Origin of the sequence: Paeniglutamicibacter sp. NPDC091659 (assembly GCF_044756805.1) — a bacterium.
Lineage (GTDB): Bacteria > Actinomycetota > Actinomycetes > Actinomycetales > Micrococcaceae > Paeniglutamicibacter.
In genome coordinates, this window is record NZ_JBIVTO010000002.1 from 284,771 (window position 1) to 341,785 (window position 57,015).

Sequence of the window (57,015 nt, forward strand, 5' to 3'; positions counted from 1 at the left end):
GAGCTGATCATCTACCCGGGCGCCGGTCACGGCAGCATTTTCCAGTTCCACGAGCAATTCGCTCCCGCCGCCGTCGAATTCCTCGACCGGAATGCCGTCGCGCAACGTCCTGCCAATGGGGCCCACTGACCAAGCCCGCTTTCCCCGAGGACGCACTCCGCACTCCGCTCCAACACCACGACCGGTAGCGGGCCCCGCATACCGGACCCGCTACCGGTTCGTTGACGTTTTGGGTGCCTACATGGCCGGGGTTTGCCGGCCCCGGCAGAACGACCTCCGGGCGGGATGAACGACGATCTGATTCCTGCCGGCAATGACGTCGAAACCAGCAATCCTGCAGGCTCCCGAATTGACGGACCTACCGGAGGTGGGCCCGCATAAGCCTTCTCCCCGGGATCGCCGTCGGTGGCTGAAACGCAGGCCGACGGCGATCCCGGGGTGCCCTTATGCGCTCGTGCGGCCCAGCTGGGGGTACATTGCTTCGAGCGGGGCGCTGAGCCCGGCCTTCAGCTGCGCCGAGGTTGCGTCGGCAAGAACCTCATGTTTGCCGGCCGCGACGGCATCAAAGACGATGGCCACCAGATCCGCCGGGTCGGTCTTCGGATCCGTGGAGTGCGCGGCCATGGGTGTGTCAACGTAGGCTACGTGCACCCCGAGGACGTGCACGCCGGCGGGGGCCAGTTCCAGGCGCAGCGAGTTCGTGACCGACCACAGGGCCGCCTTGGTGGCGCTGTAGATTCCGGCGACGGCATACCAACTCAGTGCCGAGTGCATGTCGATAAGCACCGAATTGTCGTTTGCCGACAGGACGGGTGCAAACGCCCGAGCCACAAACAGCGGTCCGAGGAAGTTGGTTTCCACGTTCGCACGGATTTCCTCGTCGGTGTGGGTGAGAATCCCGCTGCTGGCCACCGAAGCGCCCGCATTGTTGATCAGCACAGTCACGTCCCCGGCTGCCTCGACTGCGGCCCGGATCGAAGCCTGGTCGGTGACGTCGAGGGCCAGCGGAATGATCCGCTCGTCATCCCAGGCGCGTGGAGTGCGGGCGGTGGCATAGACCTTGCTTGCGCCGCGGGCCAGGGCTTCGTGGACGAAATGGGTTCCGATGCCACCATTGGCTCCGGTGACAAGGACAACTGCACCGTTAAGTGAGGACATGTTCTTGATCTTTCTTCTGGTTCAGTGGACGCACGGATGCGTGCGTCCTTTCAGGCTTGGATTGTGAGTCGGGCTCCCCGCCGAGGGCGGGGCCGAACGACCCGGGGCGCCGGCTCAGGCGTGTGCCAAGGTGGGGTAGTCGACGTAGCCGGCTTCGCCGCCGCCATAGATGGTTGCGGGATCCAGTTCGTTGAGCGGGGCGTCGGTGCGCAGGCGTTCGACGATGTCCGGGTTGGCCAGGGCCATCCGGCCCAGCGGGGCAATGTCGGCAAGGCCCGCGTCGATGTCATCGGCAATCTGCTCGCGGGTGCGGCCGTAGCGGACAACCAGCATCGCGGTGGGCCACACGTCCCGGAGGGACCGCAGCAGTTCGTCATCGCCGACGTGGTGCAGGTGAAGGTAGGCAAGGTTTAGGTGCGCTAGCTCGCCGACCAGGTGCCGGTAGTGTGCGCGCACGCTCTCGGTCTCGCCCTCGTCGATTCCGCCCAGGGGCATGGCCGGGGAGAGCCGAATGCCAACGCGGTCGGCCCCGATCTCCTCGGCGAGGGCCCGGGCGACCTCGATGACGAACCTGGACCGGTTCTCCATCGAGCCGCCGTAGGAGTCGGTGCGGTGGTTGGCGTTCGGGGAGAGGAACTGGTGCAGCAGGTATCCATTGGCGCCGTGGATTTCCACCCCGTCGGCGCCCGCGGCGATCGCGGAGGCTGCCGCATGGCGGAACTCGGCGATCACGGTGGCGATGTCTTCGGTACCAAGTTCGCGAGGAACCGGAGTCTTCTGCGGCCCGGACTGGGTGCTGATGTCCTGGTCGGCGGAGATCGCCGAGGGCGCCACCGGTGGGCTGTGGTGTGGCGTGTTGTCCGGATGTGACACCCGGCCGGCATGCATCAGCTGGATGAACAGCGAACCGCCGCCACTATGCACCGCATCGGCGACCTGTCGCCAGCCTTCGATGTGCTCCGGCGTGTAGATTCCGGGGGTGTTCACATATCCCTGCCCGTCGGCCGAGGGCTGGACGCCCTCGGTAATGACAAGACCAAGGGACGCGCGCTGCCCGTAGTACGTCGCCGCAAGGTCGCCAAGGGTGCCATCCGGGTTGGCACGGTTGCGGGTCATGGGTGCCAGCGCGAGCCGATGGGGAAGCTCCACCCGGCCGAGAGTGAACGGTTGCCAGAGAGAGGTCAAAGCCATGGGGGAAGAAGTCCTTTACTTGGGTCGATCGTGGACATCGGAACAGCAAGCCGCCAAGCTGAATACTCGGGGCCTCGTGGGAGAATGAGTGGACACATATCCGAGCCCACACAGTACCGACTACACTCATAACTGAGCGCAGTCATGTTCTATTCCCGAAAGGACCCTTATGCCAGTCGCTTCCCAGCCGATCGGCCGGCGCGAGCGAAACAAGCAGGCCAAGCTCGACCGGATCGTGGCTGCCGCCCGCGAACTCTTTGCCGAGCATGGCGTGGATGAGGTCACCACGCAGCAAATTGCTGACAAGGCAGACATTGGCGCCGGCACCCTCTTCCTGTATGTCAAGTCAAAAGGCGATCTGCTCCTGCTCGTGCAAAACTCCGGCTACGCCTTGGCGCTCAACAAGGGCAGGTCCGCCGCCGAGTCAATATCCGACACCCTTGAGGCTGTCATGGCGATCGTTCATCCCGTGGTGGAATGCAATCGCACCCAGATCGATAACGGGCGGACCTACCTGAGGGAAATGGTTTTTGGCGATCACGAGGAACCGCACCACCGCGATGCCTTGGTCCTCTCGGCCCAGACTGAGGAAGCGATTGCCGACGTGTTGCGACGGGACGGACGCGTTCATACCGAAAAAGCAGGTGCGCTCGCGCACATCATCTCCGCGGTGCTGTTCCTGAGCATGGCAGCCAGCATCAACGCGACCAAGACTGTCGATGAGCTTGTGCAAGATGTCAGAAACCAAATCCGAGTCCTGCTGTAGGGGCTCCACCGCCTACGGTGTGGTGACGATAAAGACGTCTAAGGCGGTCGGCAAGGGACATGCCCCAGAAGAATCAAGGCATGAGCCCGTAGGCCCTGGTCAAGAATGAACGCCAGCAGAAAGGCGATTGGTCTTCGAAGGGCACCCAACCACCGGCCAGTCCCAGGCCAGCCACGCCAAGACTCACAGTCGGATATTTTCCGCTTTTTCAAAAGTCACACTCCACTAGGTCGTCCAACTCGCACCGAGGGCAAGACTCGCCATGTGGACACGCCGAGGCCCGTTCCCGACGCAGACAAACCACATGTGGTCGGATGCAAATGACAGAACACGCATGAACCCGCGCAAGGACTTGGAAAATCCCAAGTCGCTCGTTGAGTCGCAGCGGCCACAAACACAGCTGAGGCAACACTTGGCCCGGATCTCCACCGGACCGCAATTTCAAATGGGCAGCCCCGGCGCGACCACACGGCGTGGCGGGGCACTCGATAAATCCCCGTCATGAGTAGGCGCAGCCACAACCCTCTCACCATACCCAAGAGCACGAAGAGTTACTTGACGGTTCCGGCGCTGGCCGAGGCGACCGGCGCGTCCGGACTCCACGGCTTCCGGAATGCCTTTGGGGCGCCCTCCTGCCCAGATCTCACTCACGACAGCAACTTTTGCAGTCAGCCCTCTCGGCGACGGACTTTTACTCGCCGCGACCCTCATCAATTTCTAGCTGACCTGCACCATTGCACGAGGCGGTCCAGGTGGTGCCGTGGTGGCACCACGCGGGGTTCATGTAGAAGCAGCGCACCCGCCTTGACAGTGATTTGTGAGGCGTGACATAGTCAAAAACATGAACCTGTCAGACAGCCGGACAGTCGGACCGCATTCGATCGTGAGGACGAGTGCCGCCGAAGCCGTCTTCAATTCCATCCGCCACTCCATCGAATCCGGCGAGCTACCGGTCGGCAGCAAACTCGGCGCCGAGGCCACGCTGGCCACTCAGTATGCGGTGAGTCGCTCGGTGATCCGCGAGGCGCTGCGTTCTGCGGCCGCCCTGGGCCTCACCGAAACCAAGACCGGCAAGGGAACCTTTGTCATTGCCAGCCGCGCCGGCGGCGACCTGAAGCTCGGCCGGTTCTCCGCCCGAAGCCTTATGGAGGCCCGCCCGCATATTGAAGTGCCCTCGGCCGAACTGGCCGCGGCCCGCGCCACCGCGGAACAGCTTGAGGAAATGCGCGGGCTCCTCGACGCCATGGAGGACGAGGACGATCCCGAAATCTGGGTCGCACTGGATGCCAGCTTCCACGCCGCCATTGCCCGCGCCAGCGGCAACGGTGTCTTCGAGCGGGTCGTCAACGACATCCGCGAAGCCATGGTCAACCAGTCCGAGACCATCAACCTCATCACCGGGCGCCAACACCCCTCCCACGCCGAACACCGCGAAATCCTCGCCGCCATCGAGACCGGCGACGGCGCAGCGGCGGGACGGGCCATGACCGCACACCTGACTGCAGTGGACGAAGCACTGACATTGATCCTTGGAGCCACCGAAGCATGATCCCCGCCAACTTCCCCGCCCATGTCCCGCTCGCGGTGCAGACCCGTGGCGAGACGGTCGAAAGCGTCCACTTCGGCTCCCTCGTGGCATTGGCCCCGAACGGTGAAACCGTGCTCACCCGAGGCGAGCCCGAAGCGCCGATCTATCCGCGTTCGGCCCTCAAGCCGTTGATTGCCGTGGCCCTCGTGCGTGCGGGACTGGAACTGTCCCCCGCCCAGCTGGCCTTGGCCGCGGCCAGCCACTCCGGATCCGCCGAGCACCAGGACCAGGCGGCAAAGATCCTTGCCGACGCCGGGCTGGAACCCGGGGCCTTGGGCAACTCGACCGACCTGCCCTACGGGGTGGCCGAACGCCACGCCTGGATCCAGGCCGGCAACGGGCCCACGCGGCTGGCCCAGAACTGCTCGGGCAAGCACGCGGCTATGCTCGCGGCCTGCGAGCTCAACGGCTGGCCTCTGGAAAACTACCTGCAGCATGAGCATCCGCTGCCCACACTCATCCGCGAGGTGGTCGCCGAACTCACCGGGGAACCCACCACCCTGATCAGCACCGACGGCTGCGGCACCGAGGTCTTCGCACTCTCGCTGACCGGCATGGCCCGAGCCTTCCAGAAGCTGGTCACCGCGCCGGCCGGGACCGCGGAGCACAAGGTGGCCAGCGCGATGCGCGCCCACCCCGAGATGGTTGCGGGGCGCGGACGCGACGTCACCGCGCTCATGCACGCGGTGCCCGGGCTGCTGGCCAAGGACGGTTTCGAGGGAATCCAACTTATTGCTCTGGCCGACGGCGCTGCCGTTGCCCTGAAGATCTCCGACGGCAGCGACCGTGCCCGGATGCCCGCGGCCGTCCCGGCCTTGCTGGCCCTGGGCGTGGATGCGCCATCGCTGGAACCATTCAACAAACTCCCCGCCCTCGGCGGCGGCCACCAGGTCGGTGCCCTCTACGGGCTGCCGCTCCCCTAGCACCACAACAGCCGGACCTGCCCTTCCCATCACGGCCCTACGGGGCCATCTGGCCCTTCGACGCGCCCAAAAACTTCCCCTTTTCACCGTGACCCTAGGAGAACCATGCCCGAAACCACCGCCATCCTGCAGGATGCCGTTTTGCAGGCCGTGCGCAGCGAACACGACCTGATCGGCGACAGGGACATTCCCGCGGAAGCCTACTGGGGCGTCCACACGCTGCGCGCCGTGGAGAACTTCCCGATCACCGGCCAGCCGCTGTCCACCAACTCGCACCTGGTCGTGGCGCTGGCCATGGTCAAGCAGGCCGCCGCCCAGGCCAACCAGGAGCTGGGCTTGCTGGATGCGACCCGCGCCAATGCCATCATCGAGGCCTGCAGGGAAATCATCGCCGGCAAGCTCCACGACCAGTTCGTGGTCGACGTGATCCAGGGCGGCGCAGGCACCTCCTCGAACATGAACGCCAACGAGGTCATCGCCAACCGGGCGCTCGAGATCATGGGGCATGCCAAGGGCGAGTACCGGTTCCTGCACCCCAACGACCACGTAAACCTCAGCCAGTCAACCAACGACGTCTACCCGACCGCGGTGCGCGTCGCCACCATCTTCGGCGCCACCTCGCTGGTCAAGGCGATGGAGCACCTAGGCGCGGCCTTCGCCGCCAAGGCCGTGGAGTTCCGCACGGTCGTGAAGATGGGACGCACCCAGTTGCAGGACGCGGTCCCGATGACCCTCGGCCAGGAGTTCAACGCCTACGCCGTCACCCTGGGCGAGGACCGCGCCCGCCTGGCCGAATCCACGCTGCTGATCCACGAGATCAACCTGGGCGCCACCGCCATCGGCACCGAGCTGAATGCGCCGCTTGGCTACTCGGCCCTGGCCTGCACGCACCTGGCCGCGATCTCCGGGCTGAAGCTGGAGACGGCCTTCGACCTGATCGAAGCCACGGCCGATGTAGGCGCATTCGTGCACCTCTCCGGCGTTCTCAAGCGCGTGGCGGTCAAGCTGTCCAAGGTCTGCAACGACCTGCGCTTGCTCTCCTCGGGCCCGCGCGCAGGGCTGGGCGAAATCGACCTGCCCGCGGTGCAGTCCGGCTCCTCGATCATGCCCGGCAAGGTCAACCCGGTGATCCCCGAGGTCGTGAATCAGGTGGCCTACGAGGTCATTGGCAACGACGTGACCATCACGATGGCCGCCGAGTCCGGGCAGCTGCAGTTGAACGCCTTTGAGCCGATTATCGTGCACAGCCTGACCAAGTCGATGCGCCACCTGGAGGCCGCGTGCATCACGCTGGCCGACAAGTGCATTGTCGGCATCACCGCCCACGAGGACAAGCTGCGTGCCCAGGTCGAGAATTCCATCGGACTGGTCACCGCACTGACCGTCCAGCTGGGCTACGCCGCCTCGACGAAAATCGCCATCGAGGCGCTGGCCACCGGACGCGGCGTGGCCGAACTGGTCCTCGAGCACGGGCTGCTCACCGCCGAGGAACTCAACGAGTTGCTTCGCCCCGAACGCCTGGCCAACCTCAGCGAATAGCCCCCCTCCGTTTCCATCATTTCCACCCCCTAAAGCACGCCCGAGACACTCCCCGAGAGGCACCTGCGCATGAACAACGAAGTTCAAGAACCCCGCACCACCGCTGTTCCAGACATCCCGAATTCGGCATTGACGGCCGAAGACGCCGGGATGCACAAGGGCTTGAAATCCCGCCAGATACAGATGATCGCCATCGGCGGCGCCATCGGCACCGGGCTGTTCATGGGCGCCGGAGGGCGCCTGGCAGGAGCCGGACCGGCGCTGATGTTCAGCTACGCCATCTGCGGGTTCTTCGCGTTCCTGATCCTGCGCGCGCTGGGCGAATTGGTCGTCCACCGCCCGTCCTCCGGTTCCTTCGTTTCCTACGCCCGCGAGTTCTTCGGGGAAAAGGCGGCGTTCGTGACGGGGTGGCTCTACTGGCTCAACTGGGCGATGACCGCCATCGTGGACATCACCGCGATCGCGCTGTACATGAACTTCTTCGCCAAGTACGTCCCCTGGATCGGGGCGGTCCCTCAGTGGGTGTGGGCGCTGGCCGCGCTGCTGCTGGTGCTGGGACTGAACCTCGTCTCGGTGAAGGTCTTCGGCGAAATGGAGTTCTGGTTCGCCCTGATCAAGGTTGTGGCGCTGGTCGGGTTCCTTCTGGTGGGCACCTACTTCGTCGTCTTCGGCACGCCCGTGGCCGGGCACGAGGTCGGGTTCTCGCTGATCGCCGACAACGGCGGCCTCTTCCCCAACGGCTTGCTGCCGGTCGTCGTGGTGATGCAGGGCGTCGTGTTCGCCTACGCCTCGATCGAGCTGATCGGCACCGCGGCCGGGGAGACCCAGAATCCCGAGAAGGTCATGCCCAAGGCCATCAACACCGTGATCATCCGCATCGCCGTCTTCTACGTCGGCTCACTGGTGCTGCTGTCGCTGCTGCTGCCCTACTCCGCCTACAAGGCGGGCGAGTCGCCGTTCGTGACGTTCTTCGGTTCCATCGGGGTCGACGGCATGGACTCGATCATGAACCTGGTGGTGCTAACCGCCGCCATGTCCTCGCTGAACGCCGGACTGTACTCCACCGGGCGCATCCTGCGCTCGATGGCCTTGGCCGGATCCGCGCCGCGTTTTGCCGCCAAGCTGAACAGCCGCGGCGTGCCCTACGGTGGCATCGCCCTGACCGCCGCGGTCGCCGGCCTCGGCGTGGTGCTCAACGCCATCGTCCCGGCGCAGGCCTTTGAGATCGTGCTGAACATGGCGGCCCTGGGCATCATCGCCTCCTGGGGCATGATCGTGCTGTGCCAGCTGGCGCTCTACCGCCTGGCCAAGCGAGGCGCGGCCGTCCGTCCGGCGTTCCGGATGATCGGCGCGCCCTACACCGGCTACCTGACCTTGGCGTTCCTGCTGGCGGTGATCGTGCTGATGGCCTTCGATTCCCCGGTGGGCACCTGGACCGTGGCCTCGATCATCGTGATCGTGCCGGCGCTGATGGTGGGCTGGTACCTCTCTCGTGGCCGTATCAACGAGATCGCGGCAGCCCGAAATGAATTCAGCGGGGCGCATTCCGCAGTGGCGCGCGAGGGCCTCTCTGTGACTGCCGGTGGCGGGCGGGACCAGGAGTAAGTTCCGCTTCGCAACAGCAACGGTCGCGTCCGTCGCCAGTGCGACGGTGGTTGGTCCTTCTTCCGGAAGATGCCGCGGATGCAATCGAAACAGGGAAACATCGGAGTATGCCGGCGGCAGTCGTCGCCGGCATACTCCGTTCGGTCGGTCCGTGCAACGGTGCAACGGTCATGTTCTGCGGACCTGCGGCCTACACCAAAGCGGCGCTGTAAAGTCGTCAATACATTTGATTGGCACAATTCGCGGACTCGGTTCCGTATCGACAAGAGGAGCCCGAACATGGAGAATTCCGCGGCAGTTTCCATCCATCAAGCCGGGATGGAAGACGTTGAATCCCTCGCACCTCTTTTCGACGCGTACAGGCAGTTCTACGACTGTCCGCCAGATATTCCGCTCGCACGAGCCTATCTGAGCGAGAGAATCGGGCTAGGTGAATCGACCGTCTTCATCGCGTCAACGGGCGGTGGCGACCTTGTTGGATTTACCCAGTTGTATCCGACGTTTTGTTCAGTCGAGGCAAGCCCGATATTTGTTCTCTACGACCTATATGTCTCCCCCGCGTCGAGGCAACTCGGAGTCGGCCGGGCGCTGCTTGCCAAGGCCGAGGAGTTTGGCCGCGCCAACGGCGCCTCAAGGCTGGACCTGTCCACGGCAAAGACCAACGTGAAGGCCCAATCCGTCTATGAATCGCTTGGCTGGGTCCGCGACGAGCTTTTCCTGCAGTACTCGCTCCCCTTGGCATAGCTGACCATGCCAAAAGGTCAGTGCGGAAGCATCGGGCCGAGAACACCCTCCGGCATGCCATGTTGAAATTCTCTGAGGTCCGCCCTCTTCTTTCGAACGAATGATGTTCCGGTTTTCTTTGTGGGAGCTACACCGCTCAACCGACTCGCATTTGAATACAGCGTCGTCCAACTACAGCGTCTTAGGTTCGTGGATCATTGACCAAACCGCATTCATGCCCGCTCATCGAGCCACGGCCGCTTGTCGTAGACTGTAAAGGCGACACGAAAACCCACCGACACCACCGACGGCGCCCGGCAAGTTGGTTTCAATGACCATGGATAAGCCACTGTGCTGTACGGATCAATTCAGCATCGGTGTCCTCCGTGCGGAGACCCCCGATGTCTGACCGCGTCACGGCGGCCCCTTCGAAGAGACTGACAATGGTGCCGGCCAGTGCGTTCCGGTGCATCTCCGGGAGCTCTGGTCTGGCGTGCTGCACAAGGTCACTCACGTGCGCGGCGTAGCAGGCGTAGAAGGACCTGACCGCCGGGGCAATTTGCGCATCTGACGAAGCGATAGCCCACACCTCGACGTGCATGCGGATTCCGGCAATGTCCGAGTGCTCCGCCAAGAGCGCGGTAATCAAGCGATGCGAGTGTTCCCTGGTCAGGGGAACGGCCGGGCCCACCTCGTCGGTGTCGCCGAACCCGGCCACATCGTTTAGCCGTTGAAGTGAACGTTGGAGCGACCGTTCAAGAACGGCCCGGATCAGGTCAGCCCTGGTGGGAAAATAGTGCTGCAAGTGCCCCACGCGAACCCCGGCAGCGGCCGCGAAATCCCGCATTGCTGAACCCGCATTGCCTTTGGACGTGAGTACTTCCTCAGCAGCATCAAGGATCGCTGCTTGTCTGAGGGTTCCCTTGTTTCCGGTCATGATTTCAATATTGTCACACCATGCCTTGTGAGCGCCGCGCAGGCCTCGGCGAGACGAGCTGTGGTCTCGGGGAAGCCGACGCCCGGTTGTGCGTTCGGGTGGAGGACATTTTGGAGGCCAAGGAGCCCGCCGAGCGCTGTCAAGTGGGCTTGCCCGGCGGGGTCTGAAATCACCGCAGTGCGCTTACCTCCCTTCCCCTGCACATCGACCCGGACATGAGCCGACCCGCCGTTGCCCGGCGAGTACAGCAAGGAGCGCCGCAAGGGTGTCCACCGACTTCCGCGACCCCAGCGAAAGAGTCCAACCGACTTTGCCGCCAGGAGCGCCGTGGTTGACGCATTGGAACTGAATCCGATGCGTGTTGCTGCCGTCTTCACGCCGAGGGTCATCGGGAGAGTAAGTTGTTCCGGCGTATCGAACCGGGCAACTTTGGTGCGGTTCCCGGCTATGTCCACCCAGCGCGTATCGCTCAAGGGGCTAACAATCTGGGGCTTGCCGTCTTTCGTGATTTCAAAGTCCTGTCCCAGTCGATCGATAAAGTCGACGGAGTCGGCACCTGCGCTGTCGTTGGTGTCATAGCGGATGGCAACGTCTATCTGTTGCGCACCTCCTATCTCCTCAGCCAATGATGCCGCAACGATGCTAATGACCCCGCCCATCCATCCGGATGTCAGTAATACTGGAGCTGTCGGATTGAGCAATGTTGCCTGAGTGACGGCCCTGGTAAGTCGGCTGGTCCAGCGGGTGATGTCCACGTAAGGGATTCCTGCGCTGACAGCGGCACGAAGGACACGATCATCGGGATCGTTGACGGTGCTGATGACGGCCCGGGCCGGGGACGAGAACGGCGTGGGGTCATCAAGGTCCCATTTCCTTACAACGAGGTTGTGCTCGTTGGCCAGCGCATCTCCGCGCTCGGGATTTCTACCCGTGAGGACAAGTGGCCATGAAGGAGCAGCGAGCCCCGTAAGTGCCGTTCCTACGATTCCGTATCCACCAACAATCAGCACAGGTCCATCAGGTTGGTGCTCTAGGTTGTCATTCATGATTCTTATTTTAGGTCATTTGACCTAAAAACTCTACAAGGGATTCCCGACCGGTTCCCATGGTGGTAATCGCGTTAGTTCAGATGCCACAACTGGGCCGCTATTTTGTGGCAGGACGCCGCACTACGCCTGTGGTCCTAAAACGCTGAATGACGCATTTTTTGCAGAGCTAAAAGTCGCAACTAGTTGCCGATGATAAGGGAGCTCGATGCTTGTCATTTTCCGAAGGCGGATGAACTGGAAATTCAAAATCATCTGTACTGTGAATGCGCGTCCCACCATGGAAACCACTCGCGGGCATGTATGCCCCATCTGGCGGCGCAGGGTCAGATCTACGATTGACCGGCCCAAAGCTGCCGCGTAGCTTAGGGCGCGACTGGATACTCGCTGAGGACCGCTACGCGATTCCAAGTGTTCATGACGAGCGCAACCCAGGTCACCGCTGAGACCTGCTCTTCCGTGAGAGCACCGCTATCCCACTGCCTGTCTGCGCGGCCTGGCAAGCGAGTGGCTTCCTCCGCGAGGCCCAGTGCGGCCTGCTCGATGCCCGAAAAATATTGCGACTCCCACCACACGGGAAGGACCGCAAGTCGGTCGGCCGTTTCGCCCAGGGTGAGTGCGTCCCGCGTGTGCAGACGGCAGCAGAACGCGCAAGCGTTCATCTGAGATACCCGGATTTTGACAAGTTCAATGAGCCTTGGGTCGAGGCCTGCCGCCAATGCAGCTTCTTCGGCGGCTTTGCTAAGTTCGACCACTTTTTTGTATACGTCGGGGTGCTTTTTGCTGATGTTGACTCGTGCCATGTGTACTTTTCGTTTCAATGTGAGAGGGGCTCGGCCAGAAAGCAACATGGCCATAGTTTCGAGAAAGCCCAATGCGTTTCGGTGAGGCCTATGCGCGGAAGCTGCACACCCGACCAATCCTGATAGCCCTCCGGCATTTGCATAGATGATCCGGCACTGTCCGGTTGTGCTCATCAAATGATTGAGGCTGCCTGATTCGGGCTTCTTCGTACGCTGCAAGTTAGTTCTCTGCGGATACGCTGCCCGAGGTTGATCCCGAACCGTAAGTAAAAGTGCTACCGAGACTGCGCGGCGCGGTTCATGGAATACACGATGGGCCCTTCCTGAACCGTGGTTGTGGCGGCGGTGGTGAACCCAAAGCGTTGGTAAAGGCGCACGTTTCGCGCATCCGAAGTTTCGAGAGCGACAGCACCTCCTTGCTGGTCTATTCTTGCCAGACCTGCCGCCACAACGGCTGTCCCGAGGCCAGCTCCTTGAAGGGAAGGATTGACGCCGACTGTTTCAAGAGTCCACGAACCTGCTGGAGCCTGAGGCAGCGACAATCCATTGAGTGCCGCGAGGCGTGGTCCGTGCAGCTCGCCAACCCGTTGCTGCGTGTGTTCGGTGGGTGCCGGGGCATCCGAGGGAAGGAACGCGGCGACTGCGCGTATTTGTTCATCCACGACTACGATGCCGTGGTTGAGGGCGTGGGCGAGATAGAGTCGCTGGACTTCTTCCAGGCGTTCAGCGTATCCGTCTACGGGGAGCGCCCATCGTGTCCATGGGTATGTGTCAAATGCTGCGGCGAGGACCACTGCTGCGGAATCAAGGTCCGACGAAGTGGCAAGGCGGACGGCATGGATCATGCGGTATGTCTCCTGAGGTGTTGACATGAGCGCCAATGAGTGGCCACCATGTCAGATTGTGAGAGTGGTTATTGTGATCAGACATTTGCCACGTCAACGCCTGCACGAAGCAATTTAGTTGTGTCCCCGGTTAAGCGTCTTTGGCGGAACGCAATCCATTCCTGGTCTACATGTTGCGCGTTCGGAATTACAGGAAAGTAGAGCTTCCCGTAATTCTTGTACGGTGAAGGCGCGCGAAGGCCCTGGATCGTCGATAAGCCAGGCGACATGGTCAATGGCCACCTTGAGATCTTCACGGTCAGGTCGGATCCGTTGTCGCTGTGCGGCTGATCTTGAGCGATGGCGCGGAAAGCATGATCGCCACGCCCACCATGACTAGAGCGCCCGGTCCCCGCGCAGCCCGGCTGCGTTGGTTGTCGCCCCAGCCTGGAGTCTTCCTACCCACCTGTTTCAATCGCTGGGGTCACGATCTGCCATTGGCCGAAGAGGGTGAGGCCCGCTGCGCAGGCGAGGATGTTCGAGGCAACGTTATCCAGCTGGCATCGGTACTGCGGTTCGTACCCCTGGTTGAGCGCGTGCCTGCACATGGCCCGCACCAAACGGCGGGCATGGCCCCGGCCACGTTCATCCGTACGTGTCAGAACACCGATGTCGGCAAGTTTGCTGTCTTGCTGCCAGGGATACATGCTGCCGGCGCTTAGAATACGACCATTTGCGCCGATCACACCGAATACGGCCCAGTCATCGAGTTCCACTTGTGCATCGTCGAGGTCTTGTTCCGAGACGCCTGCCTGAAACTCCGCAAATTGTGCTGCATCTTCGTCGCCCAATTGACGGATGTCAGATGGAGTGGGCTCAGTGAGCAACGGTTCGTGGGAGTCTTCGGACAAGTAGTAGATGTTGTCGGCACCATGAAGGATGATGCCTTCTTCCACAAAGCGAGCAAGGAGTGAATCCTCATCCAAATTCGCGGTTGACGCGAACACTTCCGAGAAGCGATTGGCAACTTCGGAGCGCATCGCCACGGCCGTCCGGCCGTCACCCGCAGTCTTTAGCACGGTAACCCGCTCGGATTCGTCCAGCGCCTCGTTGAGAATGACGCTCAGATGAGCGCCGTGATGCACCCGTTTTCCGTCGAATGGTCCTTGCCAGAAATCCATCACCAAAGGGTGGAAAAGTTGCACAATCGCCTCCTGTTGTCAGTGACTGTCAGATTAGTCAGAAGCTGTCATTGTTGACATCATATGTCATAAAACGTTGATAGACTGCTGCAATGACAAAAAGCACCCTCAGGGAAGTCTCGCGACAGGCCATGCGCCAGCGAATAAGCGAGATAGCGGAGGATCTTTTCGTTTCGCGCGGTTATGACGCCACCACCGTGGAAAACATCGCTCGTGAAGCTGAAATATCGGAACGAACGTTTTTTCGGTACTTTGCATCCAAGGTCGAGGTCCTCTTTCTGAGGTTTGAAGTCGACACTCGAGGTCTCGTCGATGCCATCGAAGCACGTCCCCCAGACGAAGCGCCTTGGTTGACTCTGCGGCATGCCCTTGAGAGCGCCATGGAGAACCTCGATCAAGAATCGGTTGCGAAACGCGAGGCACTCTTTCGGAAGATCACCGAGACCGCGCCCCAGATTTTGGCGCAGTACTTCGCCCGCGTCCACGCCTCCCAGCAGGAACTGTGCGAAATCCTTTGGACGCGTTGGACGGTCAGGCACCAGGCGGATGCCGACACTCGAGTAATTTTCCGCGCACTGGTGAGTTCCATGTTCGCCGTGCTCAACGAAGTTGAACTTGCCACGCGGGAGCGCCCCCTCGCAGAACGCAGACGCATGCTCCGAGAGACCCTTGAGGCGGTTCGACCGGCCCGCGAAGATCTCGGCGGCAAACCAAAATGATGGCGCGCTGGGCGACATGCTCAATGAAAACTATGAGATCTTCTGGGTGAGGTCAGCTCCCCTTGTCGCCGTGCGACTGCCCTTGAGCGATGAGGCGAAAAGCATGGTTACCACGCCCACTATGACTAGAGCACTCAGTCCCCATCGCAGGCCGGCTGCGTTGGTTACGGTCTCGATGATCGGGCTAGTTTTGAGGAGTCCGCCCCGTATCAGACGGCTGACGATCGGCACGCCCGCGCCTTAGGTGACCCCAGGGATCTTCGCAACGGCGCTGAGTGCGGTGGGGACCCGAGTCGCAGAACCGTATTCGGCCAGCGCGAATCCAGACTGCGGCTGCTGAAGGCCGGGCCCCGATTGCGGGTCCACCCCCGACCGGTTACGAACCGGACGTGCTCCGTCGCGGTTTGCGAACCACACGTTGGTCCTCACGACGCAACTTTCGATCATGAGCCGCACGGCTCAAACGGCCATGCAGGAGCAGTAGTCTCGGTACGACCACGTAGACCGCCATCGGGACGACAACAAGCGTGAGGACGAGCGCGCGCAGGACGGGGTGCCATTCTTGGGCAAACGAGCCCATGGCCGTCATCCCAATAGCGACCATGGGGAAGATTGCGCACCATGTGAGGATGGCTCGGACGTGCACCGATGCGACGCCGGGGCTTCGGTGATGGTTCGTGTCGGTTTCGTCGGCGGCAAGCGCCTTGCCTTCGTGCTTCATGTTTTCTCCTGGTATTCGTTTTGCGGAACCCCGGCGCGGGGATCGGCTCTCCGTTCGGGTCTAACCATGCTGGTGAGACCTTGCGGCGGGGGCTTGCCCTACGGCCGGAGCACGACGAGGCGGCATGCTCCACCCTCGTCCGTCCCGCCTTCACCGATAGCGTGCCCGATGATCGCCAATTGTCTTTGATGACTATCCGCTCACGAGGGGCGCGCGTAGGTTGCCGGAGTCAGGGTTCCACCGGCGGCGACGTAGGTCTATGCGCCGGGGACTCGGTCGGTGTTCTGGGCACTGACGGCAAGCCAACGTCCATCGGCGCTGCGACTGAGGGTAAAGCTCAGAACCCCTGAACGGTCCCCCGCAGGTTCTCCGGATGGATCCACCTGTCCGGAGAGGCTCCACGCTGCGTGCACGACGGCAACGTCGGGCCCCAGCTCCCGGACGGCGACCTTGTCCAGGGTCATGACGGTCCGCGGAAATATTCGGCGGAAGCCGTAGGCGTGGTTGTGCTTGATCTGCGAACGCGTATTCCACCAAAAGCCGACAACGTTGACGAAGTCGGCATCCTCGGCAAAGAGGTCCGCCAAGGCGTCCGCGTCGGCGGCGTTCCATGCCTCGGCGAAGCCAGTGGCGACTTGCGCCGGCGATTCGATCATGGGCAGGGTCCTTTGTGGTCGGGTGCGCCATGGCGCTGGATTTGCGAGCGAATCGGGATCAGGTGGCGGCCACCTCAAGCGGGGCCAGGAGATAGGCCAGGGACCGTTTCAGCCGGGCGCGGTCCAGGCCTGCGCGCACGGTGAGCTGGAAGCCGGAGAACGCGGTGACCAGCGCGCTGGCTGCCGCACGGGCGTCGACCGTTGCGATCACTGACCCCACGCGCTGTCCGGCACGGAGGTGTTCCGTAAAGGCATCCTCGAGTATTCGGTGGTCTTCGGCAACCCGGGCGCATATGGCAGTATCCGACTGGGCCAGTTCGGCCGCCTGGTTGGTGCTCATGCACCCGAAGCGCTGCCAGCTTTCGGTCCCGGCGCCGACGATATCCTCGAAGAACGCCCGGATTCCATTCGGCGCCGTGTGCTCGGTCAGGATCCGGGTGAGGTTTTCGGCCTGGCGGGCACGGTAGAGGTCGTAGGCGGCAACGAACAGCTTGTGCTTGTCGCCGAAGGCAGCGTAGAGGCTGCTCTTGCTCAGCCCCGTGACCGTCAGGAGTTCGGCCATCGAGGTGGCTTCATATCCGCGCTCCCAGAACGCCCTCATGGCGTTCTCGAGAACAGCGTCCCGGTCGAACTCCGGTTTGCGTGCCATATGAGCTACTCCTCGTTGTTGTTGACCGGTCGGCCGCGGACGATCCACCGTACCAATCGCGGACAGGATCGCCCGATTTGGGTACGCGTTGCCCCTCAAACAGCGGGCAGTGATTCACCCGCCGCGATGTCGTTTCGGTGGGTGGCGAAAGAGTCTTCCGCTTCGGACCGATTGGTCCAAAAGGCAAATGTAGCACCAATTGGACCAATTGGTCCAAAATGATTTTGGCGGTCTATGGTGGTGCCATGATCTACGTTTCCCATGTCTTGCCCGTGAACAACAACGACAACACTCCGCTCACCAGAGCCCAGCTTTGGGACGGCCTTGTCATGAAGGCCAACAATGCACTGCCCTTCGTGGCGGCAATGAGCGACTGCACCGTCACCGACCGCATCAGCGACACCGTGTTCGATCGCGACATCGTGGTGCGCGGCCAGGCGTCCACCGAACGAATCACCCTGCAGGAACCAAAACGCGTTGTATTTACCCGGATTGCGGGTAGCGTCCTGGGCACCATCACCAACGAGATCGAGGGCGACGATGACGACCTCCGGCTCCGCTTCAGCTTCGCGCTCGTCGTCACGGACGTCGAGCCGGGCTCGGCGGAGGAAGCCGCCTACGCGGAGGGCATGAAGTCCGACTATCTCAAGGCGGTTGGATCGACCATCGCCGCTACGCGGCAGATGACGGAAACCCCTACCGCGTAGCGGCGATAGGGTTCGCTCTTCCCGGAAACGGTCGAGTGTGAGGGCCCGATACCCCTGCCCTCACACTTGCAAGTTGCAACCGGAAGATCCGGGCTCCGGCCGCTGGAGGGCGATCCGCAACCCATCGATGGATGGCCGCTCCCCCGAAACATTGGCCCCGGCCGGCCAATGCCCGTTGGAGAAGGAGCAACCGTTCCCGGCTCGCTGTCTGGACATCCCTTCGATGACACTCAGCATCAATCTGGATGTGGACGCGTCACACCAGCCCGTGGGCGTGGAACCGTTAGGCCTGACGGATGCCCAACCCGAACAGCTTCTGCGGGTCATGGCCAACGGCTACGTCGCCGAATTGCTGGCCGACGTCGGATACGACATCTCGCGGCTCCGCGGCAACCCGGAAGGAAAGGACACCGGGGGGCGGCCTTCCGGCTTCCGTCACCCGCATTCATGCGCCGCTGCCCCTGCCGGTAGACTTGATAGCGACATGACTGAGAATTTTTCTGAGGCCGATCAGGCCGGTACCGACGAACTTTTTACCGCAGCCGAGCTTGAGGCAGCCATCAAGGTGCTGGGCCTGGTGCACCGGCTCGAGCCCGAGGACGAGCGCCACGTCGCGGTACGCCGCGCAACCGGCAAGATGTTCAAGGCCGCCAAGCGCCACCGCAAGAACGAGAAGCGATCGGCCATCAATGCGGCCGACCGCGCCGTCGTTGAACGCACGGCGACCGGCTCCCCGCAGCGCCTGGACGACGAGACGCTCGGCCTGGATTTGAGCACGCTGACCGACGAGCACACCGCCGGCGAGTACATCAAGCCGCGCGGCTGCTACATCTGCAAGCAGCGCTACACCACGGTCGATGCCTTCCACCACTACCTGTGCCCGGAGTGCGCCGCCGCCGGTCGCGAACGCCGCGACGCCCGCGCGGACCTGACCGGCAAGCGCGCGCTGCTCACCGGCGGTCGCGCCAAGATCGGCATGCACATCGCCCTGCGCCTGCTGCGCGACGGTGCCCACACCACCATCACCACGCGCTTCCCGCGCGACGCCGCACGCCGCTTTGCCGCACTGGAGGACTCCGCGGACTGGATCCACCGCCTGCGCATCGTCGGCATCGACCTGCGCGACCCGTCCCAGGTCATCTCGCTGGCCGACCGCATCGCCGCCGAGGGCCCGCTGGACATCCTGATTAACAACGCCGCGCAGACCGTGCGCCGCACCTCGAACTCCTACCTGCACCTGATCGAATCCGAGTCGCAGCCGCTGCCGGCCGAGCTCGAGTTCGCGCACGGCGGCCCGGAAGTCTGGGGCGAGGCGAATCCCCCCTCGGAGCACCCCAAGGCACTGGCCAGCGCGTTCCACCTGGAGGACTCGGCGCTGCTGGTCCCGACGCCCCACGCCACCTACGACGCGCAGGCCGTCGCCGACCTGGCCATGACGGCCGGCTCGGCGAGCCTGGAGCGCATCGCCGCGGGCACCGCGATCGATGCCGGCGGCCTGGTCCCGGACGTCGTCACCGAGAACTCCTGGACGCAGATCCTGGGCGACGTCGATGCGCTGGAGATGCTCGAGGTGCAGCTGTGCAACGTCACGGCCCCGTTCCTGCTGGCCTCGCGCCTGCGCCCGGCGCTGGCCGCGTCGGATGCGCACCGCAAGTACATCGTGAACGTCTCCGCCATGGAGGGCCAGTTCTCCCGCCGCTACAAGGGCGCAGGGCACCCGCACACCAACATGGCCAAGGCCTCGCTGAACATGCTCACCCGCACCAGCGCGGAGGAAATGCTCAACACCGACCGCATCCTCATGTCCGCGGTGGACACCGGGTGGATCACCGACGAGCGTCCGCACGATTCCAAGGTCCGCATGGTCGCCGAGGGCTGGCACGCCCCGCTTGACCTGATCGACGGCGCGGCGCGCGTCTACCAGCCGATCGTCGACGGCGAACGCGGCATCGACCTCTACGGCTGCTTCCTCAAGGACTACGAACCCTCGCCGTGGTAAAAAACCCGCGACACCTGCTGGAGGTGGTGCTGCCCGGCCTGGACCGGCGGGCGGCACCGGGTCTGGTGGTGTCGGCGGCCCTGCTGGGCTCGGCCTTCGCCGGGCACCAGCTGCTGCCGGTGGTCCCGATGCTCACGCTGTGCGTGGTGCTCGGCGCGATCGCCGGTAACACCTTGCGGCCCGCGACCCGGCTAAGCCTGGAACCCGGCATGGACTGGGGCGGCAAGCAGCTGATGCGGGCCGGCATCGTGCTTCTTGGCTTCCAGCTTTCCGTTTCCGACGTGCTGGGATTGGGTTGGAAGGGCGTCGGCCTGATTGCCTTGGTGGTGGCCGGATCCTTCGGCGGCACCTACCTGATCGCCCGGGCGCTGAAACTCCCCGGGGACCAGCCGGTGCTGCTGGCCAGCGGCTTTGCGATTTGCGGGGCCAGCGCCATCGGCGCCATGAGCCATGCCCGCGGCACATCCAAGGACGCACCCGTCCCCGTCGCCCTGGTGACGTTGTGCGGCACGCTCGCGATCGCCGTGCTGCCCCTGGCAAACACGTGGCTGAACCTCAACGAACTGGACTTCGGCCGCTGGGTCGGAGCCTCGGTGCACGATGTCGGCCAGGTGGTCGCCACCGCGCAGGGCGCCGGTTTCACGGCGCTTGCCGCGGCCGTGGTCGTCAAGTTGGTGCGCGTGCTGATGCTCGCACCGATCTCGGTGCTGGGCTCGCTTTCCGCCCGCCGCCGACAGGCAACCGCATCCGATGGCTCGATGCCCTTTGAGGGAGAACGCCCACCGCTGGTTCCGATCTTTGTGCTTGGCTTCATTGCCTGCGTGCTGCTGCGGTCCACGGGCTGGATGCCGGATTCCGTCCTGCACGCCACGAAAACCGGGCAGGAAATACTGTTGGGCATGGCCCTTGTCGGACTCGGCTTCGCCGTCGACCTGCGCCACATCTTCTCCACCGCCGGCCGCGCCCTGGCCGCCGCGATCGGCTCGTGGGCCGTTGTCGCCACGTTGGGCCTCGGCTTCGTCGCGCTGATGGCCTGAAGGCAACCTGCTTTCGAGACTGTTTCTTAAAACTTTCCGTTCAGCTGGGTCGGCGACTACCGCAATGTGTTCCCATGGCCGCCGGAGATGCTTATTCGCGGGCCACTATGGCCGCATGGGATCCCATCCCGTCAGTATCGACGAAGGCCGCGTGCAGGAACATCGGGGTCCACAACGGGTTGGTATATGGGTAGAACAGGATCGCCCCGCCCAAGGACTGCCCGAATTCGTCCGTCGAAAAATTGGGAAAATCGCAATACCAAATGAGCGCAGTTGGTTCGGTTCCCGCCAAAACGGCCCAGATAGCTTGTTTGGCGAGAGACCTAGTGGTCCGATTAGGGGGTAGGTCACAGCTTGCCGATGTTCCGATCACATCGACGAATCGGCAAACCCAACGAACTTTTCGAAAGGGCACCAACATGCTGAATCATGACGAGCTCCACGAACTCCGCAATGCCAAGGCGAAGGTTTTCGGTTCCGACGGGAAGAAAGTCGGAACCCTTGGCCAAATCTATCTCGACGACCAGCCCGGCACTCCCGGCTTCGCCACCGTGCACACTGGCCTCTTTGGCATGGCAGAGAACTTCGTGCCGCTGAACGACGCCGAAATTTCCGGCGGGGAGTTGTATGTGAAGTTCTCCAAGGATGAAGTGAAGGACGCCCCTTCGATCGACCCGGACGGGGACCTCAGCGCCGAGGATGAGGAGCGCCTGTATCGCTACTATTCGCTGACCGAATCGGAGCTCTGTGGTTCTGAGTCGGCCCCAGAACCACAGTGGTCGGACGATGCTCCTGCGCCAGCGGCACCATTGGTTTTGGGAGACCGTATGGTCAGCGAAGATCTTCTGTCAGGGCGCCCGCGCCTGCGAAAGTATGTAAACCCAGATCAAGGGCCACGCAATCCCAAGTAGGTCATTGATGAAACGTTTCCGCGTCTGTATCCCAATCCGCGAGGCTGGTCATTGAACGCCGGGGCCCCGACGATGTGAATCGCGATACCGATTGGACCCTGGCCATAGGATGCACGGTGAGCGCTTTAAAGATGCCAGCTTTAAAGATGCCACTTGGAGCACTACACCCAAACCGCCAGAGCACAACGTGCACTTAGGGCCTAAATGGATCACAAGCACGGACCTTTTGCTGGACGAATCTGGAGCATCGCAGATCGCCACCGCGGAGACGAATCAGATTCCTCTTGAATTCAAGTGCAATCCTGACCCGAGGTTTCGGCCATGGCTGGATCCCGAGAAAACGCGCAACGACGCTTGAGCGGTCCAGACCACCCCACAGAATCACGACCGTAGACAAGCAAACGAGTGACCGGTGGACAAGTCAATATTCCACCCGATCACAATCCCAGATGTTGGCAACGCAGTTGCCGACCCGCCAGCCACGTAGTTCTTGAACATATGAAAATTCGTGGATTGGCAATCCATTTCCCAAGTAACCGATTGAAGGAGTTTACCCATGGGTCTCGGAGACAAAATCAGCAACAAGGCTCAAGAAGCTGCGGGCAAGGTGAAAGAAAAGGTCGGAGACGCCACCGACAACGAGCGGCTGCAGGCCGAAGGAGCCAAGGCCCAGGCCGCAGCGAAAGTCAAGCAAGCCGGCGAGCATCTCAAGGACGCGGCCAAGGACGTAACCGGCCGTTAGCTGCGCGCTTCGCGACATCCGCGCCCAATGCAGGGCAGTTGACCCCACCAAGACTGTGCAAGTCCGCTGCCCTGTATCCGGTTCGCTGTACGTCTGCACTTTCAACCATTTGGCGGGCCTCACAACGAGACAAACGGGCATGGCTGAACAGTCCGGCTAGATCACGCCTTCGCGAGGCCACAGCCGATGACTTACCACCAAACGAACTTGTTGGCCTCCCAGCGAAATCGCAATTGTAATTGCACCGCTGAAGCTATCCGACACGTTGCCCGAACTTCACGCGTACTTTCATAACCAGTGCATGCGCCCATGGATCTGCCCGCCAGCTAGCCCAGGAGAGGGACGAGCGGTTTCACAGAACGGCCACAAAGTTGTTTCGCCCACATCAAGTCGTCACCGATTTCCGAAGCAGGCCGCATTCACAAAGTGGCCATTGATTGTCAATGTCGCACCCTCCAAATATGGCGAAGTGTACCCCGAAGCAGCACGAACAGGTGAATTCCATCAAGCACAAGATCCGGGATCAGGACCAAAATCATGACAAATAAGCAATTCACGATTACCAAGCCGCTGGCCACGCCATTGCGTTCACTGCAAAAGCACGAGGCGACCGCCGCGGCCTTCATGATGGGATCACATCCTATCTGTGACCCCTGCCAAACAGACGACTAGTTGGTCTTCGAACTCGTCCGAGTGGTGCTTGCCCCTCCTCGGATGGCGGTGCCCGTGTGGGAACTAGAATTTTGGTGCGGCAAATGCGAGACTTTCTACGGTTTCAGGACGATCCACCCGCCAAGGGATCGACGCGTCGTGGAATCGGCGCTCAAAAGAACGATGCAGTCTAGCGGGGTGGAATCACTCAATCATTTATAGCCGTCCCGCCATCATGAGGGCACCACAGTTTGAACAAGCCACGGAAAACGGACCGCCAATTTTCCCTTCGGATAAAGGTTGACGCCCTTCGACGACAGGCCGAACCGGCCACATAATCCCCGGTAGAACCGGGAATCCCGAAACGAAAGCAGGTGCGCACCATGCGTACTTTTGGTATCGAGGAAGAATTCTTCATCATTGATCCGCGTACGGGGTTGCCATGCGCTCCCCCGGCCTCAGCGCGAGCCGAACTTCTTGCACTCACGGTTGGTGGCACAAGCACCAGCAGCGAATTCCTCGCATGCCAGCTTGAAAGCAACAGCCAGATCTTCACCAACGGAGCCGAGGCACTCATCGCGGCACAAACGTACCGTTCTGTCTTGTCGCAGGTGGCCAGCGAGCTGGGATTCCGTGCACTGGCGCTGGGAACTCCGCCACGCATCACCACAGCCCCTGCGATTGTTAGCTGCGCCGACAGGTACGATGCGATTAATTCCCTGTGCGGGGGAATTGCCGCCGAGCACTATCTCTCGGGTCTGCACGTGCACGTGAGCATCGAAGATATCGATTCCGGCGTCATTGCATTGAACGGACTGCGTCGATGGCTCCCCGTTCTCACCGCGTGCGGCTCGAATTCACCCTATTGGCGTGGAAACGACACCGGCTTCGCTTCGTGGAGAAACATCCATTACCGCCGCTGGGCGGTCCAAGGAATCCCCCCATACTTCGCCGATGCGCAGGACTATGAACGAAGGATGCAATTTATGTTCGACTCCGATGTGGTCTTGGATTCGGGTCATATCAGCTGGGGGGTGAGGCTTTCCACCAAGTACCCCACCCTCGAAGTTCGGGTGGCCGACACCCAAATGAACGCCTCTAACTCCATCCTCTTGGCCTTGATCATCAGGTCGTTGGTGGACTCGAGCCTCAACGGCGCACCGCCCAGAGTCCCACCCATGCCCGAAGCGCTCGACCTGGCCCAATGGCAAGCGGCAAAATTCGGGCTGCGGGGCAAAAACTTAGACCCGTTCGACGGGACTAAGTCCTCCGCCGCCCAGATGCTGCGCAGGCTGATGGACTTCATCCATCACGATCTCGAACGCAATGGGGATTACGACTACGTCAGCACGGGGCTCTCGCGGATTCTGGAGCAGGGAACCGGGGCAAACATCCAACGGAACCGCTTCGACCATGGAGGATTCAGCGCGGTATTCGACGAAGCCACGGCCTCCATGGCAAGTTAGGGGACCTACCGGGATAAGCGTTCGCTCCCGCCATCGGCTCGGATCTACGCAAGAACCGCACAATGAACAAATCCAATGCCGCAATCATTGCGGCGTGCGTTTGAGGCCTTCGTGACTGAATCGACCGAAAGCAGTCGACAGAACAAGAATCTCGGTTCCGTTCCGTATGAACCGTCGGTAAGGGATCACAGCTCCGCCAGCCGGTGGTGAGAAGTAACAACGAAGAGAACGGAGGTAAGTCAAATGCGTGGAAGCAGCCTTATTTGGACAATCGTGGGCATTCTTGTGGTCATAGCCTTGGTCATCTGGATCGCGTCAGCAATCTAGGACGTCTTCGCTGACTAGTTATGAAAAGGCCTGACCAAAGTGGGAATGGTTACTTCAGGAAATACGTGGACTACAAGCGCTACTTGTTGTCCACGTATTTCTGTTTCGCCAGGAAGCGCTGACTACTTTCGTTTTTGTCGAATTCTCAGCGCAGCTCGCAAGAGCCATCTTGCCGTGATCGGGCTATCGGGCTCATGACCCAGTTTCTCGAAGCTGGAGCGTCGTTGGCCATCATCGCAACGGTTGAACTGTCTATACGTATTGGCGGAGGCTAGCCGGGGCTAGCTGGCAGAGTGGCGTCGGTTCCTCCGGCCCCGTGTGACTCGTGAACGGACTGACCCTGCAGGGTGTCATTCCCGATATCACTCCATCTGATCGTAAGGGCCGACGCCGCCTCGACCGTCACGGTGGCTTCATAGATTGTGGCCGCTTACAGGCGTGTCTCGTAGTATCCGCTCCTGCACCGACGCCGGTCACGACGTCCGCTAGTTAGCAGGAGACACCGCACTGTCTATCGTTGCGGTTCATGATCGATTAGTCGTTGGCGTGAATGCACACGCCGAGACTCATGCCTACGCGATCCAGCAGCCCTTCGGGGAAACTCCTGGTCCAGGAGAGCTTTCTTACGACCACCACGGGCTTGGCGCGCGTGGCGGCCTGGATGGGACGCCACACCAAGAATGCCCTCAGCACAGCCGAGGGCACCAGATCCTATGGGGACCGCAATCGCCGACCGCCTTCACGCGTCTGCTATCACGTGCTTGAAGCGCCCACTCCATCGAACGAACGGTTCAGGACAAGCGTTCGACCCCGCCAATTGCTCGGAACTTCGCTGCTACAACGCCGCGAAAAAACCAATGCTGAAATCATTGCGTCGTGCCGAGGCGCCGTCCTGTTTGCGTTGACCGAAACGTGTTCAAAGAACATATGCCCCGGTTCCGTTCTGAGTGAATCGCCAGCAAGAGATCACAGCTCCGCAAGCGGAGTATCCAACATCCAGGCCAGCGAAGTCCCGTCGACGCGTCCTTCGCGCATTCCCTTCAGGTGTGAGTTAAAGAGGTCGGAGGGAATCCGCGGGGAACGATAGGCCCATGCCCTGCGATGGCTCAGGCAGTCGGGGTCTTGCCAGACCAAAAGCTGCAAGGTTCCCTCGTCGGCGTGAACCCACGCCGGACCCCTAGGTATGTCAAGACCATCCAGCCTTCGCATAAGAGCCTTGGCTGAGACTCCGGACTCCCAAAGGAATTCAGCAAGCTCTCGGGGAGTCTGCCGGTCCCAGTCGATGTTGCGTAACCGTTCGGCCGGCATCAACAAGGCCAACGCAAAATCATTGGCCCAGTTGTCAGGTTGTTGGCTTCGCTGGCCAATGAAGGATCGGCGGCCGCTCAGCAGTTCTCCAAGTTCGCGGGCCAGGACCAAGTTGGCCTGGTACCAAGCACCGGTGGCTCTCACCACTATGTATGTCAGGTCTCTGACACGCATGGCCCGGGCATCGAACTCGGGCCCTTCGGCCGAGACGAAAACACCGACGCCATAGCATTCTTCAATGGCAGCTGGAAGATCTTGAATGAAAGGGTGATCGAGTTTTTCGCCAAGTTTTTTGGCAACGAGCCCTGCAACAGCTTCCGGCGCCATATCGGGATCAATTAGAGGAACCGAACCGGTGGTGAGACCGACCTCTCGGTATGCTCCGGCAGGAAAGGCAACAGTCTCGGCGATTTGGTCGCGGCGCCAAGGGACCGGTTCCGCCGACTCATCCACGAAGCTATCGGGATGTGGATCACCCGTGATCAGCCACCCCAGGGAAACTTCCAATAGATTGGCAAGTCTCGCGAGTTCACCCGCGTTGAAATTCCGCTGACCATTGAGTGAACGGCTTAAGGCGTCGGTGCTCATACAGATCTCGCGGGCGATCGTCGCTTGGCTCAACCCACGCGGGCTCGAAGCCATCGCATCTCTCACGCGCAACGGGATCTCATCCAAGGGTTCTCACCTTCTGAATTTGTAGATTGTTCTCCGGCATCCGAGGTTGTCTTGTCCGGCTTCCGTCCGTCGAGGCTTCTACAGCATTGCCCACCCACAGGCTGGCTGTAAAGGTGCAAATTCAATGGAATAGGGACCACAAATCAAACGCCGACAACGTCACCGATCCCATCTCCGGTTCAGCCAGCTTCCCCGCGGGGCCTCCGGATGGAGCATCACGCCGTTTTATCTTCCTTCCTCCAGCACGATGCCAATCAGCTCGCGCGCGACAAAACCGTGCGTGCTGATTGGCAGTGACGTTTCGCCTGACCCGAGTGGCAAATTTGGACCTCAGGCCACCGACATCCGAGAACCCACCGAGTAAGTCCGCCCGACGCGATGGCAAAAGGTCGTTGAGGGCCGCTCTTCGATCCGCACCATCCCGATCGCACACCCCAATGACCTGTGGCACCGGCGCGTCGCAACATACTGGCGTGTTCGCGAAAAATTTGAGACACAACATTGTCAAGCGCTCGTTTCATGTTTCAATTGTCTGGTGGATCACTTAAAGAGAATCTCCGGCCCGAACGAAAACCTCTCCCGCGATGAAGCGGCATGGCGCGCACAAACCCTTCACGTGCACTCGTACGAGGTGACACTCGACCTTTCGGAGGCCCGGGACTCCTCGGTCACCGGCTACAGGTCCACCACCACCCTGGTATTCTCCGCCAAGGGCACTACCGAAACCTTCGTGGACTTCATCCACGAATCCATCGGTTCCATCACGCTCAACGGCGAAGCCGTCGACCCAACCACAGCGGTGACCGGCTCCCGCATCTACCTCGAAAACCTGCTCCAGGGCGAGGCCTCCCCCAACACGCTTGTCATCGACGGCATGGCACAGTACTCACGCAGCGGCGAGGGCCTGCACCGCTACATCGACCCGGCAGACGGCCTGACCTATTGCTACACCCAGTTCGAGCCCGCCGATGCCCGCCGGGTCTACGCCAACTTCGAACAGCCCGACCTGAAGGCCCCCTTCACCTTCACCGTGCGTGCGCCCCGGGAATGGCACGTAGCCTCCAACCAGTCGGCTTCCCGCGTCGAAGAGCACGGCGACGGCACCGCCACCACCTACTTCGCCCCGACCCTGCCGATCTCCACCTACATCACCGCGGTACTGGCCGGCCCGTACTACGTGGCGACGGACAGCTACTCCCGCACGCTGCCCGACGGCAGCGAACTGGTCATCCCGCTGAACGCCACCTGCCGAACCTCGATCGCCGAGCACTTCGACGCGCAGAACATCCTGGACCTGACCAAGACCGGGCTGGACTTCTTCCACGAACTCTTCGACTACCCCTACCCGTGGGGCAAGTACGACTCCGCGTTCGTGCCCGAGTACAACCTCGGAGCCATGGAAAACCCGGGCCTGGTCACGTTCACAGAGGGCTATGTCTTCACCTCGCGAGCCACCGAGGGCCAGCATGAAACCCGCGCGAACACCATCATGCACGAGATGGCCCACATGTGGTTCGGCGACCTGGTCACCATGAGCTGGTGGGACGACCTCTGGCTCAAGGAGTCCTTCGCCGACTACATCGGCACCCTGGCCAACGACGAGGCCACCGAGTTCACCACCGCCTGGATCACCTTTGCCAACCGCCGCAAGGGCTGGGCATACGTCGCGGACCAGCTGCCCACCACGCACCCGATCGTCGCGGACATCACCGACCTCGAAGCCGCCAAGCAGAACTTCGACGGCATCACCTACGCCAAGGGCGCCTCGGTGCTCAAGCAGCTCGCCGCCTACGTCGGTGCCGACGCGTTCCGTGACGCCTCGCGCAAGTACTTCCGCGCGCATGAGTTCTCCAACACCTCGCTGAACGACTTCCTTGCGGTTCTCGAGGATGCCTCGGGACGAAACATGGATTCTTGGGCCGACGCCTGGCTGAAGACCGCCGGCGTCCCGGTGCTGGGCATCGAACTCACCGAAGCCGGGGGCATGGTCACCGCGGCTCGACTCACCCAGTCGGGGATCGACCCGCTGACCGGGAACCCGATCACCCACCCGCACGTGCTCAACGTCGGCCTCTTCGACCTGGTCGATGGCGAGCTGATCCGTACCGCCGGCCACGCGGTGGAACTCACCGGAACCGGGGTCGACCTCGGCTTCCTGGCCGGCGCCCAGCGCCCGGACCTCATCCTGCCCAACGACGGAGACGCCACCTACGCCATGGTCGCATTCGACGACCGCTCGCTGGAAACGCTCCTGGGCCACCTGGGCACGCTTGCCGATCCGCTGGCCCGCGCCAGCTGCTGGGCAGCGCTGTGGAACATGGTCCGCCATGCCAAGCTCGCGGCAACGGACTTCCTGGCCGCGGTGCGCGCCCACGCCGAATCCGTCACCGAGGTCTCGGTCTTCGCCTTCCTGCTTGAACAGGCCCACACCGCAATCGGCCAATACCTGCCACCGGAGCTGCGCGCAGGCGAACGCCAGGCACTCGCGGACGCAATTGTCGGCTGGCTGGACCGGGCCGCCCCGGGCAGCGACGCGCAGATCGCCATGGCCCGCGCGCTGGCCAAGCTGGCCCGCGGCAACGTGGCCGCCGATGTCGTGGATTCCCTGCTGGCCGGCGAACAACGCTGGGATTCCCTGGTGGTCGACGAGGACCTGCGCTGGGCCCTATGGCAGGCCAAGGCCGCCACCGGACGCCTCGACGAGGCCTCGCTTGCAGCCCTGGAAGCCGACGCGGCGGCGCATCCGTCCGCCGTGGCAACCTCCGGCCGCCTGCTGGCGCTGGCAGCCCGCCCCGATGCAGCGGTCAAGGCCGAGGCATTCGGCGCGGCCATCTCGGGACACGGCGTCGACGGTGCCGCGTTGTCCAACGAGGCGATCAGCGCAACCGCGGCCGGCTTCCAGCTCGGCAGCCACGAACTGCTCGACGCGCACTACGCCGCCTACTGGCCGTCCCTCGAGGACATCTGGGGCACGCTGACCATCGGCCTGGCAACACGCGTGATCCGCGGGCTCTTCCCCGCCTCGCAGGACCTTGGCACCGCGGAAGTCCACCCCGTGGTGGCGGAGGTCGACGCCTGGCTCGAGGAGCACCCGGACGCGCCGCGGGCGCTGCGCCGGATCCTGCTGGAAGAGCGCGACGCACTGGTGCGTTCGCTGGCGGCCCAGCGTCTCTGCGTCGGCCATGCCCTGCACGAGCTGGGCGCCGCGCGCTAGACACGACGCGGCCTAGACACAACGCGCGCCGGATACGGTGCATAGGCGCAGGAACCCAGGTCGTGGGTGGCGGGATTCGCTCCGCCACCCCGGCCCCGTTTGGCCAGGCGCACGCACAGGCCCGGCGGACTCAGGAAATGCAGAACTCGTTGCCCTCGGGGTCGGCCAGTGTGTACCAGGTGAAGGGCCCCTGGTTCCCCGCGTACAGGAAGCTGGCCCCGCGCGCGATCAGCCGTTCGCGCAGCTCATCCTTGTCCACTCCGGGATGCAGGTCCAGGTGCATGCGGTTTTTCACGGTCTTGGGTTCGGGCACCCGTTGGAAGACCATGCGCTGCCGCGGCAACTTTCCCACCTGGTCGACCGGGCAGATCCCGGCGCCGATCTTCCAGACCAGCTCCCCGTCGAAGTCCATGGTGTCGTCCTCGGAAGCCTGCCCGGCGTCAACCATTTTCCTGATGAAGCCCGGCTCGATCGGTTCAACCGTCCAGCCGAGGGTCTGTGCCCACCACGCGGCCTGCGTGTGCGGATCGGTGCAATCAAGCGTGACCTGTATCGATAAATCCATGGGCCCACGCTATGGCGGCACCGGCGTGGATTCAAGGCATAGGTGCCTTCGAAGCACCGAGATGCCGGGCTGCCGGCTCCGCTTCGACGCTGTTCGGCATCTCGGTCGCCATCGTGACGAGCGCATCTCCGGTGGACGCTCGTGCCAGCTCGAGTCCGACTAGCCGAAGGGGTCTTGCATGACCGCGGCACCCTGGGGATCCCCCCGTATGGCCGGCTGAGAACCAGCCCAAGGACACTTATTGAACAGGAGGCGCGTCCTGCCTAAAGTCGTGGCATGAACTGCATTTCGTCCACGCGCAACGCGGGTGTCGAGGTGCCTCGGGGATGAAAGTCGTTGTGCGTGGGGAGGTTCAATGGCCGCCAACATGTATGTGGAGGCGTACCTCCAACTGAGTAGGGCGGTGCATGAAGCGGGGCTGATACGTCGCCGCTACGGGTTCTACTGGGCCATGATCATCGGGTGGGTGCTGACGTTGGCAGGATTGTCGGCAGCCGTCGTCCTGCTGGGCGAGACTTGGTACCAGATGGGCATCGCCGCGCTGATCGGGGTGTCGATGGCGCAGCTTGGCTTTCTGGCGCACGAGGCCGCACACCGGGAGGTCTTTGCCTCGCGGGCATGGAATGAGTGGACGGCGCGAATACTCTCCGGATTGTTCATGGGCCTCAGCTACGGCTGGTGGATGGCCAAGCACAACAGCCACCACGCCCATCCGAACCATGAAGGCAAGGACCCGGATGTCGACTCCACGGTGCTGGTCTTGACTCCCGACGCCAGCGACCGGCGGACCGGCATTGGCGCCAAACTGGCCAGGCACCAAGGAATCTATTTCATCCCCCTGCTGTGCCTCGAAGGGCTGCACCTCCACGTCGTCTCGTTGAGAACGCTCTTGGCCGCTCCGGGCGTGGCCCACCGCTTCAGTGAGATCGCGCTGATCGTCATTCGGCACACGGCGTACTTGACGCTTCTTTGGGCCGTCCTGCCTGCCGGAATGGTCCTCGTGTTTGTCGGCGTCCAGGTCGCCGTCTTCGGGCTCCTGCTGGGTGGCGTGTTTGCACTGAACCACATCGGGATGCCCACCGTCCCGTCCGGTGTGCATGTTGATTTCCTGCGACGGCAGGTGCACCTGTCCCGAAACATCAAAGACGGCCCGATGGTGCGGTTCCTCATGGGCGGCCTGCAATACCAAATCGAGCACCATCTTTTCCCGGTGGCTCCACGGCCCAGCCTTCCGGCGTTGCAGAAGCTAGTCCGCGAGTACTGCTCCCGATACGACGTTCCGTACACCGAAAAGACCCTGCGCGACGCCTCCGCCACCGTGGTGGCATACCTGAACCAGGTCGGGGCGAAAAACCGGGACCCGTACGCCTGTCCACTCGTGCAGCGATACCGCGGGTGACGGAGCATCCGATGACGACGCCAAACCATGACTGGGCCCGCAGGACATCGAGAGAGGAACCCGCGCCATGAAAGTCACCGTACACAATGCCATGTGTGTGGCATCCGGCAACTGCGGTTTCGTTGCTCCCGAGGTTTTCCGGAACCGAAAGGAAACCGGTGGATTTGTGGAGCTCATTGACCGGAACCCGCCGCAGACCCAATGGGACGCCACCCGGGAGGCAGAGCATCTGTGCCCTTCAGGGACGATCCAGATCGAGGACCACCCGATTCCACCTCGGTAGCCAGGTGAAGTGCCGGCGTAGATCCCGTTGCGCTCGACCGGCTGCATGGCGACGACGTTCGGCTGGATCCCATTGGTACCCTCGCCGGCGACTACCGACCGGGCTCCGCTGCGGTGTGCTGAATGTCCAGCGGAGTCAAGCTGCGGTGTGCTGAACGTCCTGCGGAGTCAAGGAGTGCATTTTGGGCACTACCGGTCGCGGCGTCCGCGGGCTTATGCTGTGGTCGTCAAGACCAATCCAGCATCACCGATCGAGCCCCGCCATGAGCAAGCTACGTGTCCACAATTTCTGCATCTCACTTGACGGATTCGGCGCCGGCCCTCGCCAGAATCTTGAGCACCCGATCGGCGTGGGCGGCCACGCATTGCACAGCTGGATCTTCGACACCGCCTACGGCAGGTCGATGATCGGGAAAAGCAACGGCAGCACCGGGCTTGACGACGGGATGCTGCGCGACGGTGACGAAAACATCGGGGCGACGATCATGGGACGGAACATGTTCGGCCCCATCCGCGGTCCCTGGGATTCCGACGAGGCGGCGCGCGCGTGGCGGGGCTGGTGGGGCGAGACTCCCCCATACCACCACGACGTTTTCGTGCTGACCCACCATGCCCGCGAACCGCTGGTGATGGACGGCGGGACCACCTTCCACTTCGTGACCGACGGCCCGCTGGTCGCTCTCGAGCGCGCCAGGGAGGCCGCGGCCGGGGCCGACATCCGTCTGGGCGGCGGCGTCGGCACCATCCGGGACTACATCGCTCAAGGCCTCGTCGACAGCCTGCACCTGGCGGTGGTCCCCGTGCTCCTGGGCTCCGGGGAACGGCTGTTTGAGAACGACTGGAACGCCGCGGGCTACAGGTGCGTGGAATTCGAGTCCAGCGACGAGGTCATCCACGTGCAATTGGTGCGCCAGGGCTGACGCCCGCCGGCACCGGTGCTGTTTCTCGGGAGGAATGCTTCCGCGCGCTGAATTCGATCGGCGACGGCTGGCCGGCCGACCTCGAGCGGGAGGACGCTGGCATGGACCGGCGGCTCGGAGCCCCCGAGACATTGGCCTTCGCAAAAACCTAATGCCTTCGCCACGCCGAGGGCCGCGTTCGACTTGGCCAACAAGGCGCAATAAAATTGGGCACCTTATGCGGTTGAGTTTCTGCGCCCCGCCTGCACGTGTGAACGATGCAGCCTCCGGCCCACACAGTGCAAGCGTCGTTCCAGGCGAGTCCCGAGAGGTGGTCTGAGTGGTAGTCCCCGAACCGACCTTAGCCGCCCCGGCACGCACCGGCAGCAACCTCGACAACGTCCGCCGGAGCAACCTGGCCGCGGTGCTGGGCATGGCCTATGCACGACGCAGCGTGTCCCGGGCGGAAATCACCAGGGCCACGGGCCTGAACCGTTCCACCGTCGGCGGCCTCGTGGCCGAGCTGGTGGAGCTGGGGCTTGTCGAGGAACGCGAACCCGTCGCCACGCACCACGCCGGCCGGCCCAGCCCCGTGATCGCCCCGCGCGAAAATATCGTGGCCATCGCGGTCAATCCGGAGGTAGACGCCGTGACCATCGGCCTGGTCTCGTTGTCCGGCAAGGTGCTCAGGCGCATCCGGCACGACAACCCCCGGATCCCGACCGCGGAGGAAGTCGTCGACATCGTCGCCGAGGCTGTTGCGGACATCGCCGGCGAACTGCAAGGTTCCTTCCGAACGGTCGGCGTCGGGCTGGCCGTTCCCGGTCTGGTCCGAGAACAGGACGGCACGGTTGTGCTTGCCACCCATCTGGACTGGCACAACGTGCCGCTTGCCGGCATGCTCGGCACGGCGCTGGGGCTTCCCGTGGCGGCGGCCAACGACGCTTCGACAGGCTACATGGCGGAAACCCTGTTCGGGGCCGGCCGCGGAGTCCGCAACCACGTTTATCTCAACGGAGTTGCCAGCGGCATCGGCGGCGGAATGGCAGTCGACGGGAGGATTCTCAAGGGCGCCAGCGGTTTCGCCGGCGAATTCGGCCACACCCTGGTCAACTCCGCCGGCAATCGATGCCACTGTGGCGCCCGGGGCTGCCTGGAAACCGAGGTTCGCCAGGAAGAACTGCTTGCAGCCCTGGGACTAGGCAGCTCAGGGCTTGAGAGACTGGAAAGCTCGCTCCTCGAACAGGTTTCTCGTCCGGAGGGCCCCGATGCCAAAGTCCTGGAGGTGGTGCACCGGCAGATGGAATTCCTCGCCGACGCCCTGCGCGGCACCGTGAACGTCTTCAACCCGGAACTCATCATCCTTGGCGGGTTCCTGGGCACCCTGTTCTCCGCCGACCCGCATCGGATGGCCGGGTTGGTGCAGTCCCGCGCGCTAAAGGGACCGAGTGAAGACGTCCGCTTTGCGAGGGCCGAGCTGGGGGCCGACCTGCTCCTGGTGGGCGCGGCCCACTTGGCCTTCTCCCCCTTCCTGGCCGACCCGGCAAGCTTCTTGACGCCCCACGGCGCGCCGGCGTAGGGAACCGCCGGGCCGCCGCTGCCGGCTTACCGGTCGCCGGTGTCGTTGGCCCTGCCAGCCTGCGAGGAAACAGCGGCCCTATGGTGCGTGTCTGGTCCCTTCGGGTGCCGGCAACCGCTCGGCTTCTAGCATCAAGCCATTACCGACCTGATGTCCCCCTTGCCACGAACGACTATTGGCGGGACGACGTTTCTCGTCGACGAGGAACGCCCCGTGGCCTTGGTCCGCCGCAAAGCCATGCCTGATTTGTTTCTCACATGGCCGGAGCTTGATGCCGGGCTATTTGCCCCTGCAGGTGTCGGTATGCCCGGCGTCGGATGCGCTCTGGGTGTTGTATGAAGGCGGTCATGACGGAGGCACGGATAGCTACACGGATCTGCAAGGCCCTGCCATCGTGGCTGCCGCGCGAATAGGCGTGAATGGATCCGTGGGTTTTGTTCGCGCGGAAGGAACCTTGGTAATGAGAGCAACACGCGCCGGGCTGTGGACAGGGACCTCCTTCTGCGAACACATCGACGACAGATATTTGGGCGGTGAACAGCCGACTGACTGGGCAATGCCGACCATGCTGCAAATCCACCTGCCGGGGCATCCGACACGAACGCTGGAAGTCGATCGCTACGTCAACGCCGTACGAGAAGAAGACCAGGAACTTGTGCTGTTCGTGACTCCGTCGCCGCCCGTGGCCCACCACGCCTCCGAGATGATCAGCTACGAATACCGGTGCACCGCGCTGGAATTGGGTCCGGTTGACCAATTGCCCGAGCACGTGAAATTCAGGGACTTTGTTCCCCGGGGATGGGGAACCCCTGTTGCACCTGAGCGGCTCGGCCTTGACAACGACCCCTTCGGTCCGACACATGATTCCACACGAATCGACCTTTCCGCGGTAGTCGGGTCCCGCTGGAGACACATGGCCCTGACCGATGTGCAGAAGGCGCAGGCAGTGAAGGCGTTAACGGATCAGTTGGGGACGCCGATACCTATTGGCGGGCGGCAGGTGGAACGACCAGTCCCCTCGCGGACGGTGTCCGCGAAACCCACGTCGACGCCGTCGGGGAATGACCCAAAACTACAGTCCATTTAACCTGCCGCCACCCCTACTACCCCGCCACCTCTACTACCCCGCCGGCCGGATCCGGCGCAGCATCAGGGTTTTCGACGATGCAGGACGCGTCAAATTCGATCGCTACGCAGGTATCGGATTCATGGAAGATCTCGACACCCATGCACTCCCGGACGTTCGTGAAGCGAGGGACGGGATCCTGCAGGCCTGACCTTGCATTTCCGTATGGAAGGATGCCCGTTCTGTTCCCCGGGGAACTCGCGAGAACCGTTGCCGTCGGCGCCGCAGGAAGGTCCCGGACAGCCTCGCGAGCGTCGCGAGCCACGGATGAAATGTCCAGGAGAACGAACGACACGGATGGCGTGTACCGTCACGGCATCGCTTTGTTCATCGACGGACTTGTCTGTCATTTTGCCTACTGGATATTGGCCGGTCGGGTCGGGAAGGCTCCCGTTGCCCGGAGAACGCCCCGCGTGGATCGCTGCGGCAGGCGGCCATTCCCGGAGATGGTCTTTCAAGCGAAGAACGTCACGGCCACGAGCGCCACCACGACGGGAATCAGGAATGCGCCAACTTGCAACGTGCTGCGTCTCCAAAGCTATCTTCACAGCGGCCTCGAACCAGCCTGCTCTCGTCACCGCACCATGCGAGCGCATGGTCGCACCCTGAACAACCGATCGACAGCGGTGTTCAGGGTGCCGTGAGCCGGACCGCTTCCGGGCGTACTCACTACTTTTCAGGCCGGATCATCGATCCAGACGTGACTTCAAGCGCGCATCAAGTTCTGCGAGAAACTGTTCCGTCGTCAGCCATTCCTGGTCCGCTCCGACCAAGAGAGCCAGGTCCTTGGTCATGAACCCAGCTTCGACGCTCTTGATGACGGTGTCTTCCAGGGTCAAGGCAAACCCGACAACGGCCGGAGTGCCGTCCAATGTTCCGCGGTGGATGAGCCCGCGGGTCCACGCAAAGATGGAGGCGATGGGGTTGGTGGAGGTTGGTTTGCCTTGCTGGTGCTGCCGATAGTGCCGGGTCACGGTCCCGTGCGCTGCCTCGGCCTCAACGGTTTTTCCGTCCGGGGTCATCAGGACGGAGGTCATCAGTCCGAGCGATCCGTAGCCTTGGGCGACGGTGTCGGATTGGACGTCACCGTCGTAGTTCTTGCAGGCCCAGACGTAGCCGCCTTCCCACTTCATGGCCGATGCGACCATGTCATCGATGAGCCGGTGCTCGTAGGTCAGCCCACCCTGATCATATAGTTCCCTGAATTCGGTGTCGAACACTTCTTGGAACAGGTCCTTGAACTGTCCGTCGTAGGCCTTGAGGATGGTGTTCTTGGTGGAGAGGTAGACCGGGTACTGCCGCTTGAGTCCGTAGGCGAAAGAGGCGCGGGCGAAGTCGCGGATGGAGTCGTTGAAGTTGTACATCCCCATTGCCACGCCGCCGCCTTCAGGGTAGGTGACAACGCTTTGGTGGATTTCTTCACCTCCGTCGGACGGGGTGAACGTCATGGTGAGGGTGCCGGGACCCGGGATCTTGAAATTCGTTGCTTTGTATTGGTCGCCAAAGGCGTGGCGGCCGATGATGATGGGTTTGTTCCACCCGGGAACCAGGCGCGGGATGGTTGAGATGATGATCGGTTCGCGGAAGACCACGCCGCCAAGGATATTGCGGATGGTTCCGTTGGGGGACGCCCACATCCGTTTCAGGTCGAATTCCTCGACGCGGGCCTCATCCGGGGTGATGGTCGCGCACTTGATTCCGACGTGGTGCTTCTTGACGGCGTATGCCGCATCCACCGTGACTTGGTCGTCGGTGGCGTCGCGGTTCTGAATGGACAGGTCGTAGTACTCCAGATCCATGTCCAGGTAGGGAAGGATCAGTTTGTCCTTGATGTTCTTCCAGATGATGCGAGTCATTTCGTCCCCGTCGAGTTCAACGACGGTTCCGGTGACTTTGATTTTTGGAATCATGTGGTTTCCTGAGTTTCTGGTGTCCCTGCAGAGGTGATCGCAGGAGCACCGGGTTTCCGCGCGGTTGCGGCCTAGCTGATGGACAAGGATCGGGTGAAGCGTTCGGTGAGCCCGTCCAATTGGGCGGATAGTTGTGTCGGCAGGGAGTCGCCGAAGCGTGCGTACCACTGCTTGATGCTCTCGAGTTCCTGGTCCCATTCTTCGGGGTCGACGTCCACCGCGGTGCGCAAGTCCTCGTTGGTGACATTCAATCCGGTCGTGTCGAGGGCTCCGGGAGCCGGGACGTAGCCGATAGGTGTTTCGATGCCGCCGGCGGCACCTTCGATCCGTTCGATGGCCCATTTGAGGACGCGGGAGTTTTCCCCGAAACCGGGCCAGAGGAACTTCCCCGCGGCGTCGCGGCGGAACCAGTTGACCAGGAAGATATGCGGCAGCTTTGAAGTATCCGTCGATTTGCCGACGTCCAGCCAGTGCTGGAGGTAATCGCCGGCGTCGTAGCCGATGAACGGCAGCATCGCCATCGGGTCGCGGCGGACGACGCCGACCTTGCCTGCCGCAGCCGCTGTCGTTTCGGAAGACAGGGTCGAGCCCATGAAGACCCCGCTGGTCCAGTCGCGTGACTGGGTGACCAACGGGATGGTCGTCTTGCGTCGGCCCCCGAAGAAGATCGCGGAGAGGGGAACCCCGTCGGGGTCGCCATATTCGGTTGCCAGGATGTCGACCTGGCTGATGGGGGTGCAGAACCGTGAATTGGGGTGTGCTGCAGGCTCGCCGCTGGCCGGCGTCCATTCTCTGCCGGTCCAGTCCGTCAGGTGTTCCGGCGTTTCTTCGGTCATGCCTTCCCACCAGACGCCCCCGTCGTCGGTCAGTGCAACGTTGGTGAAGATGGTGTTGCCCTTGGTGATGGCAGCCATGGCGTTGGGGTTGGTGTGCCAACCGGTTCCCGGCGCGACTCCAAAAAGTCCCGCTTCGGGGTTGGTGGCCCTCATCCTGCCGTCTTTTCCCACGCGAATCCAGGCAATGTCATCACCCAGGGTCTCGACCCGCCAGCCCTCGACGGTGGGGTTCAACAGGGCCAGATTAGTCTTGCCGCAGGCGGACGGGAAAGCTGCGCTAATGAAATGCGACTGCCCTTCGGGGTTGGTGAGCTTGAGAATGAGCATGTGTTCGGCCAGCCAGCCCTCCTGCCTGGCCATCGCCGAGGCAATGCGCAGCGAGTAGCACTTCTTGCCCAGAAGGGCGTTGCCCCCGTACCCGGAACCGTAGGACCAGATCGATTTTTCTTCCGGGAAGTGGACGATCCATTTTTCCGCATTGCACGGCCAGCTTACGTCTTCCTGCCCCGGTTCCAGCGGTGCGCCCACGGAATGCAGGGCGGGAACAAAGTCGGCGTTCAACTGGTTCATTTTGGCCAACACTTCGGACCCGGAACGCGTCATGATGTGCATTGATGCTACGACATACGCGCTATCGGTGATCTCCACGCCGAACTTCGGATTTTCCGACTCCAGATGCCCCATGACGAACGGGATGACATACATGGTCCTCCCGCGCATGGAGCCCGTGAACAGCCCCCGCAGCTTCTCTTTCATGGTGGCCGGGTCCATCCAGTTGTTTGTGAACCCGGCGTCTCGTTCCTTATCGGAACAGATGAACGTCTGTTCTTCTACCCGGGCGACGTCGTCCGGGTCGGAGAATGCGGCAAAGGAATGGGGGAATTTTTCTTCTGCGAGCCGTACCAAGGTGCCGGCACCGACAAGCTCATCGGTGAGGTTCCGGTACTCGGCTGCGGAACCATCAACCCAATGGATCTTCCCCGGGGTGGTCATGGCGGCGACTTGCTCGACCCATTGCAGCAGGCGGGCAGGGGCGTTGGGCGTGAAACCTCGGACTGTGGGTTCTGTGAAGCTATGCATGATCGTCTTCTTTCCTTCTTGTTTCGGTATCGGACGCCGGGAGGGTGCCTTGCGGCTTAGGTATCGCAAGTGAATGAGGTGCGCCGAGGTGCCGTTGTTTCCAGCCGTTTGGACTCAAACTTTCTTGATCCGGTGTATCGATTGCGCTTCGCCCGTCTGGTCCGTGCCAGCTGAGCGCCCTATTCGTCGTTGAATCCGGTGCTCGGCGCATCTAGGGGAGCAGTCAAATCAGCACGGTGAGCGATCTTGTGCAGTGGCTGGTTCTTGGCTGGGTTTTGGGAAGCGATCCTTTATGGATCGAGTCTGGGGACAACCACAAAGGGGATGAAAAATGCCAGCGTCACGCCGAGGAGGCCTCCGAAGAACACGAGTCCCTCCCATTGCGGGATAGACCATGCTTCGCCGATGAGGTAGATCCCCCCGACAAAAAGCACAAATGAGACCAGAAAGACGAGGACGTTCTTCATGTGTTGCGACCAATCGATGAATGGGTGATTACATCATCTTACAACATTGTGATATGATCAAATCATCAAATCGCGAGAGGGTTCAACCGTGGAACAATACTTTGACGCACAGCGGCCCCTGTATGAGGTGAAGGCGAATCTCTTCAAGGGCCTGTCGCATCCAATACGGGTCAGCGTGCTGGAGGTCCTGGCCAGAAAAGACGAGGCTTCGGTGGCGGATTTGCTCACGAGCACCGGGCTGGAGGCCTCGCACCTGTCCCAGCACCTGTCGGTTCTGCGGCGGCACAACCTTGTGGTTGCTGAACGGCGCGCCAGCCAAGTGTTCTACCGGCTGGCCTATCCACAGGTAGCGGACCTTCTTCGCGTGGCCCGCACCTTGCTGGGAGAAATCCTGAAAACCACGCACGAACAGCTCGCCACGAGCGCCAGCTTGCCCGAAATAGTTCGAGATGTCAGCAAGTGACAAGATTCCCCACCGCCCTTCGTTCTGTGGCAACGTTGCTGCCCAGTTGGCGTGATTACCGCCAGCTGCCCAAGACCTGGCGGCAGGACCTGCTGGCCGGCGTGACCGTTGGAATCGTCGCGCTACCCCTGGCGCTGGCATTTGGGGTGAGTTCCGGGGCCGGAGCCGAGAGCGGGTTGATTACCGCAATCATCGCCGGCATCGTCGCGGCAGTGTTCGGCGGCTCCAACATCCAGGTGTCGGGTCCTACGGGGGCCATGGTGGTGGTCCTTGGCCCGGTCGTGGCAACCCAGGGCCTTGGAGTGTTGGCTGTGGTTTGTGTGATGGCTGGCCTCATTGTTGTGGCGGCGGGACTACTGCGCCTGGGTAGGACGATCACCTATATACCGTGGCCGGTGATCGAGGGATTCACGCTTGGCATCGCCATGATCATTTTCCTCCAACAGGTCCCCTCGGCTTTCGGTGTACCCTCCGGGCCAAGCAGCAATGCCTTTATGGCCGCTGCGCAATCCTTCCAAACCGTGGACGGGGCAGCCGCCTGGGTTCCCTTGTTGGTTGTAGCCGTGGTTATCGCCGTGATGGTCATTGCCCCGCGCATCCACAAGGCCATCCCCGGGTCGATCATCGCGATCATCATCGTCACCGTGGGGGTGAACATGGCCCAGCTTCCCGTCGCGACCATTGGGGCATTGCCCGATTCCCTGCCAGCACCCCGGCTCCCCTCAGCGGACTGGGAAACCCTAACGGCCCTTATGGGGCCCGCCCTCACCATTGCTGCGCTGGCCGCAATCGAATCCCTGCTGTCGGTTCGGGTTGCGGCCTCGATTTCAAACACGGGACCCTACGATGCCGACCGTGAACTCGTAGGCCAGGGCCTCGCCTCCGTGGCCTCCGGCTTCTTCGGTGGCATGCCGGCGACCGGGGCCATCGCCCGAACGGCAGTGAACATCCGCGCCGGCGGGCGCACCCGCATGTCGGCAATCGTCCATTCAGGTGTCTTGATTGTTGTCATTTACGGCGCAAGTGGCGTCGTTGGGAACATTCCCCTCGCCGCACTGTCCGGTGTGTTGATGGTCACGGCGGCCAGGATGATCTCGATTGCCACCGTGAAAACAATTGTCGGATCCACCAAATCAGATGCGCTCGTCTTCATCGTCACTGCGCTGATCACGGTCAGCATCGACCTGATCTACGCGGTGGGCATCGGCATTGCCGTCGCCGCATTCTTCGCACTGCGGGCCTTGGCGGAATCCGCCGGGGTGCACCGAGAAGAGATTCCCCTTCCAGAAGAACCCGGGGACGAACACATAGCCGTTTTCCGTCTTGACGGCGCATTGTTTTTCGGGGTTGCCGAACGAATTCTTTCCCGCGTCGGCAAAATCGAGGACGCCACCGTGGTCATACTGCGTATGTCGCAGCTCCAGATCCTCGACGCCACTGGGGCACAAGTCATCACCGAGCTCATGCAAGGACTGGAACGACGCGGAATCACCGTGCTCATCAAGGGAATCCGTCCCCAGCACCTGCGCCTGGCCACCAGGATCGGTGTCATCTCATCACTGCGGCACGAGAACCATCTCTTTGACACGCTCGAAGACGCGGTGGAGCACGCCCGAAGCCATGTCCGAAGGGCCGCCAACGACCGAAAACCTGCCTGAACAAAAGAGGAGAAGATTCGCTGGGAACGCTGGTCGATCCCAGCGGAGCCGAAAACGTCGGGACCCATGGAGCCTCAATAACGGCAAAAAGCAGGAATCTATTCAACGGGCGTGCTGGCGGATCGGGCATCGGGTCGGCCGTGCGCCAACCAAATTCGAATCCGGGCTCAAACACGCAAACGCCGCCCATAATCAGCACTAACCCCGCGCAACAGCTCACGCATTGACACGATGGAGTCACCATGAAGTTACTGAAGAGTCTTGCTGGATCCCAAGTCATCGGTTTCGGCCACTACCAGCCAGCGAACCAGATGACCAACCACGATATCGCCAAAATGGTCGATACCACCGATAAGTGGATCCAGTCCCGGACTGGTATCGTCACCCGGCACATTGCCGAACAAACCGAAACCGTCGCAGACATGGCTGCCGCCGCCGGAGCGCATGCCCTCACCGACGCAAGCGTCGACATCAACCTTGTCGACTTGATTATTGTGGCCACCACCACTGCCGCTGATCGCACGCCGAATACCGCAGGACGTGTCGCCCAAGCTCTGGGTGCGCTCTCGCCGGCAATCATGGACATCAACACGGCCTGCTCGGGATTCTGTCACGCACTTGCCATTGCGGACAGCGCCATTAGGACCGGTAGCGCCACTGTCGCTCTCATCATCGCTTCCGAGAAACTTTCCGCCGTCACTGATTGGACGGATCGCGGCACCTGTATCCTTACCGCCGACGGTGCCGGTGCCGTCATCGCCACGGCCAGCGATACCCCCCGCATCAGTTCCGTCTCTTGGGGATCCGATAACCGCATGACCGACACGGTGAGAATCCAAGCACCCGGCAATCGGTTTGAGCAAGACGGCCAAACCGTGTTCCGGTGGGCGATTTCGGACGCTGCCAAACACGCCAATAGAACCATCGAACAGGCCGGCTACACCCTCGATGACATCGACGTCCTCGCCGTTCACCAAGCCAACCTGCGGATCATCGAACCCCTTGCCAAGCGTCTTGGACTTGAGCACAAGATCGTCCTGACCGACGTCTCGGACTCCGGCAACACCTCCGCAGCCAGCATTCCCCTGGGCCTCTCCAAATGGTGGCACAACGGCAAAATACCCGCCGACGCTCTCACCCTCCTTTTCGGTTTCGGCGGTGGCTTCGCCTACGCCGGCCAACTCATCCGCACCCCAGCCAGAACTCCGCACCATTCCAACCAATAAGACAAGGAAACCCGCCCTCCAACTCGCGCATTCCGCTACAGGGCGTCCGTGTTGGAGGCTTTCACCTACCTGGGGATTCTTCATTCGTAGTGTGGTTCAAAACGATGGCAGGCTCAACGGGACATGGCACCACTCCCGGCTGATGCCTATGGCCCTTGGATGAGGCCACCGAGCATGCAGTTGATCATAGGGCAGCACGAAATCGCCTGGGGCAGATGGAGGGCCAGTGGAACCTTCAAGCGTGATCGCTCACGAGTTGAGGGTCTCACCGTCCACGATTCTGCGTCTCCCCTCCACCCCAAGGAACCCCCTCCATCGATCCCGCCCCGGCAACACCCCACGTCTAGGAAGACCGCACCACCCGGCCCTCGACCACCGAATCGGAATGGAATACATGATATGGACTTCTATCTGAAGAATATTCAGGCAGCCGCAGCCCGGAACTCGCCCTGTCAGGCCTCTTCGACGCCGAATTATTCCGGAACGGAGCACACCGCACTGGTGCTGGCCTTGTGTAAGGCAATGGCCGCCCAAGTCCCGGCCGCAGACGCCGCTGCAGCGGCGGGCCTGAGCGTGTCTGAACTCTTCAACACCCTGCGGGGCCACCCCTGATTCCTATCATCCGAGCCAAACGTGTCCGCTCAGGAGATCCCCCTGACAACCCCCTGTTGCTCTTCGTTTTCGCAGGAAGTTTCGCTTAGGCCGGCAACGTGATATTCCCCGTAACTGGACTCATTTTTTGACCCATCACCGACACACAAATCGCCGACACGGATAAAGGAAACAACGCATGTCACTGCCCAACGAACTCCAGGACACGGTCCGCGCCGCACACTTGCTCGTCCGCTCCGCCGAAAAATGGAACAAACTCTCCGAGAAGGTCCACGGAGCCAGAGCCAACGGCGACGAACATCTACTCGACGACGCCCGAATGTTTCACGTCAGAGCATGGCCCTCCGTCGCCCGGAGCATCCTTACCGAACCATTCGAGGGCAACGGCTCACCATCGCCCCGGCCACCGCTACCTGGGGTATCGCGACCCTGAGCAACGGGAAACGCAGCTGCCAACCGCAACTTACCCGACAGACAGAGCCATTACCGCGCCCATAGGCAGTGTCGGCCCGGTCTCCGTGTCTGTGAGGGATCGGCTTTCAAGAGCCGGTCCCTCCCAGCGGTTCCACATATCAAACGGACCCGTTTTTGTCCGAACGCCGGCGGGCCACCCGAATAATGATGGCCGCCAGTACCAGCAGCACCGCGACCGACCCGAGGACCGACCCTAGGGGGAACTGGCCAGATGCCGGTAATTCCGGCACTTCGAACAGGTCAGCGGTCGATTGTGGCCCAGCTGCCGGCGAAGAAGGCACTCCTGCGCCGCCGGAATTTGCGGTGAACCCGAAGGTTCCCTCAATGGGATGCCCGTCCGAGGACACCACCCGCCAGACCACAGTGTAATCCCCGCCCGGGGCGTCGGAACCGACGGATTGGCTGACCACGTTGTCCACGATTTTGACCTCGCCGATGGCCCAGTCCTTGCCGCTGGCATCCTTCACAAGGACGTTGGTTCCTATGGCCAAGGGCATGTTGCTGAAGGTCAGGTCGATGACGTCCGGCATCTCCTTCACCATCTGGCCGTCTTTGGGGTTCGCTCCGGTGAGGCTGTCGTGGGCGGATGCCGCCGAGACCGGGGCCAGCAGAGCGATCGCAACGAGGACCACTACGGTCAGGGACTGGCGGATCGCTCTCGGGACGCTCGGTCCGTGCTGCCTTGGCAATTCCGTGTCCCCGGCTTACTTGCCGGACGTCTTGCGGGTGCGGCCTAGGGCGATCCCTCCGGCGACCAATCCCAGCACTCCCGCGCCCAGTCCCAGGTAGCCGGGGATCGGTGAAGCACCGTTGTCCGAAGCAGGCACGGACTGGGCGTTGTCACCCGCGTGGTGTCCGTCCGCGGTGGCCGCTGTCAGTGTGTAGCTCGGGGCAGGGGCCTCGAGCTCGTGCGGGTCCTGCCCTGCGGCCGGCATCTGGGACCAATCGGCCTTGCCCTTTTCGCGGGCCTGGAGCGTTGGGAATGCGAGGATTTCGCCTGCCTTGTCGGGATTCTTGACTTGGATCTCAAACGCCATCCGGTAGCCGTCTTCCAACGAAGTCTTTGCCGTGTAGATGATCTTTCCGGTGTGCTTGGTGATGGTGGATCCATCCCCGGTGGTCAATGGTTCATTCAGCTTCTCCTCGATCTTCTTCACGTCCCAGCCGGGGTAAATGGTGGGTTTGGCGTCGGCGATGGATTCGGGGATGTTGATGGTGAAGCTGGTGGTGGGTGATCCTTCGCAACCGTGTGAGGCGGCGACGGTCAGCACGGAATATGCGCCTACGTCGGTGGTGTCAGGTTTGACGGTGACGTGGGCGCTGGCCGAGGCAAGTCCGACGGCCATCAGGCCGGCGGTTGCCGCGGATACAAGGAGGGTACGACGGAGTTTCATGGCATGCCTTTCGCTGTGCGCGGCCCAAGATGGCCGGCACTAAGAGTTGGAAGAAGTTGCAATCAGCGAAAGGTCGGTGGGCCGCGCAGCGGCGGTGATATGAGGAATGGCACGGCATACAGGCGGTGTTCCTGAACAACCGCGTCGACCCGAACCGGCGGGCGCACGGGGGAAAGCCGCAGCACCGTGAAGAGCGGGCGCAGCCACTCCGCCACCGCGTAAAGCGCCTCTTCGCCACGGGTGATGAGAATGGCGGTTGCCAGGGTCGCAATCACGTGGGCCGCGAACATGGTGACACCGCCCCGCCCTCGACAGCATGCTGGTGTGATTCGGCGGACCCGACGGTACATGTCAGCGCGGCCGAATGCCCAAGGTGGGTGGAAGCCGAGGCGCACACCATCCTGGTGGTGGTGCTGAGAAATCCGAATGCATGGTGGAGCGCGAACTGCCCTCCACCCAGGACCGCCAGCAAGGCCGGAAGCCCCAGCGTCCGCTTGGCGACGACTATTGCGAGAAGCATGGTCAGGGCGGCAAACCCGACAAGGACACCGGGGTGCGGCAGGGTTCCGCCGCCACCCATGTGCGCTCCGGCGGAGAGAACCAGAACAACGACGCTCACCACGGCGGCACGGAGCATGCGCACATGCCGATCCTGCATTGCCGCCCCTAATTTCTATCGAGCGTAAAAGTCGCTCCCGATTTTAGGGGTTGGCCAACAAATTGGCTCCATCGGTCCGTAACACTACGGCGACAAAACACGCCGGCACAGCGCTTGGCGGGTGACACCGCGATCCGTGCACGGGACACCGGCCTTGGTTTCGGGTTGGAATTATCAGGGCACACATTCGGCCGTGAAGCCCGAAAAGCAATACCCGGGCTCTCGTCTCCATGCAACGGGCACAATCCAGCTCCCTGCTCCCGGCGAATACTATGTGCGGGGTGCAACGGTCCAGTCCTCATGGTCGCTGGCCGGGCCCGACCACTGCGGCCGCAGGCATCCAGAACTGATTTCGCGGACGAACCATGCAGGGGGCACTCAAGGCGCATCAAATCCAACCGACCAGGGCTCCGCGCTCGACCGCGCAAAGTCCGTCCGGTCGGCGCGCCAAGCGACAGCCGTACCCCGCCAGCTACGATTAAGGTGGCAAAGAACGTGCCACGAGTTCGTCCGGCTTCGATACCCACGCATGAAAGCGCAATTATGAACCCTTCACGCATGAACGTAGAGTCCTTCAACCTTGACCACCGCACGGTCTCGGCGCCGTATGTGCGCGTGGCCGACCGCAAGGAACTCCCGCACGGAGACGTTATTACCAAATATGACGTGCGGTTCACCCAGCCAAATGTTGCTCACCTGGAGATGAAGGCGATCCACTCGCTCGAGCACCTTTTCGCCGAGAAGTCCCGCAACCACTCCTCGTCCGTCATCGACTTCTCCCCGATGGGCTGCCAGACCGGCTACTACCTCATTCTGCAGGGCGAACCGGACGTTTCCGCCGTCGTTGACCTGATCGAGGCCACCCTCACCGACGTGCTTGATGCCACCGAGGTCCCCGCGGCCAACGAGGTCCAGTGCGGCTGGGGCGAAAACCACTCCCTCGAGGACGCCAAGGAAGCCGCCCGGGCGTTCCTGGCGCAGCGTGCCGTCTGGGAGCAGGTGTCCGCTTGAGCGCCGTCGAGGTCATCGTCATCGCGGCCATGGAGGAGGAAATCACACCGTTCCTCCAGCGCGCGACGTCGGTCGGCGAACCGGTCCGTGTCGGCAACGCGATCCACCGCGGCGGCCTCCTCAACGGCCTGAACGCGATCTTTGTACAGGGCGGCATCGGCCTGGTCAACGCCTCGGGTGCGGCCACGGCCGCCCTGCTGCAGGCGAAGGCGGATGACGCGGACGCTCCGGCACCCCTGGTCATCAGCGCCGGCAGCGCCGGCGGGCTGGGCGATTCCGTGCGCGTGGGCGACGTCGTCGTCGGCGCCGTGAACATCAACGCGGACGCCGACGCGCGCGCCTTCGGCTACGAACTCGGTCAGGTGCCGGGCATGCCGGCATCCTACCCGGTGCCGCAGTCCCTGCTGGAGGCCAGCGACATCGGGACACCCGGCCACGGCATCGTCGCCACGGTGCACCACGGACTCATCGTGTCCAGCTACTCCTTCGTCGGCAACGAACGTGCGGAAATCATCAAGGGCCAGTTCGACCAGGTCCTCGCGACGGACATGGAATCGTCGGCCATCGCGCAGACCTGCCGGGCCTTCAGCGCCCCGTTCCTGGCCATCCGCGGCATCTCGGACCTCTGCGGGCCTGCGTCCGATGAGGACTTCCTGACCCATGTCGACGACGCCGCCGAGCGCTCTGCCGAGATCGCCACCGCGGTCATTGGTTCCTGGGTTGCCGCCGGATCGCCCCGGCCGGAATTGGAGCCTGCGTTCGCATGACCCCCGGGGGCCGACAAGACCCTCGGTGAACAGCCAACCGCGTGTGGCCCTCCGGAAGATTGCCGGAGGGCCACACGCGTTCACGGGTGTTTATCGGGTTTTGGGGGCCAAGCTTGACCGAACCGGCGGCGCCTCGTGCCGGGGAGCTCCCGCCTACGGAACGCGGGCGGTCCATTCCTCGGTGGTGAACTTCGTTTCGGCCAGGTCCTTGGCGGCGGCCAGCGTCGTCTCGTCGAGCGTGCCTGCCACCGCCGCATACTTGGCGGCAAAGGTCCGGCGCATCGTCTCGATGAGTTCCATCCGGCCCATGTCCGCCTGCCGCTTGAGCGGATCCACGCGCTTGGCCGCCGAGGCGATGCCCTTGTCGGAGATCTTCTCGCGGCCGATGCGCAGCACGCTCATCATCTTCTCCGCGTCGATGTCGTAGCTCATGGTCACGTGGTGCAGCACCACGCCGCCGGCCAGGCGCTTCTGCGCGGCCCCGCCGATCTTGCCCGCGTCGGTGGCGATGTCGTTCAGCGGCTTGTAGTGCGCCTTGACCCCGACCGAGGCCAACGCCTCCATGACCCAGGTGTCGAGGAACGGGTAGGAATCGGCAAAGCTCATCCCGTCGACCAGCGAGCCGGGCAGGTAGAGCGAGTAGGTGATGCAGTTCCCGGCCTCCATGAACATGGCGCCGCCGCCGCTGATCCGGCGCACCACCTGAATGCCGTTCGCGGCGGCGGCCTCGGCGTCGACCTCGTTGCGCAGCGACTGGAAGGAACCGATGACGACGCCCGAGTCGTCCCAGTCCCAGAAGCGCAGGGTGGGCCCGCGGGTCCCGGCGGCGACCTGCCGGGCGATGACCTCGTCGAGGGCGACGTTCTGGGCGATCGGCAACACCGAGGGGGCGATGACCTCCCACTGGTGGTCGGCCCAGGCGGTGGCGTGGCCCAGCGCGCGGCGGACCACGCGTGCCACGGCGTCGGCGTCGAAGCCGAACATGACGGCGTCGGGTCGCAGGCCGTTGGCCACGGCGTCACGGACCACCGAGTGTTCCACGGTGTCCGGCAGCCCGATAAGCGCGGCGTTCAGGTCTTCGAGGGCCTCGTCGGGCTCCAGGAAAAAGTCCCCGTTGATGGAGGCGGCGGCGATGGCCCCGTCCCGGACCTTCAGGTCTGCGACGACCAACTTGCCGCCGACAACCTTGTATTCACCGTGATGCGTGTAGCCCAAATCCATGGTTTCCATCTTATGTCCACGGGGCACGCTTCCCCGCTTCGGCTCCGGCGTCCGCGTTTAGGATCCCGAAGTCCCTGCAACACCGGGGCTGTCCGGCCCTCGGTGATCCGGTCGGGTGGTTTCCTTGCGAAGCACCGCGTTCTTGCTCCTCGTGGCAACCGCGGTGACGGCGGCCTCCAGCGGTCCGCGGCCCACCAAGTTGCGCCACAGGACGCCGAAGACCAGCGCTGCGCCGACCTGCAGCCCGAAGGAAGCGAACGGGCGCTCACCCAGCAACCCGGCGGCCAGGAACAGCAGGTGCCCGGAATACAGCGTCAACGTCATGCTGCCGGCCGGTGCCAGCAGGTCGATGATCTGGTGCAGGGACTTGCTGGCCAGGATCAGGACGCCGAGGGCGACCATGCCGGTGCCGATCGTGTGCAGCAGTTCCAGCGGCATGGAGGAGTACGGGGAGGCAGCCACCAGCCAGGCCCATGAATCCTCGTCCACCGGCGGATCCTCGCCCGCCGCCAGCAACATGGCGGATTCGCCCGGGGATACCTGCAGGACGCTGACCATGAGCAGCCCCGAGACCGCCCAGGCCGCGGCGGCCAGGGCGGCGCCACCCGCGGCGAGCCAGGCCGCGACCCGGCGTGAGCTCAGGTCCAGCCGGCCGATCGCCAGGCCGGCGCACATGTACGCCATCCACGGCACCGCCGGATAGAAGCCCGTGAAGAGCAGTTGCCCGGCGGTCGTCAGCGGTTCGGTGAACAACGTGCCGAAGGTCAGGTTGTCGTCCTCCGGCTCGGGGATCACCCCGCGCACGGCCTGCAGGAGGATCGATCCCCCGATGGCGAAAACGACCGACAGCATGGCCAGCACCCGCGGCGCCAGCCCGAGCAGCGGCACGGCCAACAGGAACATGACGCCGTAGTAGGCCAGAATGATCTCCACGGTGGGACCGGTGTACGCCAGCGCCATGCCGATGGCCATGATGACGACGGCACGGGCGGCGACGGCTGCGCGTGCCGCCTTCAGCGGGCGTCCGCCCAAGGGGCGCGAACCGCCGGAACTGAAGGCCAGCGAGACACCGGCCAGCAGGGCGAAGAGCGCGGATGCCCTGCCCGCAAAGAGAACCCATGTCAGGGAGGCATCTCCCCCGTCATTCTCTTCCGGCAGCAGGTGGACGCCCATCATGCCGATCAGGGCCAGGCAACGTGCCGCATCGACTGCGGTGATGCGCTTCCTGGCTGCGGGTTTCGCCGGTTCTTCGCCGGTCTCGGGTACGGGGTTTGGTGCGGCGTCGAACATGGCGGTCCTCTTCGATCCTCCGCCGGCGTGGGAACGACTACGGAACGGAACGGGACCCGGTGCCGGAATTGCTGCCGCTATCGTACTGCCGGGCTGGGCAGGTAGCAACGCCAGTATCGGTCGGCACACTTCCTTGCAGCGAGCACCGCACCGGATGGGCATCCGGCTTGCGGCCGGCACACCAATCCGCCTGTATTTCGCGAACTGCCCAGATTGGCGGAAGGCGCCGCGGCACATGCTGCCACCCTTTCCGAAGAGCTGGAGACAGATCCCTGAAAATTCACTGCCATGCGGGCCCACAGTTGACCTGCTGGATTCCGAGCCCATCTCCGCGATTCACGCAATGATGTTGCCCGATGGCAAGGCAATGGTGCAGGCTATGGTGTGCGGATCCGTGGGTGGCGGCACAGCTCTGCGCGAGTCGCTGCGTGTGGCAGTGCGTGTGGCAGTGCCCACCGATCAATTCTGCGAAGCCTAATTCTCGGCCCTGCTCGATCCAAGCGGATGCCCAGGCACCGCCATCAATACCATCAACCGCATTTGCGCCGGCTTCACGGCACGGAAGGAATCATGACCATTCCCAAATTAACCTCCGTCTTGCTGCACCAGTCGGACGAGCTGCCCACATTGGTACTTGGACCCTCGCTTGGCACCGGCTCGCTGGCCCTGTGGGGTCCTGCGGTTCCATACCTGAAGGACCACTTCCAGCTGGTTGCCTGGGATCTGCCCGGGCACGGGGAAAGCGGCGCCTCCACCGAGGCATTTTCCATGACCGAACTTGCCGCCGGGGTGGTGTCAATGCTTGGGGTGCTTGAGACCGGCGGCATCGTCAGCCCGGGAGACCCGATCTACTATGCGGGGGTCTCCGTCGGCGGTGCCACCGCGCTGCAACTGGCCCACGACTTCCCGGGCCGCTTCGCCGGACTCTCGGTGATCTGTTCGGCCGCGAAGATCGGAACCCCGGAAGGCTGGAGCGAGCGAGCCGAACTGGTGGCCGAGGCCGGCACCCCCGCGGTGCTAGCCGGCTCGACCGAACGCTGGTTCGCCCCCGGCTTCATCGAGGACAACCCCGTGGTTTCCAGCAGCCTGTTACAGACCCTCCAGGATGCGGACAGGTTCTCCTATGCCCACGCCTGCAAGGCGTTGGGCGGCTATGACCTGCGCGCGGACCTTGCCGGGATGCAGGACCCGATCCTGGCCATTGCCGGCGCCCACGACGTAGTGTGCCCACCGTCCGACGCCGTGTTCATTGCCGAGCATGCACCCAACGCGCGTGCGGCAACCATCGACACCGTCGCCCACCTGGCACCGGCGGAGGACCCGAAGTCTACGGCCGCGCTCCTGATCGAGTTCTTCACTTCCGTTTCCCAAGAGAAAACTGCATGATCGAATCGCGTCATTTTCCGTTGATGCAAACGGTGCCGGTCCGACAACCCGTTGGCAGGTACCGGGCCCCGAACATGTACAGAGTGCCACCGGCTCCCCGAACGAAGTCACCGATATTTTCGGGGAAGTGGTCCCGAATTTAGCGTGGGGCGCCATCCGTGCCCGCAGCTGCCTGCCGTGCACCGCCCGCAGCGCCATCGCGCCGACGGTCCCGAACGCCGGTTGCCATTGGGAAGAGCTGGACATCCGTGTAAATTCAGCCCTGCGCAACAGGATGCCTGCCGATGAAATCAAGGAAGCCGTCATACGGTCCGCCAGCTACTGTTCAACCCCGGCCGCCAACATCACGCTATAGATCGACGAGGCGGCCTCGCCGGTTTTGCGGTGGACGAAGCGGGCGCTCCCTTCCGGGGGCGGCCGGGTGGAGCCGATATCGACGGTTTGAGAAGCTGCCGACCTGAGAGTTTGTGGCGCCACCGGGGAGAAAAGTCCATCCATTCAGTAGTTTCCCGGAGCACTCCACTTTGGAACCAACGCATGCGATCGCCGGCTGCCTCGAAAACCGATGCCCGCGAGCCTATGGCTGAACGCGCCCAGGAGCCGGAACACTCTCAGGCGACTCCTTTTCTACGACGGTTGCTGTGCCGCGCTTGCCCCGGGTGAATGTCAACAGCAGATGGACTGCGGAACCGGCAATCACACCCCAGAACGGGGCGACAATGCCCAATGGAGCAATGCCGGATGCCGTGACAATCAAGGTCACGATCGCGGCCTCCACGGCCTTGCGCCCATGCGGGCCCGCATCGAGCATGTCCTGCATGGATCCCTGCAGCGCGCCCAGCAGCGCAACCCCGGCCATGGCAATGATCAGCTCGCTCGGGACAGCGGCAAACAGGTCAAGTATAGTGGCACTGAACAAGCCGAAAAGAATGAAGAACACGCCTCCGAAGGCTCCGGCGACATATCGCTTGGCCGGATCCGCATGGGCCTCACGCCCGCAGCAGATTCCCGCCGTGATGGCCGCTAGGTTGATCGCATGCGACCCGAACGGCGCAAAGAGCACACTCGCCACGCAACTGCCCGACAACAGCAGCTTGTCGTCGGGCTCATAGCCGTTGGTTCGCATCATGACCAGGCCCGGGCCGTTCTGCCCGGCCATGGTGACGATCAACAGCGGGATGGAAATCCCCATGATGGCTTGGAGCGAAAAGACGGGCACCGTGAACACCGGCACGGTCAAGGCGAACGACAACTCCGGGTCCTGCGCCTGTCCGGCGACCACGGACAGCAGGATGCCAACGGCCAGGGCGCCAGGCACTGCGTACTTGGGGAACAATCGCCGGCCCACAAAATACGCCACCACCAATCCCCCGACCACCAGCGGCGAGGACAGCATCGCCTGAGTGACGTTCAGGACGAAGGGCAACAGCACCCCGGCCAGGACCGCGGCAAGGATCGGACGGGGAACGACGGCAAGCAACCTGCCGAACAATCCGCTCACGCTCAGTGCGAGGCCCAGCAACCCGGACACGATGTAGGCACCGATGGCCTCGGAAAATTCGTAATCCCCCAGAACCGTCAACAGCAATGCCGCCCCGGGTACCGACCACGCCACCACGATGGGCTGGCGGGTGAACAGGCTCAGCACCAGCCCCACGATTCCGCTGCCCACGGACACCGCCCACACCCAGGAAGCCGTTTGGTCCGAGTCCAGGCCTGCCCTTTCGGCTGCTTGAAGGATGACCAGCATTGGTCCGGCATAGGAAACAGCTACGGCAATGAACCCGGCACAGACTGCGCTGAGCGATATATCGCCTGGCACTCCACACAGACGGGGCCCCCGTCCATGGATCTCGGCTCCTGCTCGATTTTTCTTGGGCACGATTGGGGCCGCCTTTCGGGTGCAGGAAAACGGTCGTCTGTCACTGACGGCTCGGGTGCCCGACAGGTATAGGGCGTTCGGGCCCCAACGCTACGTTGCAGGCAACAGCCAGACAAATATCCAAAAAAGCCCGATTGATATGGGAATCCACTGAATGGATCCCACCCTTGGCCAACCCTAGGCATTTACCCAGTGTGAGGTCGCGCACATCCTGCCATGGTGGATCTCATGGTTTCGCCACCCACCGGGTGGACCAGGGCGCCAGCGCCCCTACGAAGGATGGAGCACACCATGACTGAAACACTGAACACCGTCTCGGCCTTGCTGGATGACGCACTCGTTGACAGCCCGGAGACCGGCGTCTTTCGCGCCAACCGGAACATCTTCACCGACGAGGAAATCTTCGAGCTCGAGATGAAGCATATCTGGGAAGGTAACTGGATCTACCTGGCCCACGAATCCCAGATCCCGAACGTCGGCGACTACTTCACCACCAACATCGGTCGCCAGCCGATCATCATTTCCCGTAACAAGGAAGGCGTACTCAACGCCCTCATCAACGCGTGCAGCCACCGCGGCGCCATGCTATGCCGCCGTAAGACCGACAACCGGACCACGTTCACCTGCCCCTTCCACGGCTGGACCTTCAACAACTCCGGCAAGCTACTCAAGGTGAAGGACTCCCGCGGCGCCGGCTACCCGGAAGAATTCAACAAGAACGGCTCGCACGACCTGACGAGGGTCGCCCGCTTCGAGTCCTACCGAGGCTTCCTCTTCGGTTCGCTGAACGCCGACGTCAAGCCCCTGGAAGATCACCTGGGCGAATCCACCAAGATCATCGACATGATCGTGGACCAGTCCCCGGAAGGCCTCGAGGTCCTGCGTGGATCCTCCACCTACACCTACGACGGCAATTGGAAGCTTCAAGCCGAAAACGGAGCCGACGGCTACCACGTCTCAGCCACCCACTGGAATTACGCCGCAACCCAGGCCCGACGAGAATCCGGCGAATCCACCAACGAAACCAAGACCATGGACGCCGGCGGCTGGGACAAGCAGGAAGGCGGCTACTACTCCTTCGAGAATGGCCACCTGCTGTTGTGGACCGAATGGCTGGATCCGGCCAACCGCCCGCTGGCCGAGAAGCGCGACGAGCTTGTCGCCGCTCACGGCGAGGCCAAGGCCGACTGGATGATCGGCGTATCCCGCAACCTATGCCTGTACCCGAACGTGTACCTCATGGACCAGTTCTCCTCGCAGATCCGCCAGTTCCGCCCGGTCGCCGTGGACAAGACCGAGGTCACCATCTACTGCATCGCCCCCAAGGGCGAATCCGACGAGGCACGCACCAACCGCATCCGCCAGTACGAGGACTTCTTCAACGCCTCCGGCATGGCCACCCCGGATGACTTGGAGGAATTCCGTTCCTGCCAGAAGACATACCTGGCCACCGCCGCCAAGTGGAATGACCTTTCCCGCGGTGCCGCCCACCAGATCAACGGTGCCGATGAGAACGCCAAGAAGATCGGCCTTGAGCCCATCTCCAGCGGGGCCCGCACCGAAGACGAGGGCCTATACCCGATACAGCACGGCTACTGGCTCACCTCCATGCGCGAGGCAGTCGCCGCCGAAGCGGCATCAACCACCACCGGCACCACCGAACAGGGGAACCACCATGACTGCAACCACTAGCGCCATCGTTACCAAGATCCAGACCGGCGCCGGCGAACTCGAGCTGGAAGACATCAAGCAGTTCCTCTACCAGGAGGCCCGCTTCCTGGACGACCGTGACTTCGACCGCTGGATCGACTGCTACCACCCCGAGGCCACCTTCTGGATGCCGGCCTGGGCCGACGACGACAAGCTCACCGAGGACCCGCAGCGCGAGATCTCGCTGATCTTCTACGCAAACCGCGGCGGCTTGGAAGACCGCGTCTTCCGCATCAAGACCGACCGTTCCTCGGCCACCAGCCTGCCGGAACCGCGCACCGGGCACAACATCACCAACGTGGAGATCGTTGCCGTCGACGGCGACACCGTCGATGTGCGTTTCAACTGGTTCACGCTGTATTACCGCTACCAGAACGTCGACACCTACTTCGGCACTTCCTTCTACACGATCGACTACTCCGGCACCCAGCCGGTGATCACTGCCAAGAAGGTCGTCTTGAAGAACGACTACATCCACCACGTGGTCGATATCTACCACATCTGATCCCGTTTTCGGCCCCGCACTGCCCACTGGAAAGCGTGCGGGGGCAACGGTGAACCCCGCGCCGCCTCGCTTGCACCAGCCGTTGTACCGCCTAGCACTATTTTGAAAAGAGCCCCCCTCATGACCTATCAGGTTGCCCTCGCCTTCGAGGACGGCATTACCCGGTTCATTAAAGTCGGACCCCGGGAAACCGTCGCCGATGCCTCCTACAAGGCACGGATCAATATCCCGCTCGACTGCCGCGACGGCGCCTGCGGCACCTGCAAGGCCTTCTGCGAATCCGGCACGTTCGACGCCGGCGACTACATCGAGGAGGCCCTGACCGACGACGAAGCCGAGAAGGGCTTCTGCCTGCCCTGTCAGATGGTCCCCGAATCCGATCTCGTGCTGCAGATCCCCACGACCTCGGATGTCGCCAAGACCGCCGCCACCGTCTACGAGTCCACTTTGACCGAGATCCGCCGCATCTCCGAGACCACCTACGCCTTCAGCCTGGAGCTCGAGAACCGCGACGAGCTCTCCTTCCTG

53 protein-coding genes (2 of these 53 only partly in view) are annotated in these 57,015 nt (G+C 62.7%); 32 read left to right on the forward strand and 21 right to left on the reverse strand.

The window, feature by feature from the left end:
- Nucleotides 1–129 carry the 3' portion of an alpha/beta fold hydrolase gene (locus ACIQLF_RS06220; protein WP_400295702.1) on the forward strand. Its footprint begins 774 nt before the window's first position, so only the last 129 of its 903 coding nucleotides appear in the window; its start codon lies beyond the left edge, outside the window; its stop codon occupies nt 127–129.
- 315 nt (nt 130–444) lie between these two features.
- Here the strand turns inward: ACIQLF_RS06220 and ACIQLF_RS06225 are convergent, their stop codons facing one another.
- Both ACIQLF_RS06225 and ACIQLF_RS06230 read right to left on the reverse strand, forming a co-directional pair.
- Complete coding sequence (locus ACIQLF_RS06225; protein ID WP_400295703.1) at nt 445–1,158, reverse strand: SDR family oxidoreductase; 714 nt, start codon at nt 1,156–1,158, stop codon at nt 445–447.
- 114 nt (nt 1,159–1,272) lie between these two features.
- Nucleotides 1,273–2,349 carry an alkene reductase gene (locus ACIQLF_RS06230; RefSeq protein ID WP_400295706.1) on the reverse strand — a complete coding sequence of 359 codons (1,077 nt, stop codon included), beginning with the start codon at nt 2,347–2,349 and terminating at the stop codon, nt 1,273–1,275.
- A 169-nt stretch (nt 2,350–2,518) separates the two neighbouring features.
- Here ACIQLF_RS06230 and ACIQLF_RS06235 point away from each other — a divergent pair, with 169 nt between their 5' ends.
- The 6 genes from ACIQLF_RS06235 (at nt 2,519) to ACIQLF_RS06260 (ending at nt 9,514) form a co-directional block, all read left to right on the forward strand.
- A complete protein-coding gene (locus ACIQLF_RS06235) occupies nt 2,519–3,115 on the forward strand; it encodes a TetR/AcrR family transcriptional regulator (RefSeq protein ID WP_400295709.1) in 597 nt (198 codons plus the stop codon).
- 841 nt (nt 3,116–3,956) lie between these two features.
- Entirely contained in the window at nt 3,957–4,664 is a 708-nt protein-coding gene (locus ACIQLF_RS06240; RefSeq protein ID WP_400295711.1) for a FadR/GntR family transcriptional regulator, read from the forward strand.
- Nucleotides 4,661–5,626, forward strand: a complete 966-nt coding sequence (locus ACIQLF_RS06245; RefSeq protein WP_400295714.1) for an asparaginase — start codon at nt 4,661–4,663, stop codon at nt 5,624–5,626. Before ACIQLF_RS06240 ends, ACIQLF_RS06245 begins: the two co-directional genes overlap by 4 nt.
- Nucleotides 5,627–5,731: 105 nt before the next feature.
- Nucleotides 5,732–7,165: an aspartate ammonia-lyase gene (locus tag ACIQLF_RS06250; protein WP_400295717.1), complete on the forward strand. Its 1,434-nt coding sequence runs from the start codon at nt 5,732–5,734 to the stop codon at nt 7,163–7,165.
- 69 nt (nt 7,166–7,234) lie between these two features.
- Nucleotides 7,235–8,770, forward strand: a complete 1,536-nt coding sequence (locus tag ACIQLF_RS06255) for an amino acid permease (protein WP_400295719.1) — start codon at nt 7,235–7,237, stop codon at nt 8,768–8,770.
- A 279-nt stretch (nt 8,771–9,049) separates the two neighbouring features.
- Entirely contained in the window at nt 9,050–9,514 is a 465-nt protein-coding gene (locus ACIQLF_RS06260; RefSeq protein WP_400295721.1) for a GNAT family N-acetyltransferase, read from the forward strand.
- Between the two features lie 307 nt (nt 9,515–9,821).
- Here the strand turns inward: ACIQLF_RS06260 and ACIQLF_RS06265 are convergent, their stop codons facing one another.
- From ACIQLF_RS06265 to ACIQLF_RS06285, 5 genes are all read right to left on the reverse strand, one after another.
- On the reverse strand, nt 9,822–10,430 hold the full coding sequence (locus ACIQLF_RS06265; protein ID WP_400295724.1) for a TetR/AcrR family transcriptional regulator: 609 nt from the start codon (nt 10,428–10,430) through the stop codon (nt 9,822–9,824).
- Entirely contained in the window at nt 10,427–11,476 is a 1,050-nt protein-coding gene (locus tag ACIQLF_RS06270; protein ID WP_400295727.1) for a saccharopine dehydrogenase family protein, read from the reverse strand. Before ACIQLF_RS06270 ends, ACIQLF_RS06265 begins: the two co-directional genes overlap by 4 nt.
- Nucleotides 11,477–11,841: 365 nt before the next feature.
- Nucleotides 11,842–12,327 (reverse strand): carboxymuconolactone decarboxylase family protein, encoded by a 486-nt coding sequence (locus tag ACIQLF_RS06275; RefSeq protein ID WP_400295729.1) that lies wholly within the window; start codon nt 12,325–12,327, stop codon nt 11,842–11,844.
- Nucleotides 12,328–12,554: 227 nt separating this feature from the next.
- Nucleotides 12,555–13,124 carry a GNAT family N-acetyltransferase gene (locus tag ACIQLF_RS06280; protein WP_400295732.1) on the reverse strand — a complete coding sequence of 190 codons (570 nt, stop codon included), beginning with the start codon at nt 13,122–13,124 and terminating at the stop codon, nt 12,555–12,557.
- Nucleotides 13,125–13,561: 437 nt separating this feature from the next.
- A complete protein-coding gene (locus ACIQLF_RS06285) occupies nt 13,562–14,284 on the reverse strand; it encodes a GNAT family N-acetyltransferase (RefSeq protein ID WP_400295735.1) in 723 nt (240 codons plus the stop codon).
- 113 nt (nt 14,285–14,397) lie between these two features.
- Here ACIQLF_RS06285 and ACIQLF_RS06290 point away from each other — a divergent pair, with 113 nt between their 5' ends.
- Nucleotides 14,398–15,024 (forward strand): TetR/AcrR family transcriptional regulator, encoded by a 627-nt coding sequence (locus ACIQLF_RS06290; protein ID WP_400295738.1) that lies wholly within the window; start codon nt 14,398–14,400, stop codon nt 15,022–15,024.
- A 376-nt stretch (nt 15,025–15,400) separates the two neighbouring features.
- Here ACIQLF_RS06290 and ACIQLF_RS06295 read toward each other — a convergent pair whose 3' ends face one another.
- From ACIQLF_RS06295 to ACIQLF_RS06305, 3 genes are all read right to left on the reverse strand, one after another.
- A complete protein-coding gene (locus tag ACIQLF_RS06295) occupies nt 15,401–15,745 on the reverse strand; it encodes a hypothetical protein (protein WP_400295740.1) in 345 nt (114 codons plus the stop codon).
- 257 nt (nt 15,746–16,002) lie between these two features.
- A complete protein-coding gene (locus ACIQLF_RS06300; protein WP_400295742.1) occupies nt 16,003–16,401 on the reverse strand; it encodes an SgcJ/EcaC family oxidoreductase in 399 nt (132 codons plus the stop codon).
- Between the two features lie 58 nt (nt 16,402–16,459).
- Nucleotides 16,460–17,050: a TetR/AcrR family transcriptional regulator gene (locus ACIQLF_RS06305; RefSeq protein WP_400295745.1), complete on the reverse strand. Its 591-nt coding sequence runs from the start codon at nt 17,048–17,050 to the stop codon at nt 16,460–16,462.
- Between the two features lie 245 nt (nt 17,051–17,295).
- Here ACIQLF_RS06305 and ACIQLF_RS06310 point away from each other — a divergent pair, with 245 nt between their 5' ends.
- The 6 genes from ACIQLF_RS06310 to ACIQLF_RS06335 all read left to right on the forward strand — a co-directional run bounded on the left by ACIQLF_RS06310 (nt 17,296) and on the right by ACIQLF_RS06335 (nt 24,563).
- On the forward strand, nt 17,296–17,757 hold the full coding sequence (locus tag ACIQLF_RS06310) for an SRPBCC family protein (protein WP_400295748.1): 462 nt from the start codon (nt 17,296–17,298) through the stop codon (nt 17,755–17,757).
- Nucleotides 17,758–18,241: 484 nt separating this feature from the next.
- Nucleotides 18,242–19,756: an SDR family NAD(P)-dependent oxidoreductase gene (locus tag ACIQLF_RS06315; protein ID WP_400296388.1), complete on the forward strand. Its 1,515-nt coding sequence runs from the start codon at nt 18,242–18,244 to the stop codon at nt 19,754–19,756.
- On the forward strand, nt 19,750–20,793 hold the full coding sequence (locus ACIQLF_RS06320; protein WP_400295750.1) for a YeiH family protein: 1,044 nt from the start codon (nt 19,750–19,752) through the stop codon (nt 20,791–20,793). Before ACIQLF_RS06315 ends, ACIQLF_RS06320 begins: the two co-directional genes overlap by 7 nt.
- Nucleotides 20,794–21,212: 419 nt before the next feature.
- Nucleotides 21,213–21,704 (forward strand): PRC-barrel domain-containing protein, encoded by a 492-nt coding sequence (locus ACIQLF_RS06325; RefSeq protein WP_400295752.1) that lies wholly within the window; start codon nt 21,213–21,215, stop codon nt 21,702–21,704.
- A gap of 556 nt (nt 21,705–22,260) precedes the next feature.
- Nucleotides 22,261–22,446, forward strand: a complete 186-nt coding sequence (locus ACIQLF_RS06330; protein WP_400295754.1) for a CsbD family protein — start codon at nt 22,261–22,263, stop codon at nt 22,444–22,446.
- A gap of 1,034 nt (nt 22,447–23,480) precedes the next feature.
- Nucleotides 23,481–24,563, forward strand: a complete 1,083-nt coding sequence (locus ACIQLF_RS06335; RefSeq protein ID WP_400295756.1) for a YbdK family carboxylate-amine ligase — start codon at nt 23,481–23,483, stop codon at nt 24,561–24,563.
- Between the two features lie 1,293 nt (nt 24,564–25,856).
- Here ACIQLF_RS06335 and ACIQLF_RS06340 read toward each other — a convergent pair.
- The gene (locus ACIQLF_RS06340; protein ID WP_400295758.1) at nt 25,857–26,873 is read right to left on the reverse strand and encodes a helix-turn-helix domain-containing protein; all 1,017 of its coding nucleotides are present in this window, start codon (nt 26,871–26,873) and stop codon (nt 25,857–25,859) included.
- 535 nt (nt 26,874–27,408) lie between these two features.
- Between ACIQLF_RS06340 and pepN the strand changes: the two genes are divergently transcribed.
- Nucleotides 27,409–30,087 (forward strand): aminopeptidase N, encoded by a 2,679-nt coding sequence (gene pepN, locus ACIQLF_RS06345; protein ID WP_400295760.1) that lies wholly within the window; start codon nt 27,409–27,411, stop codon nt 30,085–30,087.
- Between the two features lie 130 nt (nt 30,088–30,217).
- Here pepN and ACIQLF_RS06350 read toward each other — a convergent pair whose 3' ends face one another.
- Nucleotides 30,218–30,652 (reverse strand): VOC family protein, encoded by a 435-nt coding sequence (locus tag ACIQLF_RS06350; RefSeq protein ID WP_400295763.1) that lies wholly within the window; start codon nt 30,650–30,652, stop codon nt 30,218–30,220.
- 355 nt (nt 30,653–31,007) lie between these two features.
- Between ACIQLF_RS06350 and ACIQLF_RS06355 the strand changes: the two genes are divergently transcribed.
- The 5 genes from ACIQLF_RS06355 (at nt 31,008) to ACIQLF_RS06375 (ending at nt 35,898) form a co-directional block, all read left to right on the forward strand.
- Nucleotides 31,008–32,051 (forward strand): fatty acid desaturase family protein, encoded by a 1,044-nt coding sequence (locus ACIQLF_RS06355; RefSeq protein WP_400295766.1) that lies wholly within the window; start codon nt 31,008–31,010, stop codon nt 32,049–32,051.
- 91 nt (nt 32,052–32,142) lie between these two features.
- Nucleotides 32,143–32,334, forward strand: a complete 192-nt coding sequence (locus ACIQLF_RS06360; RefSeq protein ID WP_400296390.1) for a ferredoxin — start codon at nt 32,143–32,145, stop codon at nt 32,332–32,334.
- Nucleotides 32,335–32,596: 262 nt separating this feature from the next.
- Complete coding sequence (locus ACIQLF_RS06365) at nt 32,597–33,253, forward strand: dihydrofolate reductase family protein (protein WP_400295769.1); 657 nt, start codon at nt 32,597–32,599, stop codon at nt 33,251–33,253.
- A gap of 319 nt (nt 33,254–33,572) precedes the next feature.
- Complete coding sequence (locus ACIQLF_RS06370; protein ID WP_400295771.1) at nt 33,573–34,811, forward strand: ROK family protein; 1,239 nt, start codon at nt 33,573–33,575, stop codon at nt 34,809–34,811.
- A gap of 460 nt (nt 34,812–35,271) precedes the next feature.
- Nucleotides 35,272–35,898, forward strand: a complete 627-nt coding sequence (locus tag ACIQLF_RS06375; protein ID WP_400295773.1) for a hypothetical protein — start codon at nt 35,272–35,274, stop codon at nt 35,896–35,898.
- Between the two features lie 725 nt (nt 35,899–36,623).
- On the opposite strand, the gene ACIQLF_RS06380 is transcribed toward ACIQLF_RS06375, so the two are convergent.
- The 3 genes from ACIQLF_RS06380 to ACIQLF_RS06390 form a co-directional block, all read right to left on the reverse strand.
- Nucleotides 36,624–37,844, reverse strand: coding sequence for an NADP-dependent isocitrate dehydrogenase (locus ACIQLF_RS06380; RefSeq protein WP_400296392.1), 1,221 nt, complete (start codon nt 37,842–37,844; stop codon nt 36,624–36,626).
- 74 nt (nt 37,845–37,918) lie between these two features.
- Entirely contained in the window at nt 37,919–39,763 is a 1,845-nt protein-coding gene (locus ACIQLF_RS06385; RefSeq protein WP_400295776.1) for a phosphoenolpyruvate carboxykinase (GTP), read from the reverse strand.
- 290 nt (nt 39,764–40,053) lie between these two features.
- Entirely contained in the window at nt 40,054–40,230 is a 177-nt protein-coding gene (locus tag ACIQLF_RS06390) for a hypothetical protein (RefSeq protein WP_400295779.1), read from the reverse strand.
- A gap of 88 nt (nt 40,231–40,318) precedes the next feature.
- On the opposite strand from ACIQLF_RS06390, the gene ACIQLF_RS06395 reads away from it, so the two are divergent.
- The 4 genes from ACIQLF_RS06395 (at nt 40,319) to ACIQLF_RS06410 (ending at nt 44,189) form a co-directional block, all read left to right on the forward strand.
- Nucleotides 40,319–40,693: an ArsR/SmtB family transcription factor gene (locus tag ACIQLF_RS06395; protein WP_400295782.1), complete on the forward strand. Its 375-nt coding sequence runs from the start codon at nt 40,319–40,321 to the stop codon at nt 40,691–40,693.
- Nucleotides 40,690–42,351: a SulP family inorganic anion transporter gene (locus tag ACIQLF_RS06400; protein WP_400295784.1), complete on the forward strand. Its 1,662-nt coding sequence runs from the start codon at nt 40,690–40,692 to the stop codon at nt 42,349–42,351. Before ACIQLF_RS06395 ends, ACIQLF_RS06400 begins: the two co-directional genes overlap by 4 nt.
- A gap of 242 nt (nt 42,352–42,593) precedes the next feature.
- Complete coding sequence (locus ACIQLF_RS06405; protein ID WP_400295787.1) at nt 42,594–43,577, forward strand: beta-ketoacyl-ACP synthase 3; 984 nt, start codon at nt 42,594–42,596, stop codon at nt 43,575–43,577.
- A gap of 399 nt (nt 43,578–43,976) precedes the next feature.
- On the forward strand, nt 43,977–44,189 hold the full coding sequence (locus tag ACIQLF_RS06410; RefSeq protein WP_400295790.1) for a hypothetical protein: 213 nt from the start codon (nt 43,977–43,979) through the stop codon (nt 44,187–44,189).
- A 572-nt stretch (nt 44,190–44,761) separates the two neighbouring features.
- On the opposite strand, the gene ACIQLF_RS06415 is transcribed toward ACIQLF_RS06410, so the two are convergent.
- The 3 genes from ACIQLF_RS06415 to ACIQLF_RS06425 form a co-directional block, all read right to left on the reverse strand.
- Complete coding sequence (locus ACIQLF_RS06415) at nt 44,762–45,352, reverse strand: copper resistance protein CopC (RefSeq protein ID WP_400295792.1); 591 nt, start codon at nt 45,350–45,352, stop codon at nt 44,762–44,764.
- 15 nt (nt 45,353–45,367) lie between these two features.
- Nucleotides 45,368–46,057 (reverse strand): YcnI family protein, encoded by a 690-nt coding sequence (locus ACIQLF_RS06420; RefSeq protein WP_400295795.1) that lies wholly within the window; start codon nt 46,055–46,057, stop codon nt 45,368–45,370.
- A 62-nt stretch (nt 46,058–46,119) separates the two neighbouring features.
- A complete protein-coding gene (locus tag ACIQLF_RS06425; RefSeq protein WP_400295798.1) occupies nt 46,120–46,347 on the reverse strand; it encodes a hypothetical protein in 228 nt (75 codons plus the stop codon).
- A 140-nt stretch (nt 46,348–46,487) separates the two neighbouring features.
- Between ACIQLF_RS06425 and ACIQLF_RS06430 the strand changes: the two genes are divergently transcribed.
- From ACIQLF_RS06430 to mtnN, 3 genes are all read left to right on the forward strand, one after another.
- Nucleotides 46,488–46,727 (forward strand): hypothetical protein, encoded by a 240-nt coding sequence (locus ACIQLF_RS06430; protein ID WP_400295801.1) that lies wholly within the window; start codon nt 46,488–46,490, stop codon nt 46,725–46,727.
- A gap of 546 nt (nt 46,728–47,273) precedes the next feature.
- The gene (locus tag ACIQLF_RS06435; RefSeq protein ID WP_400295804.1) at nt 47,274–47,726 is read left to right on the forward strand and encodes an S-ribosylhomocysteine lyase; all 453 of its coding nucleotides are present in this window, start codon (nt 47,274–47,276) and stop codon (nt 47,724–47,726) included.
- On the forward strand, nt 47,723–48,493 hold the full coding sequence (mtnN, locus tag ACIQLF_RS06440; protein WP_400295806.1) for a 5'-methylthioadenosine/S-adenosylhomocysteine nucleosidase: 771 nt from the start codon (nt 47,723–47,725) through the stop codon (nt 48,491–48,493). The genes ACIQLF_RS06435 and mtnN overlap by 4 nt, the downstream gene beginning before the upstream one ends.
- A 153-nt stretch (nt 48,494–48,646) precedes the next feature.
- Here the strand turns inward: mtnN and ACIQLF_RS06445 are convergent, their stop codons facing one another.
- The gene (locus tag ACIQLF_RS06445) at nt 48,647–49,714 is read right to left on the reverse strand and encodes a biotin/lipoate A/B protein ligase family protein (protein ID WP_400296394.1); all 1,068 of its coding nucleotides are present in this window, start codon (nt 49,712–49,714) and stop codon (nt 48,647–48,649) included.
- A gap of 57 nt (nt 49,715–49,771) precedes the next feature.
- Nucleotides 49,772–51,004: a heparan-alpha-glucosaminide N-acetyltransferase domain-containing protein gene (locus ACIQLF_RS06450; protein WP_400295808.1), complete on the reverse strand. Its 1,233-nt coding sequence runs from the start codon at nt 51,002–51,004 to the stop codon at nt 49,772–49,774.
- Nucleotides 51,005–51,574: 570 nt separating this feature from the next.
- Between ACIQLF_RS06450 and ACIQLF_RS06455 the strand changes: the two genes are divergently transcribed.
- Both ACIQLF_RS06455 and ACIQLF_RS06460 read left to right on the forward strand, forming a co-directional pair.
- The gene (locus ACIQLF_RS06455) at nt 51,575–52,390 is read left to right on the forward strand and encodes an alpha/beta fold hydrolase (RefSeq protein ID WP_400295810.1); all 816 of its coding nucleotides are present in this window, start codon (nt 51,575–51,577) and stop codon (nt 52,388–52,390) included.
- Nucleotides 52,391–52,517: 127 nt separating this feature from the next.
- Entirely contained in the window at nt 52,518–52,745 is a 228-nt protein-coding gene (locus ACIQLF_RS06460; protein WP_400295813.1) for a carboxymuconolactone decarboxylase family protein, read from the forward strand.
- 222 nt (nt 52,746–52,967) lie between these two features.
- Here ACIQLF_RS06460 and ACIQLF_RS06465 read toward each other — a convergent pair whose 3' ends face one another.
- On the reverse strand, nt 52,968–54,272 hold the full coding sequence (locus ACIQLF_RS06465) for a benzoate/H(+) symporter BenE family transporter (protein ID WP_400295816.1): 1,305 nt from the start codon (nt 54,270–54,272) through the stop codon (nt 52,968–52,970).
- A 291-nt stretch (nt 54,273–54,563) separates the two neighbouring features.
- On the opposite strand from ACIQLF_RS06465, the gene benA reads away from it, so the two are divergent.
- The 3 genes from benA to benC form a co-directional block, all read left to right on the forward strand.
- On the forward strand, nt 54,564–55,964 hold the full coding sequence (benA, locus tag ACIQLF_RS06470; protein WP_400295819.1) for a benzoate 1,2-dioxygenase large subunit: 1,401 nt from the start codon (nt 54,564–54,566) through the stop codon (nt 55,962–55,964).
- Nucleotides 55,948–56,487: a benzoate 1,2-dioxygenase small subunit gene (benB, locus tag ACIQLF_RS06475; protein WP_400295821.1), complete on the forward strand. Its 540-nt coding sequence runs from the start codon at nt 55,948–55,950 to the stop codon at nt 56,485–56,487. Before benA ends, benB begins: the two co-directional genes overlap by 17 nt.
- A 120-nt stretch (nt 56,488–56,607) precedes the next feature.
- Nucleotides 56,608–57,015 carry the 5' end (the start) of a benzoate 1,2-dioxygenase electron transfer component BenC gene (gene benC, locus ACIQLF_RS06480; protein ID WP_400295823.1) on the forward strand. 1,140 nt of this gene lie beyond the right edge of the window, so the window shows 408 of its 1,548 coding nt (coding positions 1–408); it begins with the start codon at nt 56,608–56,610; its stop codon lies beyond the right edge, outside the window.

Excerpts from the sequence above, each read along its gene's own strand:
- ACIQLF_RS06250 (WP_400295717.1), top strand. The coding sequence starts at position 5,732 with ATGCCCGAAACCACCGCCATCCTGCAGGATGCCGTTTTGCAGGCCGTG.
- ACIQLF_RS06235 (WP_400295709.1), top strand. The coding sequence starts at position 2,519 with ATGCCAGTCGCTTCCCAGCCGATCGGCCGGCGCGAGCGAAACAAGCAG.
- ACIQLF_RS06385 (WP_400295776.1), bottom strand. The coding sequence starts at position 39,763 with ATGCATAGCTTCACAGAACCCACAGTCCGAGGTTTCACGCCCAACGCC.
- ACIQLF_RS06390 (WP_400295779.1), bottom strand. The coding sequence starts at position 40,230 with ATGAAGAACGTCCTCGTCTTTCTGGTCTCATTTGTGCTTTTTGTCGGG.
- ACIQLF_RS06430 (WP_400295801.1), top strand. The coding sequence starts at position 46,488 with ATGGTGGAGCGCGAACTGCCCTCCACCCAGGACCGCCAGCAAGGCCGG.
- ACIQLF_RS06450 (WP_400295808.1), bottom strand. The coding sequence starts at position 51,004 with ATGTTCGACGCCGCACCAAACCCCGTACCCGAGACCGGCGAAGAACCG.
- ACIQLF_RS06310 (WP_400295748.1), top strand. The coding sequence starts at position 17,296 with ATGATCTACGTTTCCCATGTCTTGCCCGTGAACAACAACGACAACACT.
- ACIQLF_RS06375 (WP_400295773.1), top strand. The coding sequence starts at position 35,272 with ATGAGAGCAACACGCGCCGGGCTGTGGACAGGGACCTCCTTCTGCGAA.
- ACIQLF_RS06225 (WP_400295703.1), bottom strand. The coding sequence starts at position 1,158 with ATGTCCTCACTTAACGGTGCAGTTGTCCTTGTCACCGGAGCCAATGGT.
- ACIQLF_RS06425 (WP_400295798.1), bottom strand. The coding sequence starts at position 46,347 with ATGTTCGCGGCCCACGTGATTGCGACCCTGGCAACCGCCATTCTCATC.
- ACIQLF_RS06445 (WP_400296394.1), bottom strand. The coding sequence starts at position 49,714 with ATGGATTTGGGCTACACGCATCACGGTGAATACAAGGTTGTCGGCGGC.
- ACIQLF_RS06305 (WP_400295745.1), bottom strand. The coding sequence starts at position 17,050 with ATGGCACGCAAACCGGAGTTCGACCGGGACGCTGTTCTCGAGAACGCC.
- ACIQLF_RS06455 (WP_400295810.1), top strand. The coding sequence starts at position 51,575 with ATGACCATTCCCAAATTAACCTCCGTCTTGCTGCACCAGTCGGACGAG.
- ACIQLF_RS06300 (WP_400295742.1), bottom strand. The coding sequence starts at position 16,401 with ATGATCGAATCGCCGGCGCAAGTCGCCACTGGCTTCGCCGAGGCATGG.
- ACIQLF_RS06270 (WP_400295727.1), bottom strand. The coding sequence starts at position 11,476 with ATGAATGACAACCTAGAGCACCAACCTGATGGACCTGTGCTGATTGTT.
- ACIQLF_RS06405 (WP_400295787.1), top strand. The coding sequence starts at position 42,594 with ATGAAGTTACTGAAGAGTCTTGCTGGATCCCAAGTCATCGGTTTCGGC.
- ACIQLF_RS06245 (WP_400295714.1), top strand. The coding sequence starts at position 4,661 with ATGATCCCCGCCAACTTCCCCGCCCATGTCCCGCTCGCGGTGCAGACC.
- ACIQLF_RS06360 (WP_400296390.1), top strand. The coding sequence starts at position 32,143 with ATGTGTGTGGCATCCGGCAACTGCGGTTTCGTTGCTCCCGAGGTTTTC.
- ACIQLF_RS06295 (WP_400295740.1), bottom strand. The coding sequence starts at position 15,745 with ATGAAGCACGAAGGCAAGGCGCTTGCCGCCGACGAAACCGACACGAAC.
- ACIQLF_RS06285 (WP_400295735.1), bottom strand. The coding sequence starts at position 14,284 with ATGGATTTCTGGCAAGGACCATTCGACGGAAAACGGGTGCATCACGGC.
- ACIQLF_RS06420 (WP_400295795.1), bottom strand. The coding sequence starts at position 46,057 with ATGAAACTCCGTCGTACCCTCCTTGTATCCGCGGCAACCGCCGGCCTG.
- ACIQLF_RS06315 (WP_400296388.1), top strand. The coding sequence starts at position 18,242 with ATGACTGAGAATTTTTCTGAGGCCGATCAGGCCGGTACCGACGAACTT.
- ACIQLF_RS06355 (WP_400295766.1), top strand. The coding sequence starts at position 31,008 with ATGGCCGCCAACATGTATGTGGAGGCGTACCTCCAACTGAGTAGGGCG.
- ACIQLF_RS06435 (WP_400295804.1), top strand. The coding sequence starts at position 47,274 with ATGAACGTAGAGTCCTTCAACCTTGACCACCGCACGGTCTCGGCGCCG.
- ACIQLF_RS06280 (WP_400295732.1), bottom strand. The coding sequence starts at position 13,124 with ATGATCCATGCCGTCCGCCTTGCCACTTCGTCGGACCTTGATTCCGCA.
- ACIQLF_RS06410 (WP_400295790.1), top strand. The coding sequence starts at position 43,977 with ATGGACTTCTATCTGAAGAATATTCAGGCAGCCGCAGCCCGGAACTCG.
- ACIQLF_RS06325 (WP_400295752.1), top strand. The coding sequence starts at position 21,213 with ATGCTGAATCATGACGAGCTCCACGAACTCCGCAATGCCAAGGCGAAG.
- benA (WP_400295819.1), top strand. The coding sequence starts at position 54,564 with ATGACTGAAACACTGAACACCGTCTCGGCCTTGCTGGATGACGCACTC.
- ACIQLF_RS06275 (WP_400295729.1), bottom strand. The coding sequence starts at position 12,327 with ATGTTGCTTTCTGGCCGAGCCCCTCTCACATTGAAACGAAAAGTACAC.
- ACIQLF_RS06350 (WP_400295763.1), bottom strand. The coding sequence starts at position 30,652 with ATGGATTTATCGATACAGGTCACGCTTGATTGCACCGATCCGCACACG.
- ACIQLF_RS06330 (WP_400295754.1), top strand. The coding sequence starts at position 22,261 with ATGGGTCTCGGAGACAAAATCAGCAACAAGGCTCAAGAAGCTGCGGGC.
- ACIQLF_RS06240 (WP_400295711.1), top strand. The coding sequence starts at position 3,957 with ATGAACCTGTCAGACAGCCGGACAGTCGGACCGCATTCGATCGTGAGG.
- ACIQLF_RS06265 (WP_400295724.1), bottom strand. The coding sequence starts at position 10,430 with ATGACCGGAAACAAGGGAACCCTCAGACAAGCAGCGATCCTTGATGCT.
- ACIQLF_RS06260 (WP_400295721.1), top strand. The coding sequence starts at position 9,050 with ATGGAGAATTCCGCGGCAGTTTCCATCCATCAAGCCGGGATGGAAGAC.
- ACIQLF_RS06365 (WP_400295769.1), top strand. The coding sequence starts at position 32,597 with ATGAGCAAGCTACGTGTCCACAATTTCTGCATCTCACTTGACGGATTC.
- ACIQLF_RS06255 (WP_400295719.1), top strand. The coding sequence starts at position 7,235 with ATGAACAACGAAGTTCAAGAACCCCGCACCACCGCTGTTCCAGACATC.
- ACIQLF_RS06230 (WP_400295706.1), bottom strand. The coding sequence starts at position 2,349 with ATGGCTTTGACCTCTCTCTGGCAACCGTTCACTCTCGGCCGGGTGGAG.
- ACIQLF_RS06335 (WP_400295756.1), top strand. The coding sequence starts at position 23,481 with ATGCGTACTTTTGGTATCGAGGAAGAATTCTTCATCATTGATCCGCGT.
- benB (WP_400295821.1), top strand. The coding sequence starts at position 55,948 with ATGACTGCAACCACTAGCGCCATCGTTACCAAGATCCAGACCGGCGCC.
- ACIQLF_RS06290 (WP_400295738.1), top strand. The coding sequence starts at position 14,398 with ATGACAAAAAGCACCCTCAGGGAAGTCTCGCGACAGGCCATGCGCCAG.